The organism is Polynucleobacter sp. MWH-Loch1C5 (assembly GCF_018881775.1).
Classification (GTDB): domain Bacteria; phylum Pseudomonadota; class Gammaproteobacteria; order Burkholderiales; family Burkholderiaceae; genus Polynucleobacter.
On sequence record NZ_JACVPR010000001.1, the window covers coordinates 1,146,365 to 1,203,567 of the forward strand.

Annotated in this window: 56 protein-coding genes and 1 tRNA gene (2 of these 57 running past the window's edge); 31 read left to right on the forward strand and 26 right to left on the reverse strand. The window is 46.2% G+C overall.

Going from position 1 to position 57,203, the window contains the following annotated elements; genetic code table 11:
- On the forward strand, positions 1-73 hold the final stretch of the coding sequence (locus ICE94_RS05830; protein WP_216149752.1) for an ABC transporter ATP-binding protein. It extends 698 nt beyond the left edge of the window; the window shows 73 of its 771 coding nt (coding positions 699-771); its start codon lies beyond the left edge, outside the window; its stop codon occupies positions 71-73.
- Positions 70-780: an ABC transporter ATP-binding protein gene (locus ICE94_RS05835; protein ID WP_216149754.1), complete on the forward strand. Its 711-nt coding sequence runs from the start codon at positions 70-72 to the stop codon at positions 778-780. Before ICE94_RS05830 ends, ICE94_RS05835 begins: the two co-directional genes overlap by 4 nt.
- Before the next feature lie 36 nt (positions 781-816).
- Here the strand turns inward: ICE94_RS05835 and ICE94_RS05840 are convergent, their stop codons facing one another.
- Both ICE94_RS05840 and ICE94_RS05845 read right to left on the reverse strand, forming a co-directional pair.
- On the reverse strand, positions 817-2,007 hold the full coding sequence (locus tag ICE94_RS05840; RefSeq protein WP_216149756.1) for an acetylornithine transaminase: 1,191 nt from the start codon (positions 2,005-2,007) through the stop codon (positions 817-819).
- Positions 2,008-2,028: 21 nt separating this feature from the next.
- Positions 2,029-3,090, reverse strand: a complete 1,062-nt coding sequence (locus ICE94_RS05845) for a 2Fe-2S iron-sulfur cluster-binding protein (RefSeq protein WP_216149758.1) — start codon at positions 3,088-3,090, stop codon at positions 2,029-2,031.
- A 38-nt stretch (positions 3,091-3,128) separates the two neighbouring features.
- Here ICE94_RS05845 and ICE94_RS05850 point away from each other — a divergent pair, with 38 nt between their 5' ends.
- Positions 3,129-4,037 carry an SDR family oxidoreductase gene (locus ICE94_RS05850; RefSeq protein WP_216149760.1) on the forward strand — a complete coding sequence of 303 codons (909 nt, stop codon included), beginning with the start codon at positions 3,129-3,131 and terminating at the stop codon, positions 4,035-4,037.
- Here the strand turns inward: ICE94_RS05850 and ICE94_RS05855 are convergent.
- From ICE94_RS05855 to ICE94_RS05865, 3 genes are read right to left on the reverse strand one after another with little or no spacing between them, the layout of a single operon-like run.
- On the reverse strand, positions 4,000-5,784 hold the full coding sequence (locus ICE94_RS05855) for a glutamine--tRNA ligase/YqeY domain fusion protein (protein ID WP_216149762.1): 1,785 nt from the start codon (positions 5,782-5,784) through the stop codon (positions 4,000-4,002). The genes ICE94_RS05850 and ICE94_RS05855 overlap by 38 nt on opposite strands.
- 15 nt (positions 5,785-5,799) lie before the next feature.
- Positions 5,800-7,302 (reverse strand): tripartite tricarboxylate transporter permease, encoded by a 1,503-nt coding sequence (locus tag ICE94_RS05860; RefSeq protein WP_216149764.1) that lies wholly within the window; start codon positions 7,300-7,302, stop codon positions 5,800-5,802.
- A gap of 24 nt (positions 7,303-7,326) precedes the next feature.
- Positions 7,327-7,788 (reverse strand): tripartite tricarboxylate transporter TctB family protein, encoded by a 462-nt coding sequence (locus ICE94_RS05865; RefSeq protein ID WP_216149767.1) that lies wholly within the window; start codon positions 7,786-7,788, stop codon positions 7,327-7,329.
- 125 nt (positions 7,789-7,913) lie between these two features.
- Here ICE94_RS05865 and alaS point away from each other — a divergent pair, with 125 nt between their 5' ends.
- Together alaS and ICE94_RS05875 are read left to right on the forward strand one after the other, a co-directional pair.
- Positions 7,914-10,541, forward strand: a complete 2,628-nt coding sequence (alaS, locus tag ICE94_RS05870) for an alanine--tRNA ligase (protein ID WP_216149769.1) — start codon at positions 7,914-7,916, stop codon at positions 10,539-10,541.
- Entirely contained in the window at positions 10,538-10,771 is a 234-nt protein-coding gene (locus tag ICE94_RS05875; protein WP_216149771.1) for a sulfurtransferase TusA family protein, read from the forward strand. The genes alaS and ICE94_RS05875 overlap by 4 nt, the downstream gene beginning before the upstream one ends.
- On the opposite strand, the gene ICE94_RS05880 is transcribed toward ICE94_RS05875, so the two are convergent.
- From ICE94_RS05880 to ICE94_RS05890, 3 genes are all read right to left on the reverse strand, one after another.
- Positions 10,757-11,758 carry a TerC family protein gene (locus ICE94_RS05880; RefSeq protein ID WP_216149773.1) on the reverse strand — a complete coding sequence of 334 codons (1,002 nt, stop codon included), beginning with the start codon at positions 11,756-11,758 and terminating at the stop codon, positions 10,757-10,759. The two genes, ICE94_RS05875 and ICE94_RS05880, sit on opposite strands and share 15 nt — an antisense overlap.
- A gap of 101 nt (positions 11,759-11,859) precedes the next feature.
- Positions 11,860-12,726, reverse strand: coding sequence for a UTP--glucose-1-phosphate uridylyltransferase GalU (gene galU, locus ICE94_RS05885; protein WP_216149775.1), 867 nt, complete (start codon positions 12,724-12,726; stop codon positions 11,860-11,862).
- Between the two features lie 24 nt (positions 12,727-12,750).
- Positions 12,751-15,612, reverse strand: a complete 2,862-nt coding sequence (locus ICE94_RS05890) for a valine--tRNA ligase (RefSeq protein WP_216149777.1) — start codon at positions 15,610-15,612, stop codon at positions 12,751-12,753.
- A 41-nt stretch (positions 15,613-15,653) separates the two neighbouring features.
- On the opposite strand from ICE94_RS05890, the gene ICE94_RS05895 reads away from it, so the two are divergent.
- The gene (locus tag ICE94_RS05895) at positions 15,654-17,960 is read left to right on the forward strand and encodes a UvrD-helicase domain-containing protein (protein ID WP_216149779.1); all 2,307 of its coding nucleotides are present in this window, start codon (positions 15,654-15,656) and stop codon (positions 17,958-17,960) included.
- Here the strand turns inward: ICE94_RS05895 and ICE94_RS05900 are convergent.
- The 3 genes from ICE94_RS05900 to ICE94_RS05910 are packed head-to-tail and all read right to left on the reverse strand — an operon-like array spanning position 17,957 to position 20,081.
- Positions 17,957-18,721: a BPSS1780 family membrane protein gene (locus ICE94_RS05900; RefSeq protein ID WP_216149781.1), complete on the reverse strand. Its 765-nt coding sequence runs from the start codon at positions 18,719-18,721 to the stop codon at positions 17,957-17,959. The genes ICE94_RS05895 and ICE94_RS05900 overlap by 4 nt on opposite strands.
- An 8-nt stretch (positions 18,722-18,729) precedes the next feature.
- Positions 18,730-19,713: a homoserine kinase gene (locus ICE94_RS05905; RefSeq protein WP_216149783.1), complete on the reverse strand. Its 984-nt coding sequence runs from the start codon at positions 19,711-19,713 to the stop codon at positions 18,730-18,732.
- A 2-nt stretch (positions 19,714-19,715) separates the two neighbouring features.
- A complete protein-coding gene (locus tag ICE94_RS05910; RefSeq protein ID WP_216149785.1) occupies positions 19,716-20,081 on the reverse strand; it encodes a hypothetical protein in 366 nt (121 codons plus the stop codon).
- Positions 20,082-20,147: 66 nt separating this feature from the next.
- Between ICE94_RS05910 and polA the strand changes: the two genes are divergently transcribed.
- From polA to ICE94_RS05925, 3 genes are read left to right on the forward strand one after another with little or no spacing between them, the layout of a single operon-like run.
- Positions 20,148-22,934, forward strand: a complete 2,787-nt coding sequence (polA, locus tag ICE94_RS05915) for a DNA polymerase I (RefSeq protein ID WP_216149787.1) — start codon at positions 20,148-20,150, stop codon at positions 22,932-22,934.
- 25 nt (positions 22,935-22,959) lie between these two features.
- Positions 22,960-23,877 (forward strand): dienelactone hydrolase family protein, encoded by a 918-nt coding sequence (locus ICE94_RS05920; RefSeq protein ID WP_255539095.1) that lies wholly within the window; start codon positions 22,960-22,962, stop codon positions 23,875-23,877.
- The gene (locus tag ICE94_RS05925) at positions 23,874-24,662 is read left to right on the forward strand and encodes a ZIP family metal transporter (RefSeq protein WP_255539096.1); all 789 of its coding nucleotides are present in this window, start codon (positions 23,874-23,876) and stop codon (positions 24,660-24,662) included. The genes ICE94_RS05920 and ICE94_RS05925 overlap by 4 nt, the downstream gene beginning before the upstream one ends.
- On the opposite strand, the gene ICE94_RS05930 is transcribed toward ICE94_RS05925, so the two are convergent.
- Both ICE94_RS05930 and ICE94_RS05935 read right to left on the reverse strand, forming a co-directional pair.
- Positions 24,659-25,495: a sulfurtransferase gene (locus ICE94_RS05930; RefSeq protein WP_216149789.1), complete on the reverse strand. Its 837-nt coding sequence runs from the start codon at positions 25,493-25,495 to the stop codon at positions 24,659-24,661. The genes ICE94_RS05925 and ICE94_RS05930 overlap by 4 nt on opposite strands.
- Positions 25,492-26,598, reverse strand: coding sequence for an aromatic ring-hydroxylating dioxygenase subunit alpha (locus tag ICE94_RS05935; protein WP_216149791.1), 1,107 nt, complete (start codon positions 26,596-26,598; stop codon positions 25,492-25,494). Before ICE94_RS05935 ends, ICE94_RS05930 begins: the two co-directional genes overlap by 4 nt.
- Positions 26,599-26,753: 155 nt before the next feature.
- On the opposite strand from ICE94_RS05935, the gene xseB reads away from it, so the two are divergent.
- The 4 genes from xseB to folE2 are packed head-to-tail and all read left to right on the forward strand — an operon-like array spanning position 26,754 to position 30,590.
- Complete coding sequence (gene xseB, locus ICE94_RS05940; protein ID WP_216149793.1) at positions 26,754-26,975, forward strand: exodeoxyribonuclease VII small subunit; 222 nt, start codon at positions 26,754-26,756, stop codon at positions 26,973-26,975.
- A complete protein-coding gene (locus ICE94_RS05945; RefSeq protein WP_370623778.1) occupies positions 26,972-27,856 on the forward strand; it encodes a polyprenyl synthetase family protein in 885 nt (294 codons plus the stop codon). The genes xseB and ICE94_RS05945 overlap by 4 nt, the downstream gene beginning before the upstream one ends.
- Before the next feature lie 11 nt (positions 27,857-27,867).
- On the forward strand, positions 27,868-29,748 hold the full coding sequence (gene dxs / locus ICE94_RS05950; RefSeq protein WP_216149795.1) for a 1-deoxy-D-xylulose-5-phosphate synthase: 1,881 nt from the start codon (positions 27,868-27,870) through the stop codon (positions 29,746-29,748).
- Positions 29,749-29,768: 20 nt separating this feature from the next.
- Positions 29,769-30,590, forward strand: coding sequence for a GTP cyclohydrolase FolE2 (gene folE2 / locus ICE94_RS05955; RefSeq protein ID WP_216149797.1), 822 nt, complete (start codon positions 29,769-29,771; stop codon positions 30,588-30,590).
- Here the strand turns inward: folE2 and tsaD are convergent.
- Positions 30,566-31,621 carry a tRNA (adenosine(37)-N6)-threonylcarbamoyltransferase complex transferase subunit TsaD gene (tsaD, locus tag ICE94_RS05960; protein ID WP_216149799.1) on the reverse strand — a complete coding sequence of 352 codons (1,056 nt, stop codon included), beginning with the start codon at positions 31,619-31,621 and terminating at the stop codon, positions 30,566-30,568. The two genes, folE2 and tsaD, sit on opposite strands and share 25 nt — an antisense overlap.
- Before the next feature lie 77 nt (positions 31,622-31,698).
- On the opposite strand from tsaD, the gene rpsU reads away from it, so the two are divergent.
- From rpsU to ICE94_RS05995, 7 genes are all read left to right on the forward strand, one after another.
- Positions 31,699-31,911: a 30S ribosomal protein S21 gene (gene rpsU / locus ICE94_RS05965; protein ID WP_216149801.1), complete on the forward strand. Its 213-nt coding sequence runs from the start codon at positions 31,699-31,701 to the stop codon at positions 31,909-31,911.
- Positions 31,912-31,996: 85 nt separating this feature from the next.
- Positions 31,997-32,443: a GatB/YqeY domain-containing protein gene (locus tag ICE94_RS05970; RefSeq protein ID WP_216149803.1), complete on the forward strand. Its 447-nt coding sequence runs from the start codon at positions 31,997-31,999 to the stop codon at positions 32,441-32,443.
- Positions 32,444-32,458: 15 nt separating this feature from the next.
- Entirely contained in the window at positions 32,459-34,240 is a 1,782-nt protein-coding gene (dnaG, locus tag ICE94_RS05975) for a DNA primase (RefSeq protein ID WP_216149805.1), read from the forward strand.
- Between the two features lie 124 nt (positions 34,241-34,364).
- The gene (gene rpoD / locus ICE94_RS05980) at positions 34,365-36,881 is read left to right on the forward strand and encodes an RNA polymerase sigma factor RpoD (RefSeq protein ID WP_216149806.1); all 2,517 of its coding nucleotides are present in this window, start codon (positions 34,365-34,367) and stop codon (positions 36,879-36,881) included.
- Positions 36,882-37,092: 211 nt separating this feature from the next.
- Positions 37,093-37,260, forward strand: coding sequence for a hypothetical protein (locus tag ICE94_RS05985; RefSeq protein ID WP_216149808.1), 168 nt, complete (start codon positions 37,093-37,095; stop codon positions 37,258-37,260).
- A gap of 9 nt (positions 37,261-37,269) precedes the next feature.
- A tRNA-Ile gene (locus ICE94_RS05990) sits at positions 37,270-37,344 on the forward strand.
- 90 nt (positions 37,345-37,434) lie between these two features.
- On the forward strand, positions 37,435-38,796 hold the full coding sequence (locus ICE94_RS05995) for a tyrosine-type recombinase/integrase (RefSeq protein ID WP_216149810.1): 1,362 nt from the start codon (positions 37,435-37,437) through the stop codon (positions 38,794-38,796).
- 117 nt (positions 38,797-38,913) lie between these two features.
- Here ICE94_RS05995 and ICE94_RS06000 read toward each other — a convergent pair whose 3' ends face one another.
- Together ICE94_RS06000 and ICE94_RS06005 are read right to left on the reverse strand one after the other, a co-directional pair.
- On the reverse strand, positions 38,914-39,084 hold the full coding sequence (locus ICE94_RS06000; protein ID WP_216149812.1) for a hypothetical protein: 171 nt from the start codon (positions 39,082-39,084) through the stop codon (positions 38,914-38,916).
- Positions 39,085-39,112: 28 nt separating this feature from the next.
- Complete coding sequence (locus ICE94_RS06005) at positions 39,113-39,553, reverse strand: DUF6641 family protein (protein ID WP_216149814.1); 441 nt, start codon at positions 39,551-39,553, stop codon at positions 39,113-39,115.
- Between the two features lie 153 nt (positions 39,554-39,706).
- On the opposite strand from ICE94_RS06005, the gene ICE94_RS06010 reads away from it, so the two are divergent.
- On the forward strand, positions 39,707-40,270 hold the full coding sequence (locus ICE94_RS06010) for a hypothetical protein (RefSeq protein ID WP_216149816.1): 564 nt from the start codon (positions 39,707-39,709) through the stop codon (positions 40,268-40,270).
- A 730-nt stretch (positions 40,271-41,000) separates the two neighbouring features.
- A complete protein-coding gene (locus ICE94_RS06015; RefSeq protein WP_216149818.1) occupies positions 41,001-41,567 on the forward strand; it encodes a site-specific integrase in 567 nt (188 codons plus the stop codon).
- On the opposite strand, the gene ICE94_RS06020 is transcribed toward ICE94_RS06015, so the two are convergent.
- On the reverse strand, positions 41,564-42,421 hold the full coding sequence (locus ICE94_RS06020) for a class I SAM-dependent methyltransferase (RefSeq protein ID WP_216149820.1): 858 nt from the start codon (positions 42,419-42,421) through the stop codon (positions 41,564-41,566). The genes ICE94_RS06015 and ICE94_RS06020 overlap by 4 nt on opposite strands.
- A 380-nt stretch (positions 42,422-42,801) precedes the next feature.
- Between ICE94_RS06020 and ICE94_RS06025 the strand changes: the two genes are divergently transcribed.
- From ICE94_RS06025 to ICE94_RS06035, 3 genes are all read left to right on the forward strand, one after another.
- Positions 42,802-43,368, forward strand: a complete 567-nt coding sequence (locus tag ICE94_RS06025; protein ID WP_216149822.1) for a phasin family protein — start codon at positions 42,802-42,804, stop codon at positions 43,366-43,368.
- A 124-nt stretch (positions 43,369-43,492) separates the two neighbouring features.
- Complete coding sequence (locus ICE94_RS06030) at positions 43,493-44,920, forward strand: sodium:solute symporter family protein (protein ID WP_216149824.1); 1,428 nt, start codon at positions 43,493-43,495, stop codon at positions 44,918-44,920.
- Position 44,921: 1 nt separating this feature from the next.
- Positions 44,922-45,233 carry a hypothetical protein gene (locus ICE94_RS06035; protein WP_216149826.1) on the forward strand — a complete coding sequence of 104 codons (312 nt, stop codon included), beginning with the start codon at positions 44,922-44,924 and terminating at the stop codon, positions 45,231-45,233.
- Positions 45,234-45,250: 17 nt separating this feature from the next.
- Here ICE94_RS06035 and ICE94_RS06040 read toward each other — a convergent pair whose 3' ends face one another.
- Positions 45,251-45,820, reverse strand: coding sequence for a lipocalin family protein (locus tag ICE94_RS06040; RefSeq protein WP_216149828.1), 570 nt, complete (start codon positions 45,818-45,820; stop codon positions 45,251-45,253).
- Between the two features lie 23 nt (positions 45,821-45,843).
- Here ICE94_RS06040 and ICE94_RS06045 point away from each other — a divergent pair, with 23 nt between their 5' ends.
- The gene (locus ICE94_RS06045) at positions 45,844-46,491 is read left to right on the forward strand and encodes a cytochrome b/b6 domain-containing protein (protein WP_216149829.1); all 648 of its coding nucleotides are present in this window, start codon (positions 45,844-45,846) and stop codon (positions 46,489-46,491) included.
- On the opposite strand, the gene ICE94_RS06050 is transcribed toward ICE94_RS06045, so the two are convergent.
- From ICE94_RS06050 to ICE94_RS06060, 3 genes are all read right to left on the reverse strand, one after another.
- Complete coding sequence (locus tag ICE94_RS06050) at positions 46,476-46,922, reverse strand: cytochrome c (protein WP_216149831.1); 447 nt, start codon at positions 46,920-46,922, stop codon at positions 46,476-46,478. The genes ICE94_RS06045 and ICE94_RS06050 overlap by 16 nt on opposite strands.
- A gap of 85 nt (positions 46,923-47,007) precedes the next feature.
- Positions 47,008-47,676: a site-2 protease family protein gene (locus ICE94_RS06055; RefSeq protein ID WP_216149833.1), complete on the reverse strand. Its 669-nt coding sequence runs from the start codon at positions 47,674-47,676 to the stop codon at positions 47,008-47,010.
- Positions 47,673-47,876 (reverse strand): heavy-metal-associated domain-containing protein, encoded by a 204-nt coding sequence (locus ICE94_RS06060; protein ID WP_216149835.1) that lies wholly within the window; start codon positions 47,874-47,876, stop codon positions 47,673-47,675. Before ICE94_RS06060 ends, ICE94_RS06055 begins: the two co-directional genes overlap by 4 nt.
- A gap of 61 nt (positions 47,877-47,937) precedes the next feature.
- Between ICE94_RS06060 and ICE94_RS06065 the strand changes: the two genes are divergently transcribed.
- Positions 47,938-50,142, forward strand: coding sequence for a cation-translocating P-type ATPase (locus ICE94_RS06065; protein WP_216149836.1), 2,205 nt, complete (start codon positions 47,938-47,940; stop codon positions 50,140-50,142).
- Here the strand turns inward: ICE94_RS06065 and ICE94_RS06070 are convergent.
- Positions 50,119-51,465 carry a DUF3422 domain-containing protein gene (locus ICE94_RS06070; protein ID WP_216149838.1) on the reverse strand — a complete coding sequence of 449 codons (1,347 nt, stop codon included), beginning with the start codon at positions 51,463-51,465 and terminating at the stop codon, positions 50,119-50,121. The genes ICE94_RS06065 and ICE94_RS06070 overlap by 24 nt on opposite strands.
- 5 nt (positions 51,466-51,470) lie before the next feature.
- Complete coding sequence (locus ICE94_RS06075) at positions 51,471-52,115, reverse strand: glutathione S-transferase family protein (protein ID WP_216149840.1); 645 nt, start codon at positions 52,113-52,115, stop codon at positions 51,471-51,473.
- A 32-nt stretch (positions 52,116-52,147) separates the two neighbouring features.
- Between ICE94_RS06075 and ICE94_RS06080 the strand changes: the two genes are divergently transcribed.
- Entirely contained in the window at positions 52,148-53,017 is an 870-nt protein-coding gene (locus tag ICE94_RS06080) for an NAD(P)H-hydrate dehydratase (protein ID WP_216859831.1), read from the forward strand.
- Positions 53,018-53,064: 47 nt separating this feature from the next.
- On the forward strand, positions 53,065-53,199 hold the full coding sequence (locus tag ICE94_RS08495; protein ID WP_255539097.1) for a hypothetical protein: 135 nt from the start codon (positions 53,065-53,067) through the stop codon (positions 53,197-53,199).
- Between the two features lie 83 nt (positions 53,200-53,282).
- Here the strand turns inward: ICE94_RS08495 and ICE94_RS06085 are convergent, their stop codons facing one another.
- The 3 genes from ICE94_RS06085 to ICE94_RS06095 form a co-directional block, all read right to left on the reverse strand.
- Positions 53,283-53,750 (reverse strand): DUF2147 domain-containing protein, encoded by a 468-nt coding sequence (locus ICE94_RS06085; protein WP_216149842.1) that lies wholly within the window; start codon positions 53,748-53,750, stop codon positions 53,283-53,285.
- A gap of 104 nt (positions 53,751-53,854) precedes the next feature.
- A complete protein-coding gene (locus ICE94_RS06090) occupies positions 53,855-54,370 on the reverse strand; it encodes a chorismate lyase (RefSeq protein WP_216149845.1) in 516 nt (171 codons plus the stop codon).
- 7 nt (positions 54,371-54,377) lie between these two features.
- Positions 54,378-55,706, reverse strand: coding sequence for a DEAD/DEAH box helicase (locus ICE94_RS06095; RefSeq protein WP_216149846.1), 1,329 nt, complete (start codon positions 55,704-55,706; stop codon positions 54,378-54,380).
- A 262-nt stretch (positions 55,707-55,968) separates the two neighbouring features.
- On the opposite strand from ICE94_RS06095, the gene ppa reads away from it, so the two are divergent.
- Both ppa and ICE94_RS06105 read left to right on the forward strand, forming a co-directional pair.
- Positions 55,969-56,502, forward strand: a complete 534-nt coding sequence (ppa, locus tag ICE94_RS06100) for an inorganic diphosphatase (protein ID WP_216149848.1) — start codon at positions 55,969-55,971, stop codon at positions 56,500-56,502.
- Between the two features lie 66 nt (positions 56,503-56,568).
- A protein-coding gene (locus ICE94_RS06105; RefSeq protein ID WP_216149850.1) for an NAD+ synthase crosses the window boundary here: on the forward strand, positions 56,569-57,203 show its beginning. Its footprint extends 982 nt past the window's final position; the window shows 635 of its 1,617 coding nt (coding positions 1-635); the start codon lies at positions 56,569-56,571; the stop codon falls past the right edge of the window.

Here is a 57,203-nt window from a genome sequence, read left to right on the forward strand (position 1 = left end):
CGAGGGTCGGCCTGAAGATGTGAGGACTCATCCTGCTGTGATTGAAGCTTACCTAGGTGGGGCGCACGCATGAGTCTCTTAGAACTTAAAGGTCTAAAAGTTTCCTATGGGGGTATACATGCGGTTAAAGGGATTGATTTGGCTGTTAAAGAAGGCCAATTAGTCACTTTAATTGGCGCTAATGGTGCAGGTAAAACCACGACTATGAAAGCGATTACCGGAGCCCTAGCATGGGCTGGTGGCGAGGTGTCTTACCAAGGTCAAAGTATCGCCGGCGTGGGTGCCGATGTTTTACTCCAAAGAGGTTTGGCCATGGTCCCTGAGGGTCGAGGCATTTTCATGCGCATGACCGTCGAGGAAAACTTATTGATGGGGGCTTATATCCGTGATGATCAAGTCCAGATCAATGCGGATCTAGAGCGCATGTATAGTTTTTTCCCTCGTCTTAAAGAGCGCTTAGGGCAGTTGGCGGGGACCTTATCGGGGGGTGAGCAACAGATGGTAGCGATGGCTCGCGCCCTCATGTCGCGGCCGAGTCTATTGCTGTTAGATGAGCCCTCGATGGGTTTATCGCCTAAGATGGTGGAGACTATTTTTGAAGTCATTCGTCAGGTGAGTGAGGGTGGCACGACGATCTTGCTGGTGGAGCAAAATGCACGTCTAGCCCTACAAGCGGCTCATCATGCGTACGTGATGGATAGTGGTTTAATCACTATGTCAGGTCCAGCATCTGAATTACTGAATGATCCTCAAGTCAGAGTCGCCTATCTAGGCGAGTAGTCACCACGATTGTGGTGACTTAAGCCTGGCAATTGATCAAATACTCTGAATGACCTGCTTGAGCATTTTTACCATGAGGGCTAATTCTTCACGGCTAATATTGAGCGCAGGCATGAATCTCAAAAGATTAGGACGGGGCGAATTGAGTAAGAGGCCCACAGGCTCTAGCTGACGAGCACGTTCGACGATTTCAGGGCCGATGTCACGACCTAATTTGAGGGCTCGTAAAAGACCTTCGCCACGCTCACCTTCTAGGCCTAATTCTTGACTTAAGTCTAGTAATAGACCCCGTAGATACTGACCCTTAGCTTCTACCTCTGCTAAAAAACCAGGGGCTAGGAGTTGCTCTATGACGCTAATACCTACAGCGGTCATCAAGGGATTACCGTTATAGGTGCCCCCTTGGTCGCCGGCTTCAAAGCAAGCGACATCATTTCTGGCTAATAGAGCCGCAAGCGGCACGCCACCACCAATACCCTTGCCTAGGGTCATGATGTCTGGTTCGATACCATACAACTGATGTGCAAATAATTTTCCTGAGCGACCGCAACCTGCTTGTACTTCATCGACGATCAGAAGAATTTGGTTTTCACGAGTCCACTGACGTAAATCTTTCATGAACTGATGATCTGCAGGGATGACACCCCCTTCACCCTGAATCGGTTCTAGCATCACAGCGACTGTACGATCGGTTTTGAGTGCTTTTACAGAGTCAAGGTCGTTTAAATCGGCCTTAGGGAAGCCAGCTACTTGTGGGGCAAACATCGTATCCCAACCTTCTTTGCCAGAAGCGCTCATGGTTGCTAGAGTGCGCCCATGAAAGCCATGTTTGAAGGTGATGATTTCGAAGGCTCCTGATTTGTGTAATTTGCCCCATTTACGAGCCAATTTGATCGCACCCTCATTGGCTTCTGCGCCGCTATTGGCGAAGAAGACCTTATCAAAGCAACTATTAGCCGTTAGCAAATCTGCCAAGCGAATCATCGGCTCGTTATAAAAGGCCGGGCTTGGATTAATGACTTTGTGGGCTTGTTCATTCAGTGCCGCAATCATGCCTGGATTGGAATGTCCCAAGCAGTTGACTGCCCAACCTTGTAAGAAGTCTAGATACTTTTTCCCTTGGTGATCTATGAGCCACGAGCCTTCACCTTTAACAAATACAAGATCGGGCCGCTTCGTGATGTACATCACGGAGTCGGTATGAAGGGCAGGGCTTAAAGTTTCCATAGTGTCTAGAGTATCAAAAAATTATGATGGAGTTGCGGTTTTTTTAGCCAAATCCGCCGCGCTGGTGAATGCGTCTGCAAAGAACTGATCGGCGGGTAGTTGACACTGCGCCACAAACTCGTTGCGGGCCGATTCAACGACAATCGGCGCACCACAGGCATAGACTTGATGACCTGACATATTAGGAAAATCATGTATGACTGCTTGATGCACAAAACCTGTGCGTCCAGCCCATGCATCTTCTGCTAAGGCATCAGAGATCACTGGAATGTATTGGAAGTTAGGTAATTCTTGCGCCCACAGTTTGCACTGTGCATCATGGTAGAGATCATGTGGGCGACGACCACCCCAATACAAACTAATTGGACGCGCAATTCCTTGGTGGCGGATATGTTCAATAATCGCTTTGATTGGAGCAAAGCCTGTACCCGAGGCCAAGAAAATAATTGGCTTCTCAGAATCTTCTCTAAGAAAGAAGCTCCCTAAGGGCCCTTCAAAGCGCAAGATATCTTTTTCTTTCATCATCGTGCCGGATTCATTACTGCCAAATACGAAATCGGTGAAAGTGCCACCAGGCATGTGACGAATGTGAAGTTCAAGAGGCCCTTCTTCATGAGGGGCGCTAGCAAGTGAGTAGGCGCGACGTTTGCCATCTTTGAGTAAAAACTCAATATACTGACCGGCTAAGAACTGAAAGCGCTCGGTCGCTGGCAATTGCAGCTTAACAATCACTACATCAGGGGCGGCACGTTCGAGGCTGGCGACTCGGCAAGGAATTTTTTTGATCGGTATATCGCCAGCGCCTGTCACTTCACGCACATCAATTTCTAGATTGGTTTGAGGTTTTGCGCAGCAAAAGAGTGCCAGTCCTTGGGTTTCTTCGGCAGCGCTGAGGGCTTTCTCGCTATGATCACCATGCTGAACTTGACCGGCAGTAATTTGACCCTTGCAAGAACCGCATGCACCATTTTTGCAGCCATAGGGTAAATTAATACCTTGACGCATCGCGGCTTCTAGAACTGTTTCGTCAGCGCTGCAGGTAAATGCTTTTCCGCTATTTTTTAGGGTAACCTGATAAGACACGATAATCCTCTCTCAATACCAAATAAATCTGGCAATTCATGCGATTTAAATATAAACCTAGGATTTTAATCGTTGGCTGTGGAGACGTGGGACTTCGCCTCATACCCCTGCTGCGCCAACGTTTTAAGATCTATGCTCTAACATCCTCCCAAGAACGTCTTGAGGAGTTGCGAGCTAGGGGTACTTGCCCGATTTATGGCAATTTAGACGAGCCAGAGAGCCTTATCCGCATAGCCGCCATTGCTCCTGAGATTATTGTGCATCTCGCACCTCCGCAAAATATGGGCGCAGAAGACTTAAGAACTCGCCATTTACTGGCGGCTTTGGGTCCTGCTAGTCGCTCATTGCAACGTTTTGTTTATATCAGTACCACAGGAGTTTATGGTGATCATCAAGGTGCATGGGTCACTGAGACGAGCCCATTAAAAACCCTTTCGGACCGAGCCATGCGTCGTGTCTCTGCTGAGCAACAGGTGCGTGCCTGGGCAGTCAGTCATCAAGTGAGAGCGCACATATTGAGAGTGCCCGGCATTTATGCTTTCGAGCGTTTGCCGATCGAGCGTTTACAAAAAGGCACGCCCGCACTTCGTGAAGAGGAGGATGTCTACACCAGTCATATTCATGCCGATGATTTAGCTAGGCTGATATGGGTCCATCTCTATCGTGGCAAAAACCAAAGAGTAGTCAATGCTTGTGATAATCAATCGATGCCCATGGCTGATTATTTTGATCAGGTGGCTGATGTCTTTGAACTACCTAGACCACCACGTTTGACACGTACAGAGTTGACTCAGCAGGTTAGCCCCATGATGTTGTCATTTATGAGTGAATCAAGACGTCTGAAAAATCAACGTTTACAGGAGTTACGCTTTCACCTGCAATACCCAACGGTCTCAGATTTTCTGGCGTTTACTTCCAGTTATCTTTTAAATTCACGATCAGATTAAAGACTGCTTTCTGAGCAGTGTGGTCGATTCGATCAGCCACGAAATAGCCGTGACGCTCAAATTGATACCGAGCTTCAGATTCAACTTGATTCAAGCCTTCTTCAATATAAGCCGCTAGCACTTGTTTTGAATCAGTATTTAAGGCTTGTAAAAAGTCTTTATCGCCCGAGTCTGGGTGTGGGTCGGTAAACAAGCGGTCATAGACTCTGATTTCTGCAGGAATCCCTGTTTTTGCGCTCACCCAATGCAGATTACCTTTGACCTTGTAATTATTAGAGCCAGCTGTACCGCTCTTACTGTCTGGAAAATACTGCGCGTGTACAGCCACTACCTCACCTGCATCATTCGTATCGTAACCCGTACATTCAATGACGAAGCCATGGCGTAGACGCACACGGTTACCTGCTTGACCATTTTGTGGTGGATACAGCCTAAAGAAACCTTTGCTAGGTTCAATCATGAAGTCGTCAGCTTCAATCCAAACTTCTTTAGTGAGATGGAAGTGTCTTTCACCCCATTCAGGATGTTGTGGATGTCTAGGCGCTGAACAAGGCTCTGCGTGATCGTCAGCAAAATTATCAATGATTAATTTCAGAGGCTTCAGAACAGCAAAGGCGCGAGGTGCTTTAGGTTCTAAATCATCACGCAGGGCTTGTTCTAAGACTGACATATCAATCCAGCTATCTGCGGCCTTAGAGACACCAATCCGCTCGCAGAATAACTGAATGCTCTCTGGCGTATAGCCACGACGACGAATACCCACAATCGTAGGCATGCGTGGATCATCCCAGCCATCCACTCGTTTTTCTTCTACCAATTGCAATAATTTCCGCTTGCTGGTGATGGCGTAAGTCAGGTTTAAGCGCGCGAATTCATATTGCTTAGGCAATGGATCTTTAAATACGCCAGCATCACGCAGGGCTTCGAGCACCCAATCATAAAGAGGCCGATTATTTTCAAACTCTAGTGTGCAAATAGAGTGCGTAATGTTTTCAATAGCATCAGAAATACAGTGCGTGAAATCATATAAAGGGTAGATGCACCATTGATCGCCAGTACGATGATGGTGAGCATGGCGAATACGATAAATGACCGGATCACGCATCACGATATTCGGGTGTGCCATGTCAATTTTGAGACGTAGGACATGGGCGCCATCGGCATATTTACCCGCCCTCATGGCCCTAAAGAGTTCTAAATTCTCTGCGCTAGTACGATCGCGATAAGGGCTATTGATGCCAAGCTGACCAAAATTACCACGATTTTTGTGTATTTCATCAGCACTTTGGCTATCTACATAAGCTTTACCAGCTTGTATCAAGATTTCCGCATATTCATAGAGGCGGTCAAAATAATCGCTAGCGTAATACTGGTGTGCAACCCCTTGGCTCTCCCATGAGAAGCCTAACCATTGCACCGCGTCTAAGATGCTATCTACGTATTCAGTTTCTTCCTTGCTGGGGTTGGTGTCGTCAAAGCGCATATGGCAGCGCGCACCCCCAGGGGCTGAGGCATAGTCCTTGGCTAAACCAAAGTTCAGGCAAATACTCTTGGCATGACCAATATGAAGGTAGCCATTAGGCTCGGGTGGAAAGCGTGTAATGACGCTAGGTAAGGCTTTTCCGTGAGCATCTAGGCGTTGGGCATGCTTACCCTGTGCTAGATCTTGATCAATAATTTGGCGCAAAAAATTCGAGACCTCAGGGGTCTCGAATTTAGAAGCAGAAGAGGCATTCTTTTCAGACATGCCTATATTGTAAATTTAATCTTCGGCAAAGGCTTCTTCTCGTGTTTTCTTCACTGCTGGCAATGCCACGATGACCACCAGCAAAGCCGCTGCAATCAAGAGCGCCAAAGACAATGGGCGTGTGAAGAATACTGAGAAATCACCTCTAGAAAGCAGCAAGGCGCGACGGAAATTTTCTTCCATCATTGGACCCAGGACGAAGCCTAGTAAGAGTGGAGGTGCTTCACAGCCTAATTTCACGAAGAGGTAACCAATCACACCAAATGCAGCGGTCATGAATACGTCAAAGGTATTGTTGTTGACCGTATAGACACCAATACAGCAGAAGACCAAGATGGCTGGGTAGAGGTGGCGATAAGGAATCTTCAACATCTTGACCCAAATACCAATCAAAGGCAGGTTCAAAATGATGAGCATCAAGTTACCGACCCACATCGAAGCAATCAAGCCCCAGAAGAGTGCTGGATTAGAGGTCATCACTTGTGGACCTGGCTGAATGTTGTGAATTGTCATCGCACCGACCATCAAAGCCATCACAGCATTTGGTGGAATACCTAAAGTCAGTAATGGGATGAAGGACGTTTGTGATGCTGCGTTATTCGCACTTTCAGGACCTGCTACACCTTCAATCGCGCCTTTACCAAATTCAGCGTGATGTTTAGAAGTTTTCTTTTCTAAGGTGTAGGCTGAGAAAGCTGCAAGCGGAGCGCCACCACCCGGCAAGATACCCAAAATAGAACCAATGGTCGTGCCACGCAAGATTGATGGGACCATGCGTTTGAAATCTTCTTTGCTAGGCCAGAGTGTGGTCAACTTGTTTAAGAAGGTTTCACGGTGTTCACGTTGCTCGAGGTTGCCCATAATTTCTGCGAAACCAAAAACACCCATGGCGATAGCGACGAAACCGATACCGTCCATTAACTCAGGGATGTCAAAGGAGTAGCGCGCAGCACCTGAGTTCACGTCTGTTCCCACCAAACCTAAAAGCAAGCCTAAGATGATCATGCCAATCGCTTTGATGAGCGAGCCAGAGGCAAGCACAACAGCACCGACCAAGCCAAGAATCATCAAAGAAAAATATTCAGCAGGGCCGAATTTAAAGGCGATTTGTGAGAGTGGCGCAGCAAAGGCAGCTAAAACTAAAGTCGCCACGCAGCCAGCAAAGAATGAGCCAAAACCAGCGGTGAAGAGAGCTACGCCCGCTCGCCCTCGACGAGCCATTTGGTAGCCATCAATCGCGGTCACCACCGAGGCTGATTCTCCTGGAATGTTGACCAAAATGGCTGTCGTTGAACCGCCGTATTGGGCACCGTAGTAAATACCTGCCAGCATAATCAATGCCGCAATTGGAGGTAGGGCATAGGTGGCGGGCAAAAGCATCGCAATCGTGGCAATCGGGCCTAGACCAGGAAGTACACCAATCATCGTACCCAGTAAGCAGCCCAAGAAGCAATACAGTAAATTTTGTAAGGTCAGCGCTGTACTAAAACCCAGCGCGAGGTTATTGATCAGTTCCATGAATTGTTCTCCTGATTCTTATTATTAGGCTCTGAGGAATGCAGGTAAAACCTGGAATTGCAGGTTTAGACCCCATACGAAAGCGACATAGGCAATCACGTTCAAAATCACAGCATTCACGACTGTGCCTTTCCAGTGGAACTCATGGCTAGCCATCGCTGAAATAATGACCAAGAATGTGAGCGATGCGATCAAGCCCATCGGTTTTAGCATTAAGCCAAAAAGTACTACCGAGCCGGTGACCCACAATACTGAAGGCCAATCCCACTTAGGAATCTTATCTTTTTCACCTTTGGATTTCATGGATTGCATCGTGATGATGGCGCCAATAATGGCCATCAAAACGCCCAACCAAAATGGAAAATATCCCGGTCCCATCTTTGCTGCAGTACCCATGTTGTAGGTTGTAGCGATACTCGCAAAGATCACGCCCACAATCACAAACATCAGCCCAGAGGCAAAGTCCTTTTGACTTCGAATTTGCATGGTTTAACCCTTTTTTAGTTCTTGTATAAAACAGAAGGTGTATTGTAAGCTTTCTTTAAGCCTAAACCCCAAATTTAGACCTAGGGTTTATACGGTGCCTTTTTCACTCTGAGATAATACGTTTCATGAAAGTTAATCAAATACGCGAGAGTTTTTTAAAGTTCTTTGAGTCCAAGGGGCATCAAGTGGTGAGCTCCAGCCCGGTGATTCCCGGGGATGACCCGACCCTGTTATTTACCAATGCAGGGATGAATCAGTTCAAAGATGTCTTTTTGGGCTTTGATAAACGCCCCTACAGCAGAGCCACAACTGCCCAGAAATGTATTCGTGCAGGCGGTAAGCATAATGATCTAGACAATGTGGGTTACACCGCCAGACACCATACATTTTTTGAGATGTTAGGTAACTTTTCTTTTGGCGATTATTTCAAGCAAGACGCGATTCAATACGCATGGGAGTTATTGACCACTGTCTTCAAGTTGCCTCCTGAAAAACTTTGGGTCACGGTATACGCTGAAGATGATGAGGCTTATGAGATCTGGGCCAAAACAATTGGTGTGCCTACAGAGCGAATTATCCGTATTGGAGACAACAAAGGCGCGCGCTACGCATCAGATAACTTTTGGATGATGGGTGACACAGGTCCATGTGGTCCTTGTACTGAAATTTTCTATGATCACGGTCCTGAGATTGCGGGAGGTCCTCCAGGTAGTCCTGATGAAGATGGTGATCGTTATATTGAAATTTGGAATAACGTCTTTATGCAGTTCAACCGTGATGAAGCGGGGGTGATGCATCCATTACCTAAGCCCAGTGTTGATACAGGCATGGGCTTAGAGCGTATTGCTGCAGTGTTGCAGCATGTGCATTCCAATTATGAAATCGATTTATTTGTCCATCTCTTATCAGCGGCTAAGGCAGCAGTTGACCAAGCCGGTGCAGGATCTTGTGATGCGAACAGTCCCTCATTGAAGGTGATTGCTGATCATATTCGCGCATGTACTTTCACAGTGGCTGATGGTGTGATTCCAGGCAATGCTGGGCGTGGTTATGTACTACGCCGTATCACGCGCCGTGCGATACGCCATGGTTATAAATTAGGTGCGCGTGCGCCATTTTTCCATCAATTAGTCCGAGCCCTTGTAGCGGAGATGGGGGATGCCTATCCTGAGCTAAAGACTCATGAGGCACGAGTCACTGAAGTACTCAAGCAAGAAGAGGAGCGCTTTTTCCAAACCATTGCAAATGGCATGGATATCTTAGAAGCGGCTTTGACACAGGGTACAACGGTTTTGGATGGAGAGACTGCCTTTAAGTTGCATGATACCTACGGCTTCCCCTTAGATCTGACTGCTGATGTATGTCGTGAACGCGGCGTCAGCGTTGACGAAGTAGCCTTTGAGGCTGCGATGAATAAGCAGCGTGAGCAAGCGCGTGCCGCCGGTAAATTCAAAATGGCCCAAGGTCTAGAGTATTCAGGAGCGGCCACAGAGTTCCAAGGTTATGAGCGTCTCACTGAAGAGGGCTCTCAGGTATTGGCCATATATATGGATGGCAGTCCTGTGAACGCTATTAAGGCGGGTGATGCTGCGGTGGTCGTTTTGGACCGCACTCCGTTTTATGCAGAATCTGGTGGTCAGGTTGGTGATACCGGTGAACTGAAGAATCAAAACAGTCTTTTTATGGTCGAAGACACTCTTAAAATTCAAGCGGATGTTTTTGGTCATCATGGTCAATTACATGAGGGTGAACTAAAAGTTGGTGACCGTCTGCTAGCTCGTGTAGATGCTGAGCGTCGTGCGCGTACCGTGCGTCATCACAGCGCCACTCATCTGATGCATAAAGCCTTGCGCGAAGTACTAGGCTCTCATGTGCAGCAAAAAGGTTCTTTAGTCGACCCTGACAAGACGCGTTTTGACTTTACACATAGTCAGCCTTTGAGCACCGAAGAGATCCGTCGTATCGAGGATATTGTGAATGCGGAGATTCTGGCTAATGTGCAAACTCATGCAGCGGTCATGAAGTTAGAAGATGCTCAAAAAACAGGTGCCATGATGCTTTTCGGAGAAAAGTATGGCGAGACGGTGCGTGTTTTAGAAATCGGTAGCTCTAAAGAGCTCTGTGGGGGCACCCATGTAACACGCACAGGCGATATTGGTGCATTTAAGATCGTCTCCGAGAGTGGCGTTGCGGCTGGGATTCGTCGTGTAGAAGCCATTACTGGAGATCGCGCCCTCAGCTACTTGCAATCTCTCGATCAGCAAGTGAATACGCTGGCTAGTTTGCTCAAAGCAAGTCCAAGTGATTTGACGGCTCGTATTACCCAATTACAAGAGCATGCCAAAACTTTGGAAAAAGAGATTGAGCGTCTCTCATCCAAGTTGGCGGCGAGCCAAGGCGATGACTTACTCAAGCAGGCTACTGATTTACAGGGCATTAAAGTTTTGTCTGCGCAATTAGATATGGCTGATGCTAAAGCCTTGCGCGAGACGCTTGACCAGTTGAAAAATAAACTCAAAACAGCGGTGATTGTTTTGGCGAGTGTGCAAGATGGCAAGGTCCAATTAGCGGCTGGCGTGACCTCTGATCTCATCAGTAAAGTCAAAGCCGGTGAGTTGGTCAATCATGTCGCTCAGCAAGTCGGTGGCAAAGGGGGTGGTAAGCCCGATATGGCCATGGCAGGTGGTACAGACCCTAAAGGGCTGACGGGTGCTTTGCAAAGCGTCAACACTTGGGTGCAAGAACGTCTATGACCCAGAGTTTTGATGTTGAAGTGGATGCGCGCGGACTGAATTGTCCGCTGCCCATCTTACGTGCCAAAAAAGCCTTAGCAGATATGCAAAGTGGTCAAATACTCAAGATATCTGCCACTGATAGTGGCGCCGCTCAAGACTTCCCTGCTTTTGCAAAGCAAACTGGCAATCAATTGATTGCCAGTGAGCAGCAAGACGATGCTTTAGTTTTTTATTTAATTCGTCGCTAGATCTGAGCGATTCGGATCATCTGTTTTGGTGCGCCAGAGCGAATACACAATCCCGCCGATCAAAATCGCCAAAGTCAGTCCAAGGGCAATGACTGCTGGAATCTTGATGCCTAGCATCATCAAAATGATCTTTGCGCCAACCAGAATCAATATCAAAGCCAAGGCGTACTTCAGATAATGAAAGCGATGGATCATTGCAGCCAATGCAAAGTAAAGGGCGCGCAGTCCTAAGATCGCAAAGATATTGCTGGTATACACAATGAAAGGATCTTGTGTAATGGCAAAGATAGCGGGCACTGAGTCTACGGCAAAAATAATGTCGGCCGCATTGACTAAGATGAGCGCTACAAATAGCGGTGTATAAAAGCGCGTCAACTTACTTGTTTTGGGGTCGATCAGCGTCACCCAGAAGCGATTACCATGAAATTCATTGGTAATCTTCATGTGCCGATTCATCCACTTCAATAGGGGGTTTTCGGCAAATGATTGATTGTCATTTTCTTTGGTAAAGAGCATCTTGACCCCGGTGATCAGGAGGAAGGCGCCAAAGAACCAGAGAATCCATGAGAATTGAGCAATCAAGGCAGCTCCCGCGCCAATAAAGATCGCTCGTAAGATCAGAGCTGCGATGATGCCCCAAACCAAGACACGGTATTGATAGATACGTGGGATTTTTAGAAAGCCAAAAATCAAAGCAAAGACAAAGACGTTATCCATCGAGAGGGATTTTTCAACTAAAAATCCGGTGTAGTAATCAATCGCTGAACTCTCGCCAAATTGCCACCAAATCCAGCCGCCAAATAAAAGTGCTATGGCGATATAGCCTGCCGAGAGCCATAAGGATTCTTTAATTTCGATTTCGTGATCGGTTTTATTGAGAACGCCCAGGTCAAAGACCATCAGGGCAATCACCACCGTTAGGAATAAGAGCCAAGCCCAGATAGGGGCGCTCGCAAATGTGTAATCCAACCAAGCCAAGGCTTGCATGTGTAACTCCTTCAATCCCTCCTCTTAAAGGAATTTGAGTTAACGACATCACAGCCTGGAGGGAGGCGACCGTCAGAGGGGCCCGTCAACAGCTTGAAATTTTAGCGATGACTTAAAAACTCAGCAAAGCCCTTACTGACTTCAGGGTGGCGCAAAGCAAACTCGACTGTGGCTTTGAGATAGCCTAACTTAGAACCGCAATCGTAGCGGACACCCTCGTATTCGTAAGCTAATACTTGTTCTTGTTGCAGTAAAGATTGAATCGCATCCGTTAACTGTAGTTCACCACCTGCACCGGGTTTGAGATTGCGAATATGGTCAAAAATACGTGATGACAAAATATAGCGACCCACGACCCCCATATTCGATGGAGCTTTCTCAGGGCTTGGTTTTTCTACAATGCCGTTGAGTTTGTAAATGCGCTCATCAAATACCTTGCCATCAATCACACCGTAGGACTTACTTTGTTCTGGTGCGATTTTTTCAACCCCAATAATAGAGCTGCGGTAATGCGCATATTTATCCACCATTTGCTTCATTACTGGTACGGGACTGTCTAGTAGGTCGTCTGCCAATATCACAGCAAAAGCCTCATCACGAATCAGCTTTTCGGCGCACAAGACGGCGTGACCTAAGCCTAGGGCCTCGGGCTGGCGTACGTAGACGCAGTCAACATGACTGGGTTTGATACTGCGAACAAGTTGCAAGAGCTCAGTTTTATTTTTAGCTTCGAGTTCCGCTTCAAGTTCATAAGCTTTGTCAAAGTGGTCTTCAATAGCACGTTTACTACGCCCTGTTACAAAAATCATTTCGGTGATGCCAGCGGCCATCGCTTCTTCTACTGCATATTGAATCAATGGCTTATCAACCACATTGAGCATTTCCTTGGGGCTTGCCTTGGTGGCTGGCAAGAAACGTGTACCCAAACCTGCAACTGGGAATACTGCTTTGGTAACTGGTTTTGACATAGTTCGATAAAAAATGAATAAAAATTATTGGGGCAAACGGGCTAACTGTGCGACTAGTTTTTCATGCAGGGCTTCAAAATCAGCTAAGCGCTGTTTTTCTTGAACCACCACGGCTTCTGGCGCTTTAGCTACAAAGTTCTCATTACCCAGTTTACCCTTGGCTTTTGAAATTTCTGTAGAAATTTTTTCAATTTCTTTGGATAAGCGCGCGCGTTCTGCGCCCGCATCAATTTCTACTTTAAGCAAAATCTTGGTATCACCCACAATCGCTACCGGAGCGCCCGCCCCATCTTGTTCAAGGGCGGCATCGCTACTGTAGATTTTGACTTCTGAAAGTTTGGCTAATGCTTGTATGTAAGGTGCGGCTGATTCCAAAATTGCAGCGGGCCCATGAATGTACAAAGGGACTCTTTGCGCTGGAGATATTTGCATTTCGCCACGTAAGTTACGACATGCATCGACGATCGCTTTGACCTTGGCTACGAAGGCTTCGCTTTGTTCATCGAGCTTTTGCATTTGCGCCACTGGGTAGGGTTGCAAAGCAATCGTCGCACCTGCTTGATCCGCTAACTTCTTACCTGACATCGGCGCAACAATTTGCCATAGCTCTTCGGTGATAAATGGGATGATGGGGTGAGCTAGGCGCAAAATTGTTTCTAGTACGCGCAACAAGGTGCGGCGTGTGGCCCGTTGTTGTGCTGGGCTGCCGTTTTGCAGTTGTACTTTAGCGAGCTCTAAGTACCAATCGCAATATTCATCCCAAACGAATTGATAGATGCTAGTGGCGATATTATCGAAGCGATAATCATTAAATCCCTTAGCAATGTCAGCCTCAGTTCTTTGTAGCAGAGAAACAATCCAACGATCGGCTGCTGAGAAGTCTAAATAAGCATCAGGTCCACAGCCACCCTGACAGTCATTCATACCATTGTCATAGTCGGTATCACTACAGTTCATTAAAACAAAGCGTGTGGCATTCCATAACTTATTGCAGAAGTTACGATAGCCCTCGCAGCGTTTTTGATCAAAATTGATATTCCGGCCTAGGGTTGCCATCGAGGCGAAGGTAAAGCGCAGTGCATCGGTGCCGAAAGCGGGTATCCCATCTGGGAATTCTTTTTTGGTCTTTTTGGTGATGCTCTCCGCTTGTTTAGGATTCATTAAGCCTGTGGTACGTTTGGCTAGTAAGGTATCCAGGTCGATGCCGTCAATCAAATCAATTGGATCCAAAGTATTTCCTTTGGATTTACTCATTTTCTGGCCTTCGGCATCTCTGACTAAGCCGTGAACATAAACTGTTTTGAAAGGCACCTGACCAGTGAAGTGGCAGGTCATCATGACCATTCGTGCTACCCAGAAGAAGATAATGTCAAAACCAGTGACTAGCGTCGATGAGGGTAAGAAGCTCGCTAGAGCCGGTGTCTTGTCCGGCCAGCCTAAGGCAGAAAAAGGCACTAAGGCAGAGCTAAACCAAGTGTCTAATACGTCGGGGTCACGTTGTAGGCGACCTTCATAGCCATTGGCCTTAGCTTGTGCGTAGGCGCTCGCCTCATCTTTGGCAACAATGATTTGACCGTCATCTTGGTACCACGCTGGAATCTGATGGCCCCACCATAACTGACGCGAGATACACCAGTCTTGAATATTTTCTAGCCATTGCGTGTAAGTTGTTGTCCAGTTCTCAGGAACAAAGCGTACATCACCGCTCGCTACTGCATCCAAGGCTGCAGCGGCAATCGATTGGCCAGGGCGATACAGGTTATGTTCGCTTGGTTTGGACATAGCCACAAACCATTGGTCTGTGAGCATAGGTTCAATCACTGATTTGGTGCGATCACCACGCGGTACCATCAGAGTGTGCGCTTGCACTTGATCGAGTAGGCCGGCTGACTCTAGGTCAGCCACAATCATTTTGCGTGCCTCAAAGCGATCCATGCCATGATATTTGAGGGGCGCTGCATCATTGATCTTGGCATCGAGAGTCAAAATATTAATCATGGCCAGGCCATGGCGCTGCCCGACGGCATAGTCATTAAAGTCGTGCGCTGGGGTGACTTTCACAACCCCGGTACCAAATTCTTTATCGACATAGCTATCAGCAATAATCGGAATCGTGCGATTGCAAAGCGGTAGCTGTACTTCTTGACCGATGAGGTGGGCATAACGTTCATCCTCGGGATGAACCATCACGGCCACATCTCCGAGCATCGTTTCAGGACGTGTTGTAGCCACAGTGAGATGACCCGACCCGTTCACAAGCGGGTAGCGGATATGCCATAGAGAGCCTTGTTCTTCCTCATTTTCCACTTCAAGATCAGAAACGGCAGTTCCTAAGACGGGATCCCAATTGACTAGACGCTTGCCGCGATAAATCAAACCTTGCTCGTAAAGTTTGACGAAGACCTCGATCACTGCTTTGGACATCTTTTCGTCCATGGTGAAGTATTCGCTAGACCAATCAATCGATGCACCCAGGCGTCGAATTTGTCGCGTAATCGTAGAGCCTGATTCTTCCTTCCAAGCCCATACCTTTTCTAAGAACTTTTCGCGTCCCAAATCATGTCTCGAAATCTTTTGTGCATCCAGTTGACGTTCAACCACGATTTGCGTAGCAATACCTGCATGATCAGTGCCAGGTACCCAGAGGGTGTTTTTGCCCGACATTCTCGCGTGGCGAGTCAGACCATCCATAATGGTTTGGTTAAAGGCGTGGCCCATATGTAGGGTCCCTGTGACATTGGGTGGGGGTAGTTGGATACAGAAATTACCCTCAGAGGCTGCGTAATTGGGTTTAGCAATACCCCGTTTTTCCCACTCGGGACCCCATTGCGCCTCGATAGCGGCGGGATCAAAAGATTTAGCTAATTCAGATGGATTTGTAGACATAGCTAGCAATTATAATTTTTTGTTGATACGAAAAGGCAGTTGTGAACAATATTCTTGAAAATCTCAATCCAGAGCAGTTAGAAGCGGTTACCTTGGAGCCGCAAGATCCTCATGGCCAAATGCGCTCCGCTATGATCCTAGCCGGGGCTGGCAGCGGTAAAACTAAGGTTCTCACCACCCGTATTGCTTGGTTAATTCAAACGGGCCAAGCTTCGCCTGTGGGTATTTTGGCAGTGACTTTTACCAATAAGGCAGCCAAAGAGATGCTCACGCGTTTATCTGCGATGTTGCCTATTAATACGCGTGGTATGTGGGTAGGAACCTTCCATGGTTTATGTAATCGCTTGTTAAGAGCCCACCATAAAGATGCAGGTTTGCCATCGACTTTTCAGATTTTGGATACCCAAGATCAACTATCAGCCTTGAAGCGCCTTTTAAAGGCGCTCAAAATCGATGATGAAAAATATCCCCCTAAGCAACTGCAATATTTCATCATGCATGCCAAAGAGCGTGGTAAGCGTCCTCAGGATATGGTGCGCGGTGATGCGTTTGAGAACACGATGGTAGAGCTTTATCAGGCCTATGAAGAGCAGTGCCAGCGTGAGGGAGTGGTAGATTTTGCTGAGCTCCTTTTAAGAAGTTATGAATTACTCAAGCATCACTCGGCGATTCGGGAGCATTATCAGGCCCGTTTTCGACACATCTTGGTAGATGAGTTTCAGGATACGAATGCTTTGCAATATGCTTGGTTAAAGCTGATTGCAGGTCATGGTACAGATCAGGTCAGCTCTGTTTTTGCAGTGGGTGATGATGACCAAAGTATCTATGCTTTCCGGGGCGCTGATGTTGAGAATATGCGCCTATTTGAGAAGCAATTTAAGCCCTACTTAGTCAAGCTTGAGCAGAACTATCGTTCCTACGGCAACATTTTAGATGCAGCGAATCACTTGATAGCGAATAATGCCGAACGTCTCGGTAAGAATTTGCGTACTGAAGCAGGGCATGGTGAACCTGTTCGGGTATACGAAGCAGCTTCAGATGGGATGGAGGCCGCTTGGATTGTTGATGAGATACGCGCAGGGATTAATGAGGGTCGCAGCCGCAGTGAAATGGCCATTCTTTATCGCAGTAATGCGCAGTCTCGCATCATTGAGCACGGCCTATTCTCAGCAGGCATCCCTTATCGTGTTTATGGTGGTTTGCGCTTTTTCGAACGAGCTGAAATTAAGCATGCTTTAGCTTATTTGAGATTGTTAGAAAACCCGAATGATGACACCTCATTTTCGCGTGTTGTGAATTTCCCAACGCGTGGTATAGGAGCAAAAACCATCGAGGTTTTACAAGATACCGCTCGTTCAAATAATTGTTCTTTATATGCAGCAGCCCCTTATCTGCAGGGGAAGACAAGTCAGACTTTGGGGGCATTTGTGCGTTTGATTGAGCACATGCGCGATGCGACACGACACTACACCTTACCTGAGACTGTCGATTATGTGATTCAGCATAGTGGTTTGATTCAGCATTACCTCAATGAAAAAGAAGGTCAAGATCGTATTGAGAACTTACAAGAATTAGTGAATGCAGCGACCGCTTTTATTGCAGAAGAAGGCATTGCTCAAGACACTAGCGCTAGCTCGACGCCATTTTCTGAAACAGGTGATGTATTAGAGATGTCACCGCTGGCGGCTTTCTTGGCCCATGCTTCATTAGAGGCTGGAGATAATCAAGCTCAGGCAGGACAAGATGCGGTGCAGTTGATGACAGTGCATTCTGCGAAAGGCTTAGAGTTTTCCATGGTGTTCATTACTGGTTTGGAAGAAGGTTTATTTCCTCATGAAAACAGTATTAATGAAGACAAGGGTTTGGAGGAAGAGCGTCGTCTCATGTATGTGGCGATTACGCGCGCTAAGGAAAAACTGTATCTATCGCATACGCAATCCAGAATGCTACACGGTCAAGTGCGCTATAACTTACCCTCGAGATTTTTAGAGGAGCTCCCCGCACATACCTTGAAGCATCTTACGCCTCGGCAAAAAGATGCGCGTTGGGGTTCGGTGAGTCGTCAACCATCATGGTCTACAGGCAGTGATTGGTCTGGCGCAGCGCCGCTTGGTGATGTGCAGCATCGCGTTCGCAATGATTCAATTACCGCTCCGCTGAGTTCAATATCTAAACAAGCGGGTCATGGCTTTCGGGTCGGGCAAAGCGTTTTTCACACAAAGTTTGGTGAAGGGCGAATCTTAGCTTTAGAAGGTCAGGGTACTGATGCTAAAGCGCAGGTGAACTTCAATCGTCATGGCGCTAAATGGCTGCAATTAGCGATTGCAAAGCTCACGACGATTGATTAATCAGGATCGAAACAGGCTTTCCAGGTTGCAAAAAACGAACAGTACAAGACTGTGAGTGCTGCCATGGAATAAGGGGGGATGATGAATGGGATGGCCACACGCATGCCCATGCCGTCGAGTAATGCCTCAAAGAAGAATGGCATGGCCACGATGATGATGGCCCAAATAATCATGTAGTAAATGAAAGCTCCTCGGTTACTCCAGCAGGCAATCCAGCTCGAGAATAGCGCCTGACCTACAGACATCTTTCCCCAGGCGACCAAAAGGGGCGCAAACCACATAATCATGGCAATCGGCACGTATAGCAGTAGGCCAACACCTAAGCCAAAGTAAATACTCTCCACATCTCTGAGTGTTGGTGGTGATTGTTGCGTGAGGATGGTGAGTAGCTGTTTAAAGTCAATGAAGGCGCTAGCAATTAGGCTCAAAATCAGAATCAAAAAAGCGTAAATAGTCCCGAGGGTCAGCAGATTTTTACGGACCAATGGGTCGACAGTTTTAAAGCCGGATAAATAGACTGTGGGGTAGACTCTCTCGCCTCTAATCACCATTTGGCAAGCTGTCATGAAGCCCACGGTTAAACCTGGCGTCAATACCAAAATAATAAAAACGCCAAAGACAGGTATCAAGATGGCGAACTGAGCGATAAAAATATACAGAAATACCAGCATTAAAAACGCCAAAGGGTTTTTCTTGAACAGCCAAAAACCTTGGCGCATCCAGACATATCCATCAGAAGCAAAAGCGTGTTTAAGTTGCATAGCTGTGATTAGACCGTAAATTCTTGATTTCGTCTTGCGATGAGGACTCTCTCAAAGTGAGTAGGGTCATGCGGCGTGAGTAAGGCTGCATCTCGCGGCAGATAAAAATCCCACAGGCGAGAAATCCAAAAGCGCAATGCCGCTGCACGCAGCATCAATGGCCAGGCTTTCATTTCAGCATCGCTGAGGGGGCGAACTAATTGATAGCTATTGATCAGCGCCTGATAACGATCGCTCTGTAATTCACCGTTAGTTAAATCGATGCACCAGTCATTCGTTGTGACGGCTAAATCAAATAACCATTTGTCTGTACCGGCAAAATAAAAGTCAAAGAAGCCGCCGAGTTGATCCTCACCATGAACCTCATCAAACAAGACATTGTCTCTAAATAAGTCACAATGACTAGGCCCGCTAGGTAAAAGACTATAGTTGGCAGACTGAAAAAAATCACTTTGTGTTTTTAGCTCGCTCAGCAATAGTTCTTGTTGTTGCTTTTGTAGATAAGGTAAAACCGTCGGCACCGTTTCTTGCCACCATCCGAGGCTACGTAAATTCGGTTGATGCATGGGGAAGTCCATACCTGCTAAATGCATGCGAGCCAGCATATCACCCACCAAGGCACAATGAGTCGCCTCGGGCTTCAGTTTTGAGCTGCCCTTGAGCTTGGTCACGATGGTAGCGGGTTTATTTTTAAGCTGGGAAAGTAGTTGGTTCTCGCGGTTACGAATTGGTGCTGGGACTTTAATAGCCTTCTTAGCTAAATGCTCCATCAAGTTGAGATAAAAAGGCAGCTGTTCGCTCGTTAAGCGCTCAAAAAGGGTGAGGACATATTCTGTTTTCTGGCCAGACTGATCCTCAACTTGTATAAAAAAGTTACTATTTTCAATACCCGAGCTGATACCCTGCAGACCTTTTAAACGGCCAAGGTGATCATAGTGCTTAGCAAACCATGATTCGGCTTCTGTGAATGCGACTTCAGTAAAAACGGCCATGATTAGAAGGGCAATTTGACAGAGGGAACGCGGTTCACGTCTTGATTTCGAATTTTTGGATTGGCACTATCTTGCGGGTTGCTCATTTCGTAGCGCGTGCCTACCCCAGTCTGTACGACGACCTCTGTGCTTTTACCGGATTCGCGATATTCCTTAATTTTTGTACCATCAGCTTCTTGATGGGTAAAGCTAGGCTGTTTAGTGTCTGATTTGCCTGTTTCGGCTCGATTTTGAATGCTTGGAATAATGGGTTGTTGATTAATTTGCTTGAGCTCTTCGGCGCTTAATGCCTGCCCGGTTTGTGCGCTAAGTCCTTGACTAAAAACAACAAAAATGAGTGTTGCGAAAATCGCTACGGGTTTTTTCAAAGGGGTTCTTAGCATCATGTTTTAAAAAAAATAGAAGAATAGACCTATCAATTGTACGATTGCGGGATGTCTTTAGATTCTCTTTTACTGGTTGACGGTTCCAGTTATCTATACCGTGCTTTTCATGCCATGCCAGACCTTCGTAACTCGCAGGGATTTCCTACGGGTGCGATTCAGGGCATGGTCAATATGATGCGCCGCGCCCGTGCAGATTTTCCAGCGAGTCACATCGCCTGTGTTTTTGATGCCAAGGGTAAAACCTTTCGTGATGATATGTATCCTGAGTACAAGGCGAATCGTAGTTCTATGCCTGAGGATCTGGCCTTACAAATTGAGGCGATACATCAAGTGGTCAGTGCTTTAGGTTGGCCTGTACTCGTCGTACCAGGCATTGAGGCTGATGATGTGATTGGTACTTTGGCTTGCCAAGCTTCTCACTTAGGTTGGAGCACAGTGATCTCTACCGGTGATAAAGATCTAGCTCAGTTAGTCACGGATCAAGTGACATTAATTAACACCATGACTGCTGAAAAATTAGATGTGGCTGGTGTGACCCAAAAATTTGGTGTGCCCCCCAATCGAATTGTTGATTACCTGAGTATTACGGGGGATGCTGTTGATAACGTACCCGGTGTACATAAAGCGGGCCCCAAAACTGCTGTGAAGTGGCTCACTGAGTTTGGCGATTTAGACACCTTGATGAGTCGGTCAGCGGAGGTAAAAGGGGTGGTGGGTGAAAATCTGCGCACGGCTTTACCGTGGCTACCCAAGGCGCGTGAGTTATTAACAGTGAAGACGGATTGTGATTTAAATGATCATGTACCGCATCTGGAGAAACTGCGAGCGGCACCTGAAGATCGTGATCGATTGAAGGAATTATTTACTCAATTTGAGTTTCGTTCTTTATTACGCGATCTTGAAAAACATACTCATCTCAGTGGCGATGCCCCTCTGCCACCTCAGGCCGTAGAGGGTGCCGGTGGTGCGAGCATCACGATCCCTGCTTCTGCAGACTTATTTGGTTATGTGGCAGAGCATGATGCACAGCCTATTGCTAGGCATTATGAGTGTGTCACTACCCTAGAGCAATTACAAAAATGGCTCCATCAAATTGAGACTGCAACTTTAACGAGTGTCGATACGGAAACGAATAGCTTAGATCCTATGCAAGCTGAGTTAGTGGGTATTTCTTTATCGTTAGAGTCGGGTCTTGCTTGCTATATTCCGGTAGCACATACCACCCATGAGCAACAATTGGATAAGCAAACAGTTTTAGACAAGCTTAAGCCATGGTTAGAGAGTGAGCATCATCACAAGTTAGGGCAAAACCTCAAATATGACTGGCATGTATTTAAAAATGTAGGCATCACTTTGCGAGGTATTGCGCATGACACGCTCTTGCAATCATATGTCTTAGAATCACATCGGTCCCATGATATGGATAGTTTGGCCAAGCGTCATTTAGGCGAGACCACGATTAGCTATGAGCAAGTTTGTGGAAAAGGGGCTCATCAAATTACTTTTGATCAAGTTGCGCTAGAGCAAGCGACTGCTTATGCAGCCGAAGATGCTGACATTACTCTGCGCTTGCATCAAGCCTTGCAAAAAGGCATGCAGTCAGAGCCTCGCCTGAAAGAGGTTTATGAAAAGATCGAGATGCCTGCCATGAAAGTATTGGCTCGCATGGAGCGTGAGGGTATTTTGATTGATGTGGAGCGGCTCGGTAAGCAGGCACAAGAGTTAGGTCACCGCTTACTGTCTTTGGAAAAACAGATCCACGAGCTCGCTGGGCAGCCATTTAACATCCAGTCACCCAAGCAGATTGCTGAAATTTTATTTGAGCGCTTGGAGCTTCCTGTGGTGAAAAAAACGCCATCTGGAGCGCCGTCGACGGACGAAGAAGTCCTGCAAAAACTGGCTGAGAATTATCCATTGCCTGCCAAAATTTTAGAGTATCGAAGTTTGGCTAAATTGCAATCGACCTATGTTGAAAAATTGCCACGTATGATTAACCCACAAACTGGACGAATTCATACGAGTTTTTCGCAGGCGGTTGCGGTCACTGGCCGTTTGGCATCGAGTGATCCCAATTTACAAAATATTCCGGTTCGAACCGAAGAAGGTCGCAAGATCAGAGAGGCATTTATTGCTCGACCTGGTTGTCAATTAGTTTCTGCGGACTATTCGCAGATTGAGTTACGCATCATGGCGCACATTGCTGAAGATGAAAACTTGTTAAAAGCATTTGCAGCAGGTGAGGATATTCATAAAGCGACCGCAGCAGAGATGTTTCATGTCTCTTTAGATCAGGTGAATACTGAGCAAAGACGTTATGCCAAAGTGATTAACTTTGGATTAATTTATGGCATGAGTGCATTTGGTTTGGCTGGTAATTTAGGCATTGAGCGCTCAGCGGCACAGCAATATATTGATACTTACTTTGCACGTTATCCTGGCGTTGCTCAATATATGGCACAAACTCGAGAACTCGCTAAAGCCAGAGGTTATGTTGAGACTGTCTTTGGACGCCGTTTATGGTTGCCTGAAATAAAGAGTCCTCAGGCCATGCGTCGTCAAGCAGCGGAGCGAGCAGCAATCAATGGGCCTATGCAAGGTACTGCTGCTGATTTGATTAAATTGGCCATGATTGCAGTTCAGAAATGGTTGGATGAAGAAGGCTTAAAATCGAAACTATTGTTACAAGTGCATGATGAATTGATATTGGAGACTCCGGAAGAAGAGTTGGCTTTAGTAAAAAAACATCTGCCTGAGCTAATGACTGGTGTGGCGCAATTAAAAGTGCCGCTCCTTGTTGAGGTAGGGGTGGGTATGAATTGGGAAGAGGCGCATTAGTGTTTCAATCAATCAGGAGGCAATTATGAAAACAAAGATTACGCAAGATATGGTGGCAGACACAGCAGCACTATTGGCAAGTGATACAGCTCGTCGCCGAGACTTTTTAAAAGTGGGCGCAGGCATTGCCTTGGGTGCTGGTTATGTTGCAGCAGCTGATCCTGTCATGGCGCAAGCGATTAAGACAGATTTCAATGGTATTAAAGGCGAGGAAGTGTCATACAAGTCCTTGGGTGTTGATGTACCTGCTTACGTTTCTAAGCCAGAAAAACCAGCTAAAAACGGTTTTCCCGTAGTGATTGTTGTGAGTGAGATTTTTGGTGTCCATGAGTACATTGCTGATGTGACGCGACGTTTTGCTAAACAAGGCTATATGGCGATTGCCCCCGAGTTTTTTGTGCGCGCGGGTGATCCCAACCTCTTGGGCACTGTGGCAGAAATACAAAAAGAAATCGTAGGTAAGACACCCGATGAGCAAGTGATGGCAGATATTCGTGCAGCCATTGCTTGGGCTGGAAAAAATGGCGGTGATACTCGTCGGGTTGGCATCACTGGCTTTTGTTGGGGCGGCAGAATTACTTGGTTAGCTGCTGCTCAGGTGGCTGAGATTAAGGCCGGTGTGGCTTGGTATGGTCGCTTGGTTGGTGACAAAACACCCAATAACCCACTGCACCCAGTTGATTTGGCTGCTCAAATCAAGGCACCAGTTCTTGGTTTATATGGTTCTGCTGACACAGGTATTCCTTTGGATACGGTCGACGCTATGAAAAAAGCGCTGCTAGCAGCCCCACAAAATCGTGCTGCTCAACAATCGCTTTTTGAAATTTATCCAGATGCACCACATGCCTTCCATGCGGATTACCGTAATACCTATCGCGAGGGACCTGCTAAAGATGGTTGGCAAAAATGTCTCGACTGGTTTAAAAAGCAAGGGGTTGTATGACCTTGATGTGGATTATCCTAGCTACCACGGTGGCTGGGGTGTTGAGTATCTCAGCGGCAGCGAGTCTGTCGCTGACGGTACTTTCAAAAATGGTCGATCGCATGGTCAGCCTATCAGTTGGCGTCTTATTGGCCACTGCTTTACTGCATAGCCTGCCAGAAGCCTTTACGACCCCTAATGTTGATATCACCTCACTTTTTGTAGCGCTATTGGTTGGCTTGCTTGGTTTTTTTATTCTTGAAAAAGCAGCACTCTTGCGCCATTCTCATCATCATGAGCACGATGGCCATGGCCACCATCATGGTCACGATAAGGAATCTGCCGGGCGTAGTGGTTGGGTCATTCTTTTAGGTGATGGCTTGCATAATTTTGCTGATGGCATTTTGATTGCAGCGGCTTTTTTAGCCGATCCTCACATCGGGGTTCTGACTGCCATTGCCATTGCTTTGCATGAGATTCCGCAGGAGGTCGGAGATTTTATTGTTCTCATGAATGCAGGATTTACACGGACTCGTGCTTTGGTCTATAACTTCTTAGCAAGCATGATGGCTGTTTTAGGCGGTGTTTTAGGTTACTTTTTCCTAGACAGCACGACGCATTTAATTCCTTACGTGATAGTTTTAGCTTCAAGTAGCTTTATCTATATTGCTGTGAGTGATTTGATGCCTCAAATGCATCGACGCCCTCGTTTGAGAGAATCTATGGAGCAGGTCGTCTTGATTGCTTTAGGTGTTGCTTTGGTACTCTTGGTTTCTGAAATTGCTCATTGGGGCCATGCCCATTAGTTTTTAGCAATCGGTCGAGTGGGTTCGCTGCACCACTCGCTCCAACTTCCCGCATAGAGTTTTGCAGAGTCAATGCCAGCAAGGGCCATGGCAAAAATATTATGACAAGCAGTCACGCCTGAACCGCACTGATGCACCAGTTCTAAGTCAGAGCTGAGTGCTTTAAATTCCTCTGCTAATACTTGGGGGTCTTTAAAGAGACCATGGCTATCTAAGTTATTTCTAAAAAAGCGATTCAGGGCACCTGGGATATGACCACCTACCGGATCTAGTGTTTCATTTTCACCCATGAAACGATCTGGCGCGCGTGCATCTAGGATCTGAAATTGTCGATCTTGAAGATTTGCAAGTACAGCGGCGCTATTGATGACGCCGTGAAACGGCTCTACGTCTAACTGCTCAGTTGTTGGATGATACTGGGTGCCACTGTCGGTGGGCAGGCCAGCCTTGAGCCAAGATTCAAAACCACCATTGAGAACTTGAACGCGCTGGATGCCTGAGGCTTTGAGCATCCACCACATTCTGCAAGCAAAGGCTCCGTACTGATGATCGTAGATGACGATGCTTTGCTGATGGGTAATGCCAAGACGAAGGCAAGTCTGATGCCATGATGAAAAATCGGGCAATGGATGGCGACCGTTATGACCATTTTTCGGGCCAGATAAATCACGATCTAGGTGAACATACGCTGCGCCAGGGATATGCCCCATTAGATAGGCATCATGACCACTCTCAGGTTTTGCTAAATCAAAGCGGCAGTCATAGATCAGGGGTGCCTGATGGTTTTGGATTTGTGCCCATAATTCAGCAGCGTTAATCAGAGGTGAGTTCATGAATTTTCGTAGGCCATCACTTTGCGATACCACTCATGAAAGTGTTGCATACCATCTTCCATAGGGGATTGATAGGGCCCCACTTCATTTTCGCCACGCTCGAACAATGCTTTACGACCCGCATCCATGCGTTCAGCAATTTCATCATCTTCGATACAGGTTTCCATGTAAGCGGCACGTTCAGCTTCGATGAACTCGCGTTCGAATAGGGCGATTTCTTCTGGGTAATAAAACTCAACAATATTGCGCGTCTTATTAATTCCCATTGGTTGTAATGTGGAGATACATAAAACACCGGGATACCACTCCACCATGATGTTGGGGTAGTAGGTCAGCCAGACTGCGCCATATTTTGGCAGTTGACCATTGTGATGACGCAAGACGGCTTCATGCCAGCGCGCATAGGTGGGTGAGCCAGCCTGTTGTAAGCCTTTATGAATACCGACAGTCTGAACGCTAAACCAGTCTTCAAATTGCCACTGTAAGTCATTGCACTCGACAAACTTCCCAAGACCTGGATGAAATGGTACTACGTGATAGTCCTCGAGATAGACTTCGATAAATGTTTTCCAGTTGTAGTTACAGTCATGTACTTCAACATGATCAAGCATATAACCGGAAAAATCCAAGTCTTTGGCAATGCCTAAGTTTTTTAAATCTTGATGCACATCGCGCGGACCTTCAAAGAGTAAACCTTGCCAATTTTGTAGAGGTGTCTTACCTAGGTTCAAGCAAGGCTGTTCTGCAAAATGAGGCGCACCCATCAGTTCGCCGTTGAGTTGATATGTCCAGCGATGGAGTGGGCAAACAATATTTTGTGTATGACCTTTGCCATTGAGCATGATTGCTTGACGATGGCGGCATACGTTAGACAATAATTCAACACCCTGCGTGTTGCGAACTAGAACTCGACCCTCATTTTCAGCGCTTAAAGTTTGGTAATCCCCAATTTCAGGCACCATAAGTTCATGCCCAATATAACCTGGGCCTTGTTTGAACAGTAGTTCAATTTCCTTGTTGTAGAGCTCAGTATCGAAATAAGCCGATACTGGCAGTTGTAGCTTGGACGGCGCAAGATGCTGCGCGGTAGCTAGATTAGTCATTCTTCCCACCCCCGATAAAAAAGTCAGCCGAAGCTAAGCGGAACAACCAATCCAACCATCGACAGGTCGATATTGGAAAGGGAAAATGATTATACCCGTGCTAAAGCCTTAAAATTGCTACGTATATTGTTTTGCGTCAACAAATTGGACGATTTATGCCTAAAAAACCAGCCTTACCCATTGAGTTCAACGATGACATGCCATACGAAGAGGCGATTGCTCAATTGGAGCAACTGATTGCTCGTATGGAGTCAGGTCAGTTGAGTTTGGAAGATACCTTAAAAGCCTACCAAGAGGGTGCGGCTCTCTTAAAGCATTGTCAGGCTGTTTTGCAAAAGGTAGAGCATCAAGTCAAAGTATTTCAGGCTGCCCCGTGACTCATCTTCCATCAGAGCTTGAGCAAGCTGCATGCACGATCGAGCAGCGCTTACAAGATACTTTTAAACAATCATCGCTAGCTCCCCGTTTATGGGAAGCGATGGAATATGCCGTCATGGGTGGCGGTAAACGTATTCGCCCACAATTGGTGTTAGCTTCGGCAGCCCTGAATGGCCGGGGTTTGCTACAAGAAGCTGCTTTAGACGCGGCTGTGGCGATCGAGTTGTTTCATACCTACTCGCTAGTACATGATGATTTACCTGCGATGGACAACGATGATTTTCGTCGTGGTCGCCCCACCGTTCACAAAGTTTTTGATGAAGCTACAGCGATCTTGGTAGGAGATGCGCTACAAACATTAGCTTTTGAAACTATTTTGCAATCTCAGCACATCGGGTATGAGCAAAAAGTTGATATCTTGACTGTCATGACTCAAGCGGGTGGGGCTGAGGGCATGGCCGGTGGTCAAGCCATTGATTTGGAGCATGTGGGGCAGGCGATGGGTTTGACTGAGCTTGAGCAAATGCATCGCATGAAAACGGGCGCTTTGCTCAGGGCATCTGCTGTGATGGGCGGTATTGCGGGTGGCTTGGGACGAGCCCAGATTGACGCTTTAGATCGTTATGCAAGTCATTTAGGGTTGGCATTCCAAGTCGTAGATGATGTCTTAGACGCCACGATGGACTCGGCTACATTGGGTAAAACAGCCGGAAAAGATGCCCTTGCAGAAAAGCCAACCTATGTCTCTTTATTAGATTTGGACAAGGCGAGAGCTTTTGCGAGAAAATTACACCTTGCCGCTATTGCGGAAATTAAAGACGAGGACCATGCCAGTTTCTTGTTAGCAATTGCTGATAGAGTAGTTGAGCGTTCCAATTAACTGGCCATCATATGACGAACAAGTTGGATTCCATTCACAGTCCTGCCGATTTACGCAATTGCAGTAAAGCGGAGTTGGATGACTTAGCGATTGAGCTAAGACAATTTCTCTTAGATAGTGTTTCTAAGACTGGTGGACACTTGTCTTCTAATTTAGGCACCGTTGAGTTAACGATTGCTTTGCATTATGTTTTTGAGACTCCTTACGATCGCTTAGTTTGGGATGTCGGCCACCAGAGTTACGCTCATAAGATTCTGACAGGTCGTAAAGATGCAATGTCTACTTTGCGTCAGTACGGTGGTATTTCAGGTTTCCCGCGCCGCTCTGAAAGTGAATACGATACCTTTGGCACAGCACACTCATCAACGAGTATTTCAGCTGCATTAGGCATGGCTTTGGGTGCCCGTGCTCAAGGTGAGAAGCGAGTTGCTGTGGCTGTCATCGGTGATGGTGCTATGAGTGCTGGTATGGCTTTTGAAGCGCTTAATAACGGTGGCATCTATAAGGATTTGCCGCTAGTCGTGGTGTTAAATGATAACGATATGTCTATTTCACCTGCTGTGGGCGCGCTTAATCGTTACTTGGCACGTTTAATGAGCGGTCGTTTTTATGCAGCCACCAAAAAAGGTTTAGATAGTGTCTTATCAATGGCGCCACCATTACGTGAGTTTGCCAAACGTCTAGAAGAGCATGCCAAAGGCATGGTGGTGCCTGGCACTATTTTTGAGGAATTTGGCTTTAACTACATAGGCCCGATTGATGGACATGATCTCGATTCTTTGATCCCTACTTTGCAAAATGTCAGGCGTTTAGCTCTCGAGGGTGAAGGCCCACAGTTTTTGCATGTAGTGACTAAAAAAGGCCAAGGTTACAAATTAGCAGAAGCAGATCCGATTCTTTATCACGGCCCGGGTAAGTTTGATCCATCCCAAGGCATTAAGCCGAGCACGACAAGTAAAAAAACATTTACTCAAGTCTTTGGTGAATGGCTGTGCGATATGGCGGCTGCGGATCCCAAATTGGTAGCTATCACCCCGGCTATGCGTGAAGGCTCTGGATTGGTTGAATTTGAAAGTCGTTTCCCACAACGTTATTTTGATGTGGGCATTGCTGAGCAGCACGCAGTTACTTTTTCCGGCGGTCTAGCTTGTGAAGGTTTAAAACCGGTAGTGGCGATTTATTCAACGTTTTTGCAGCGTGGCTATGATCAGTTGATTCATGACGTGGCTTTACAAGATTTGCCTGTGGTATTTGCATTAGATCGTGCAGGCTTAGTTGGTGCTGATGGTGCCACTCATGCAGGCGCCTATGACATTCCATTCTTGCGTTGCGTACCTAATATGATTTTGATGGCCCCGGCTGATGAGGCAGAGTGCCGTGATCTTTTGACGACTGCTTATCGTCAAAATCATCCAAGTGCAGTGCGTTATCCGCGCGGTGCTGGTGTGGGTGCGGTAGTGAGTCAAGAATTAAAAGAGTTACCTTTAGGGCGTGGCGAAATCCGTCGTCAAGGTAAAAAAGTAGCGATTTTGGCTTTTGGAACATTGCTATACCCCGCCTTAGATGTGGCTGAGCGTATCGATGCCACTGTGGCCAATATGCGTTTTATTAAGCCAATAGATGCCGATTTAGTTTGTTCTTTGGCTCGCACGCATGACTTGCTAGTGACCCTTGAAGAGGGTGCGATAGGCGGTGGTGCCGGCAGTGCATGCTTGGAAGTGTTAGCAGAGCAGGGTATTGAGGTGCCCTGTTTACAGCTCGGTTTACCCGATCGTTTTGTTGATCATGGTGATCATGCCCTACTCATGAAAGAATGTGGTCTGGATGTAGACGGCATTCAAAAAGCCATTCAGAAAAAACTGGATTTATCTCAAAAAAAGCGCGCAGCCTGATTTTGTCGGACAATAACGTTATGAACGATATCAACACCGCATTTCTTAAAGGGCAGGCTATGCCCGATGTGCAGTCCAGCCACGATCACCGTAACATTCCTATTAATCGGGTGGGTGTTCGTGGTGTGCGTCATCCGATCTTGATTCAGGTGGGTGATACGGCGCAGCACACGGTGGCGACATTCGATTTAGATGTGGCTTTACCTGCAGACAAAAAAGGCACCCACATGTCTCGTTTTGTGGCTCTTTTGCAAGAGCAGCATCAGGCCTTAGATGCGGCATCGATTCGTGAAATGGCCAGCAAAATGCTGGATCTTTTGGATGCAACAGCAGGTCAGATTCAGTTCAAATACACCCAGTTCATCAATAAAACTGCACCTGTATCAGGTGTACAAAGTTTGTTGGATTACGACGTCAGCTGGGATGTGCGTGCTGAAAAAATCAATGGTCAAGCGCAAACAACTCTCTACCTACAAGCGGTGGTTCCTGTCACGAGTTTGTGCCCATGTTCTAAAGAAATCTCAGAGTATGGCGCTCACAATCAGCGTTCACATGTCACCATGAAGGTTGAGTTGGCTCAGGATGCTAAATTAGATTTAGAAGAGTTGGTCAAGATTGCTGAAAGCCAAGCCTCTTGTGAGTTATGGGGTCTTTTGAAGCGCCCCGATGAAAAGTACGTCACCGAGCGTGCGTATGACAACCCTAAGTTTGTAGAAGACTTAGTGCGTGATGTCGCCGGACAATTAAAGGCAGACAAGCGTATTCAGAGTTTTGTGGTTGAAGCTGAAAACTTTGAATCGATTCACAATCATAGTGCTTACGCACTGATTTCATCTAACTGATCTAGAGGCCAGCGCGGCCTCACATCAAAGCTGCGACTGCTTGTGGCCAAGCTAGGGTTTTGTGCCAAGCGCATGGCTCCTGCAAAGGCAATCATGGCGCCATTATCGGTGCACAAATGAAGGGGCGGGTAATGTACTTTTGCGCCAATTAATTCGCAAGCATGATTGAGGTGTTCGCGTAATTGCACGTTAGCGCCAACACCGCCAGCGACGATTAAATGCTGTTGTTCATGAGTATTGAGTGCCGCAATACATTTTTCAGTAATGACTTCAGTGATCGCTGCCACGAATGAGGCGGCGATATCAGCTTTCGCAGATGGTTCTAAATTTTCTGTCCCGCCTAACTTTTTCACTTGTGTGAGGACCGCAGTCTTTAAACCAGCAAATGAAAAATCTAAATCTTTTGAGTGCAGCATAGGTCGTGGGAAGTTAAAGCGCTCGCTCTGACCTGATTCTGCGAGAGCGGAGACTTGCGGTCCACCCGGATAGGGAAGACCTAATAACTTGGCTGTTTTGTCAAAGGCTTCGCCAGCCGCATCATCGAGTGTCTCGCCTAGGATGATGTATTGCCCCAGACCTTTGACAAGCATCAGTTGTGTGTGCCCCCCTGACACTAAGAGAGCAATAAATGGAAATTCGAGAGGATTCTTCTGCCCTAGCAAAGGTGACAAAAGATGACCTTCAAGATGATGGATTCCTATGGTTGGAATACCGAGAGCCATTCCTAAAGCTTTCGCTACCGAGGTTCCGACGAGTAGCGCACCTGCCAAGCCTGGCCCTTGGGTATAAGCGATCGCATCGATGCTATGAAGATCAGCCCCAGAATCTTTAACTACTTGATTAATAAGGGGAATAATCCTTTTGATATGATCGCGTGATGCTAATTCAGGGACTACGCCCCCGTAATTTTGGTGCATCGCGATTTGCGAATAAAGGGCTTGACCTTTGATTTCAAAGGAATTATTTCCGCTAACCTCGACAATCGCTAGGCCGGTTTCATCACAAGAAGTTTCTATACCAAGAACTCGCATAACAGTATTTTGCCGTGCTACAATCTCGTTTTACAGTTTTTTCTGACTAAATCAGAACATTTTTTAGAGTAAACAGCATGACAACTATCCGCTTACGCGAAAACGAACCTTTTGAAGTGGCATTACGCCGTTTTAAGCGCGCTATTGAAAAGAATGGCCTCTTAACTGAACTCCGTGCTCGTGAGTTTTATGAAAAGCCAACTACAGAGCGCAAGCGCTTGAAGGCTGCTGCTGCGAAACGTCATTACAAGCGTATCCGCAGCCAGATGTTGCCTAAGAAAATGTACTAATTCTTTTCCGGGCAAGCATACTTGCCTTGGGATACGATAAACCCACTGCGGATATGCCCAGTGGGTTTTTTTATTTGGAGAAAAAATGAGCCTGAAAGACAGCATTACAGAAGATATGAAATCCGCCATGCGTGCCAAAGATACGGAGCGTTTGGGGACCATTCGTTTATTACTGGCTGCGATGAAGCAAAAAGAAGTAGATGAGCGTATTGAGTTAGATGACGCTGCCGTGTTGGCCATCATTGAAAAACTCATTAAGCAACGTAAAGACTCCATCAGTCAATTTCAAGCGGCCGGTCGTGATGATTTGGTTGCTAAAGAGCAAGCCGAATTAGTGGTTTTGCAAGCCTACATGCCAGCACAATTATCAGAAGAAGAAGTGCGTGCGGCAGTCTCCGCTGCGATTGCACAGGTGGGCGCCGTGGGTCCTCAGGATATGGGTAAGGTCATGGGTGTTGTAAAACCTCAATTGGCTGGCAAGGCCGATATGGGAATGGTTTCCGCAGCCGTGAAAGCCTTGCTCACCAAATAATTTCTGATTGACCGCATGATTCCACAATCATTTATCACTGACTTACTCAATCGTGTTGATGTGGTTGAGATTGTGGGTCGTCATGTCACGCTCAAAAAGGCAGGCGCTAATTTTCAGGGCCTATGCCCTTTTCATAACGAAAAATCTCCCTCTTTTAGTGTGTCACCCACTAAGCAGTTTTATCACTGCTTCGGTTGTGGCGCTCATGGTTCGGCCATTAGTTTTTTAATGGAATACTCGGGTCTGACTTATGTCGAGGCCATAGAAGACTTGGCGCGCTCAATCGGGTTAACGGTACCTAAAGAAGAGCGTCGACCTGCTGATGTGCAAAAGCAAAAGCAAGCATTGGCGATGGGTGAGATGATGGAGCGAGCGGCTAACTACTATCGTCAAGAGTTAAAGCAAAGTCAGCGTGCCATCGACTATCTTAAGGGTCGTGGTTTGAGTGGTGAAATCGCGAAACGTTATAGCTTGGGTTATGCCCCAGATGCCTGGCAGAGTCTTGAAGCTGTATTTGGCAGTTATCAGCAGGATGAGCTGGCGAAAGTGCTCATTGAAGCAGGGATGGTGATTCAATCAGAGAGTAAGCGCTACGACCGCTTTCGAGATCGCGTCATGTTTCCAATACGCAATACTAAGGGTCAAGTGATTGCCTTTGGGGGGCGCATCATTGATGCGGGTGAGCCTAAGTATTTGAACTCTCCCGAGACACCACTTTTCTCCAAAGGACATACTCTCTATGGCCTTTTTGAAGGGCGCTTAGGAATTCGTGACAAAGGCTATGTGATTGTGTGCGAAGGCTATATGGATGTAGTCGCTCTGGCACAACTGGGATTTCCGAATGCTGTGGCTACCCTTGGAACGGCCTGTACTTCTCATCATGTGCGCTCATTAATGCGTCAAGCTGATCGTATCGTGTTTTCCTTTGATGGCGATGCTGCCGGTCGTCGAGCGGCAAAAAGAGCGTTAGAAGCTACTTTGCCAATGATGGCCGATGACAAAGCAGTGAGCTTTTTATTTTTACCCACAGAGCATGATCCCGATAGTTATGTCAGGGCTTATGGACAAGAAGCTTTTGAAGCGGCAATACGTTCAGCCATGCCTTTGTCAGAGTATTTAATTGAAGTAGCCGCAGAAGAACAGGATTTAAAAACGCCTGAGGGTCGTGCGCAAACCCAGTTTCATGCAAAACCTCTCATCGCAGCCATGCCAGCGATTGCCTTGCGTAGTCAAATTCTGCATGAGTTGGCGCGCCGACTGGTCATCAGTGTGCCAGAGCTAGAGAGCTTTATGGGTTTGAAAACAGCGCAAAAAGTGACTGAAAGCGTCAAGCCAACACCAGAAAAAAAAGAAAAGGCGGCTAGCCAGTCTGTCGATTTAGCCCAACAAATCGTTAAGCTGTTAATGCTCTACCCAGCCTTGGGTAAGCGCATTGATCAATTTCAGAAACAGCTCATTCTGTGGGTGGCAGAAAAGCGCTCAGTCAAAGCTCACGAGCTTATGCAAGATTTATTGAGTCAGTGCGAACAAATGCCACCGAATGTAGGCTTTGCGGTTTTTCAAGAGCAATTGGACCAAAGTGCTCATGCAAAAACCTATGCCGTATTAAGAGAGCGTCTGATGAGTACTGAATTAAGTTACGAATATGCTCAAGAAGATTTCTTTGGCATGCTCAAAAAGCTCGAATTGCAGTCTTATAAGGAAGAAATGACGGCCATAGCCCAAAGAATGGGTGAAGGTAAGGCTTTACCTGGGGATCCCGAAAAATACCGTGAATTAATGGCAAAACTGAAATAATCTGGAAAAACTACACTGAGCCGACTATAATAGAAGGTTTTCTGAATTCCAATTAAATTCAAGAACTTAGGGTGGCCCAGTCGGCCCCCCACTGGCTCTTGATTAAAGTTAGTGAGCACAAACTATGGCTGTTGCAAAATCAAAAAAAACGATCACCAAAGCAGTTTTGAAAAAGACTGCAGCTAAGCCAGCGGCTAAAAAGCCAGTGGCCAAGAAGTTAGCCAAACCTGCTGCTAAAAAGGCGGTTGTTAAAAAGCCAGTGGCTAAAAAAGCAGCAGCTAAGCCAGCGGCTAAAAAGCCGGTGGCCAAGAAGGTAGTCAAACCTGCTGCAAAGAAGCCGGTGGTTAAAAAGCCAGTGGCTAAAAAAGCAGCAGCTAAGCCAGCAGCTAAAAAGCCAGTGGCCAAGAAAGTGGCTAAACCTGTTGCTAAGAAGCCGGTGCCTAAGAAGGTGGCTAAACCAGTCAAGCCAGTAAAAGTAGAAAAAGGTCCAACGAAAGCTGAAATTAGAGCCGCAGAGCAAGCTAAGAAAAAAGAACTCCAAGCTCAGTTAAAGCTAGAAAAGCAATTACAAAAACAATTAGAAAAAGAACAAAAAAAGGCTGCGGCTGAAGCTGCTGCTGCATTAGCTGTTCCCAAAAAGCGTGGCCGCAAACCAAAAGTGGTTGAGCCAGGTGATCCAAATGTTGATCAACGTACAGACCGCCAAAAAGCACGTGATCGTAAGGCTAAAGAAAAAGCCTTGCTACAAGAATTCAATGCCCAGAAACTAGGTAGTGAAGAACAGCAAGAGTTACGTCGTGCGCGTTTGAAGCAGTTGATCAAGATGGGTAAGTCTCGTGGTTATTTGACCCATGGCGAAATCAATGACGTGATGTCTGACGAGATCTCTGATGCAGATTCATTAGAGACTTTGATTGGCTTGTTAAGCGATATTGGTATTACTGTTTATGAGCAAGCTCCTGATGCTGAGACTTTGCTGCTCAATGAAAATGCGCCATCAGCCACTACAGAAGAAGAAGCTGAAGAAGAGGCTGAGGCTGCTTTATCAACGGTCGATTCTGAGTTTGGTAGAACGACTGATCCAGTACGTATGTATATGCGTGAGATGGGTACAGTTGATTTGTTGACGCGTGAAGGCGAGATTGTTATTGCCAAAAAGATCGAAGCTGGTCTTAAAGATATGGTGATGGCTTTGTCTGCATGCCCGGTCACCATTGCAGAAATTTTAGATAACGCGCAAAAGATTAAAGATGCCACTATGGAAATCGACGAGTTCGTCGATGGTCTCGTGGACCCTAACGCTGAAGATATCCCTATGTCTGCTGCAGAAGAAGAGGAAGACCTCGATGATGCTGACGAAGATGAAGATGACATGGACGAAGAAGGCGGCGGCGGTGGTGCTAGTGCGGCCTCAGCTAAACAATTAGAGGAGTTGAAGCAACTTTCACTCGAAAAGTTTGATGTGATTCGCGCGCAATTTGAAAAAATGCGTCGTGCACATGAGCGTGAAGGATATAACTCGCCCGCTTATAAGAAAGCGCAAGAAGTGATTCGTAATGAACTCATGGGTTTCAGATTTACAGCGAAATCTGTTGAGAAGTTGTGTGACACCATGCGCAAGCAGGTCGATGAGGTATGGACTTTAGAGCGTAATTTGGTCGGTTTGCTGGCGAATAAGGTCGGTGTGCCTCGTAATGAAGTTCTAGCTGCATTGCCTAAACAGGCTTTGAATTTGAAGTGGACTGCTAACTTACTCAAGGAAGCCAAGCCTTATAGCGCCATTCTCGAGCGTAACGTACCAGCAATTCAAGAGATTCAGCAAAAACTGATTGATATTCAGAGCGCAGTTGTGTTGCCGCTTGCAGAATTGAAAGAAGTCAATAAGCGCATGAACGAGGGTGAAAAGCGTGCTCGTGAAGCGAAGCGTGAAATGACTGTAGCTAACTTGCGTTTGGTTATTTCGATTGCGAAAAAATATACCAACCGCGGTTTACAGTTCTTGGATTTGATTCAAGAGGGCAATATTGGTTTGATGAAGGCGGTTGATAAGTTTGAATATCGTCGTGGTTATAAATTCTCTACCTATGCTACTTGGTGGATTCGTCAGGCGATCACACGTTCTATTGCCGATCAGGCAAGAACCATCCGTATTCCAGTCCATATGATTGAGACGATCAATAAGATGAATCGTATTAGTCGTCAAATCTTGCAAGAGACCGGTATTGAGCCAGATGCTGCAACTTTAGCGCAGAAGATGGAAATTCCTGAAGACAAGATTCGTAAAATTATGAAGATTGCTAAGGAACCTATCTCTATGGAGACACCGATTGGTGATGATGAGGACTCGCATTTGGGTGACTTCATCGAAGATACCAACACCTTGGCTCCTGCAGAAGCAGCTTTACATGATTCGATGCGTGATGTTGTCAAAGATATTTTGGACTCACTCACACCTCGTGAGGCTAAGGTTCTCAGAATGCGCTTTGGTATTGAGATGAGTACCGACCATACGCTGGAAGAGGTTGGTAAACAGTTTGATGTCACGCGTGAGCGTATTCGTCAGATTGAAGCCAAAGCTTTGCGCAAAATGCGTCATCCAAGCAGAAGCGACAAACTCAAGAGCTTCTTAGAGGGAGATTAAGCAATAAGGGCCCTTAGCTCAGTTGGTTAGAGCAGAGGACTCATAATCCATTCACCCGGATTGTCCAAAGCTCTAAAATCCAGTAAAATAAAGGCTTACAGCGTTTTTTTACAAATAAAATCTGCTTACACACCACTTACACACTTTTTCAGCTTTTTAGGGGTGGTTTTGTGGAGGTTAGCAGCAGTAGTGAAATGAAGGGGGTGTGGCGATGTATAAGGCGCAATACAAAGCGAACAACGCATATGAGAGTTGGACGAACATCGGCACATACAGCAGTGAGAGTGAAGCGATGAATGTGGCGATGAAGAAAAAGAACAGCGGCGCACTGATGGTGAGAGTAATCGATAGAAACGGCAGCGTGGTGTATTCAGGTTAAAACACAAAAGGGCCTATAGCTTAATGGTAAAGCAGGCGACTCATAATCGCTTGAGTGCTGGTTCGATTCCAGCTGGGCCCACCAAATACATACAGAGCTGCTACCGATAGCAGCTCTTTTTTTGTCTGCGGTGTTTTGATTGTCCAAACTATTTAATGACACTACAGTAGCGATATGCCAGAGCAAAAAGAAACGACACACACACTGATTGAGCGTTCGCTGATCGTGTATCGGCGTGAGCGCAGCAGCATATGGCAGTGTCGATACAAGGTTGATGGCGTATGGCAACGAGCATCGACAAAAGAGAGCGACTTAAAAAAAGCCAAAGCACGGGCAAACGAACTGTTGATGGAAGCAGTAATACGCAAACGCTCAAATCTGCCTGTTATTACACGCAAGTTTAGAGATGTGGCACGGCTGGCAGTGGAGCGGTTAGAGCACGAGATTGCGATCGGCAAAGGCAAGCGCAGCTACACAGACTACATACGGGTGATTAACGATTATCTAATCCCGATATTAGGCAGAAAAGCGATAACAAGCATCGACTACCAAGCATTAGACGAACTGAACGAAAAACGCACAGCGATGATGGAAAAAGTGCCGACACAAAGCACGATGCTGACGCACAACGCAGCACTGAATCGTGTGTTTGACGAAGCGGTAATACGGGGATTTTTAACAGAAGCGAATAAGCCAAAGTTAGAAGCGACAGGCAAAAAGAGTGAGCGCAGAGCAGCGTTTGATATAAATGAGCTGCGGGCACTGCTGGCTAACTTTGATGGGTGGATTGAAGCGGCACGCACAGCGCAGAGCAAAGAGATGCGAACATTACTGCGTGATTATGTGGATGTGCTGATTGACACTGGCGCACGACCAGGCGACGAACTGTTGAACTTACAGTGGCGACAGATCAAGTTTGCGATGAAACCGATACTGACGCACACAGGTGTGATTGATAACACAGACGATCAGCACGAAGAAATAACGCTTCCAAACCTAAATCGCAGCGTAGAGCTGGTCGTCAGCGGCAAAACAGGCACACGCACGATCGTGGCGATGAATAGGACGGTTAAAGCATTAGAGCGCATCGCACTGCGCAACTACGACATTGATGACAGCATTGTCGATCCATTTAAGCAGCTAACAGTGCCGACAAACAAAGACTATGTGTTTAGGACACTAGATAAGCAGCCGCCGACAAGCTGGCAAAAGATGTTTGAGAGCTACTTAAAGGAACACAACTTACTGATTGACCCGATTACTGGCAACAAGCGTGTGTTTTACAGCCTGCGACACACATATGCGACATTAGCACTGACAAACGACAAAGTGCCAATACACACGCTGGCAAAGCAGATGGGCACAAGTGTGCTGATGATCGAAAAGCATTACAGTCATCTTAAAGTCGTCCAAGCGATTGACCAGCTGCGTGGCGAAGAGACACGCAAACTCATTGATGCGGGTGGCGTGGTCGATGAGACTTACACAAGTCAGCGCAAGCTAAAGAAACAAGCAGCGCAGAAAAAGAAGGCATAGTATTCTTACTATGCCTGTCATCTGTGTCAGCGTCGATTATTTTTACGCATCTCAAACCGCTTAAATATTGCTCTTTAGCGTCGTTTGACTGGATTTATGGTGAGCACGGCTGTTGTTTTATTGCGTGGCAAGCTGGGCTAACTGCTGCTGTGTTTTGCGAAGCTTTAAGGTAAGCGCAGCACGACGGGCAGATTTAGCAGCAGCTTTGGCAGCACTCTGTTGCGCTTTGACACGCTGTGTGTCGGCGTTTAAGTTTGCTGTTGGACTGACGACTTCTGCGATACGCACTGCGCTTCTCCTTAATGTGTAGCAGTATTTAATCGTTGGCAAAACCTTTGCGCAGCGCAATGCTGGCCGCTTCGATCTGTGCGTCAAGTTCGCCGTTGCTGATAGCGGACTTAATCAGTTCAAGCGTAGGCACGATATCTTTGCTGTTTGCGATCTCTACTGCCGTTTTGCCTTTAGCTAACTCAAGTGTTCGTGCGCCGTATTTGATATGGACGCAGAGTTTGCCGTTGTCCGCTACAAAAGTCCAAGCCTTAACAGTTTTGGCAACTTCGGCTGTTTTACGCAAACCAGTGTCAGCGTCTGTGTAGCTGCGCAGGCGTGTAGCGGTATAGGCAGTGCCGTTTTGCTGTGCTGTGGCTAATGCGATTTGCTCATCTACTCTGCGCAGCAGTTTATGGCGACGGGCAAGCACAGGGCTGATGTGAGAGGGCTTTTTGGCTGTGGTTAGTTTTAGCTGTGAAAGTGTCATTTTTGCTCCTTTTTTGCGATGTGAAAAAAGCACTACGCACAGCACGATATGACCTGAAACGCAGGCTGGACAAGAGTTTTGAGGGCAAAAAGACGGGTTTGAGCAGAGATGGGAAAAATATTTTGGTTTTCCTGTTCAAACATAAATAACTGTATGAAAGCCATACATACAGCACAGCACAAAGCAGCTTATATCGCAGCGCAGCACGACTACCTACAGCGTGTAGCGCAGCACTGCGACTACGCCATCACGCTACAGACCAGCTTACGCACAGCAGGCATTAAGGCACGCACGATGGAGGGCAGGCTATACAAGGCACAGGGCAGCTTACGGCAGCTGCGCAACAAGCTTAACAGGCTACTGACAGGCAACGGCTATAAGCGCAACAACAGGTATTTGCCAGTGTTTGTGGCTGCGATAGAGGGCACGACAAACGACTACGACTTAAACAGGACGCTACACATACACATAGCATTAGGCAACACAGGGCATACGGCAACAGAAGAAACACGCAGGCTATTAGAAGACGGCATTAGGCAGATATGGGCAGCGACAGATGTAGGCACAGCAGATGTAAAGGTGGATAGGCTGACAAAAGGCACAGAGAACAGGTGGATGGGCTACATAGGCAAAGAGGCACACACGGGCAGCACAGGCAACACAGGCGTTATTGACTACAGCAACACGCAAATCCCAGCACATTTACTACAAGACTGACTACAAGCAAAGACAGGCAGGCAACAACATAGGCAAGCGTGTGATTTGACGCAGCGTTAATCGCACGACATTTACAGTTTGATAAGAGCGATGCTGACACTGGCGACAGTGTTAGTTGGATATGCTTTGTCTAAACATTGTCAAACACTGAACAACACACTCAAACACAATAAGACAACACTGGAACACTGACACACAGCACAGATACACAATGAACGAACAGTGAATGACAACGGCGACGCAGTGAAACAAAGACACAGCACAGATAGAGATACAGAGGAATACGAAGCAGCAACAAGCAGCACTGTGGTCAAAAATCAGCACATTGATGAAAAATGGGCTATTGCTGAAAAACGCAGCACGGATTTTTAGGGCTACAGCTGAAAACTGGGTAAGTAGCACACGCAGAGCAACGCACACAGCGCATAGCAAGCACTCAAAACGCTTCTATGCGCTGTTTTTACGCTTTTCGAATAGCAATACAGCAGCGCAGTGCTACAAACAGCGTGTAGGGCGTTTTACAGCATCTGTGCTTGTGGCTTTTTGACTACGGATACACGCAGAGCAGCGGTAAATATGTATGAACAGGAAATACGCAAAAACTGTTCAAACCGTGTAAGCCGTTGATTTTTGGAAGGTCTTTGCGAATCAAAAAGAGGTAGGAAAAACTTTGAAAAGAAAACAAACTGTGTGTAGCAATAAATGTTCAAAACCGAAGGAGAGCTACACAATGGCACAAGCAGCAACATTAGACGCACAGCAGCTACAGCGGGTATTAGACTGCCTGAAAACACGCAGGCACTACAGGCGCAACAGGACGATGATTTTGCTGACGCATTGGTCGATGTTGCGTGTAGGGGAAGTAGCAGCACTGCGCTACTGTGATGTGTTAGACAGCGATGGGCAGATATTAAGTGAGACCGTGCTGGCAGCAGAGCAGACAAAGGGCGATCGGAGCAGGCGTATTTGGTTTAATGAGCGTATGCGGTCAGAGTTGGCAGCGTATGTGGCAGCACACAAGCCCAAATACAAGACACAGAGGCTCTTTTACACGCAGCGCAGTGAAGGCTTTACGGCAAATACGCTGACACACATTATCAACGGCATCTACAGCCAAGCGGGCATCGCAAACGCATCATCACACTCTGGCAGGCGCAGTGGGCTGACTACACTGGCAGATAAGGGTGTGAGTGTGCGGGTGCTGATGGCGTTAGCAGGACACAGTCAAATCGCTACTACACAGCGATACATTGATCTGCGTCCCAGCGTCGTTAGGGCTGCGGTGGAGTTGGTTTAGGAAAGCTTCGAAATAACTATTTCTTCACCACGACAGGTAAATCGTGTAAGAGCATTTTTGTGGGAATGTGAAATCCAACCTCTCGAAGCAAAATAGATAAGAGCGGCGTGCGCATCAATGCTTACAAAGGCGTCATCATCTGAAATATGTTCATACTTCTCCCACAAACTAAAATCTGGCTCGAGCTTCAAATATTCGAGTGGCAACGGACTATTTGAAATGTAGAGTTTGACTTCACGAAGCAGTCGAGATGGTATTGAGCAAAGCATACGAAAAATAAGATTATTACGGACTGGAATCAAGAACTTCCCTATTTTTTCTGAAACGTTAAGTTCCGAGTAGGGTCTTTGTTCGAGCTTCTTTACGGTCCAAGGGCGACAGTTCCAGGCTGGACTTAAAACAGCGATTCCATTTGGCTTCAGTATTCTTTCGATCTCTTTAAAAGCTTTTTCAACTTCTGGAATATGCTCTAAAGCGGCAAAGGAAAAAATAAAATCTACAGATGACGGCGCAAGCGGCAAGGCTCGCGCATCCCCTTCAAAAATATTCAAGTCACTTCCATAAAGTTCTTTTGCCAACGCTACAGCAGTATTGGAATATTCAAACCCTTTCCAGTTTTTATGGCTGGTATTCAAGTGCCCAAGACCGCAACCGATCTCGATTACCACGGCGTCATCAGTTATCTGGTGCTGCTTTAAATATTTTTTTACGACTTCCAGCTGTGCGTTGGGCCTTTCTGACGTTTTTTTCTGGTTGTCAAAAGAGCCGTAGTTATGTCCGTCGGCCTTATACACATCAGAATAAAGTTGCTTTGTGTCAAGTTTTTGACCTTCGCTTAGATTTGTTTGAACCATTGTCGTTACCGTTGTGTCTATAAGTTATAGTTAGTTTAACAGCGCACAGCAGAGCAGCATAGAGTTTTGGCTGTGCGCAGAGCATTACTTAAGTGATACATTGCGGTTGCGCTGTGTCTTTCATTGTGTAGCAGCATAGTGCGCATTTGCTTACACACTTTGCTACACACCAAAAATAATCACGCTATTAGCCGCATAAATGCTGGATTTATTTTGAGTGTCTTTTCTCATAATCCTTTGGTCCGCGGTTCAAGTCCGCGAGGGCCCACCAGTATGTCAAAAAGCCACCCTTTGAGGTGGCTTTTCCATTAATACATTTTCATTGGCAAATTTATTCATAAGGTATAGGATATAAATACCATTCTATATAGGGGGGTGTTATGAATCCAAATGATCTAATGAAATGGCAACAAGAAAGAGCTAAAGAGCTATTTGCAATTTCTCATAAATTACTTGAGACAGCTAAACAGTTAAGTGAGCACCAGGTCGCAGAAATGAAAGCGAGTATGGATCACGCCAAACTGTATGCCAAACAAGCGGCCACTAATGACATGGCCAAATTAAAGGCTTTGCAAGAGCAATTTGCAGAAGATGCCCAGGTTCGTATGGCTTCGTATCAAAAAAAGATCAAATCTATTTTGAAAAACATCGAAGATGAAGCGGTTGATGAAGTCGAAAAGCATATTAATAAAGCGCGTGATGCGATGGAGCAGTGGCTTAAAAATGCGAGTAAAAATATGCCCGCTGGCTCGGAAAAATTTGCCGATATGATTCGTGATGTTGCCGATGCCGGCCATAAAGTGCTCAAAGAAGGACGAAAAATGGCCAAGCAAGCAGCAGAGGCTGCCGAATCGAGTATGGCAAAAATGGAGCGTGCCAAGCCCGCCGCTAAGAAGGCGCCAGCACGCAAGGCTGCAGCAAAAAAGGCAACGGCTAGAAGGCGCTAAGGCTCAGATTTAGATAAGAAAGCACCGAAAAGGTGCTTTTTTATTGGGCTTAATATTCTCTTAAGCCTTCGTTTTCTCAGATAACTATAATCCCCTCATTCTCTAATTTGATATTGGAACGATTATGTTGCTAGCTCTGGTGGCACTGTATTTATTGGTCTCAATTGCGATTGGCATGATGAGCGCGAAAAATGTCCATAATGCGCGCGACTATATTAATGCTGGCCGTAATCTGCCAATGCCCATGGTTTTGGCCATGGTCTTTGCCACATGGTTTGGTGCTGAAACTGTTCTAGGTATTTCGGCGACTTTCTTGGAAGATGGTTTTAGAGGTTTAATTTCGGATCCGCTGGGCGCTTCACTGTGTTTGGTCATTTTTGGATTGGTTTTTGCTAGACCTTTATACAAGATGAACCTTCTGACCTTAGGGGACTACTTTAGGATTCGCTATAACAAACAGACGGAAGTGATTTTGTCTTTATGTATTGTGGTGTCCTACTTGGGTTGGGTTGCGGCACAGATTACCGCTCTAGGTTTAGTCTTTAACGTTTTATCTTATGATCTCATCAGTCAAGACCAAGGGATGGTGATTGGTGCCGCGGTGGTGCTTCTCTACACTCTTTTTGGTGGTATGTGGTCTGTCGCGATTACCACTTTTATACAAATGATCATCATCATTTTGGGCCTTTTGGCTGTAGCTTGGATGGCTGGTGACATGGCTGGTGGTATAGATAAAGTGATTGCGAGTGCTCACGCAGCCGGTAAATTTGAGTTCTTACCGAAATGGGACCTGCTCGATATTGTGACGTGGGTGGGAGCCTTGGTAACGATGGGTCTGGGATCCATTCCTCAGCAAGATGTTTTTGCGAGGGTCAACTCCTCTAAAAATATTCGGGTGGCCGTTTGGGGGACGACATTGGGTGGTATTGCCTATTTCTTCTTTGCCGCCGTTCCATTGTTCTTGGCCTATTCAGCAACAATGATTAACCCTGAACTAGTGGCTAAATATTTAGGTCAAGATTCGCAATTAATCTTGCCGATGTTAATCCTGTACGAGATGCCTTTTTACATGCAAGTTATTTTCTTTGGGGCACTGATATCAGTCATTATGAGTACTGCTTCGGGTACTTTATTGGCGCCTTCGGTGACATTTTCAGAGAACATTCTTAAATCAGTCGTGCCTCATATGACTGATCGCCAGTTTTTATGGTCGATGCGCACCACTGTTGCAGTCTTTGCTTGTATCGTCACCTTCTATGCTGTGTACTCCGATGCATCGATTCATCATATGGTCGAACATGCCTACCGGATTACTCTTGCGGGAGCCTTTGTACCTTTAGCCGCTGGTCTATTCTGGAAAAAAGCGAGTAATTTAGGCGCTGCCCTTGCTATTACCTTTGGTTTGGGTGTATGGTTATTACTCGAGTTCACAAGTGTGGAGTTATGGGTGGATCCTCATCTGATTGGATTGGTCGCAAGTGCTATAGGTATGGTTTTGGGGACCTTAATGGTGCCACGTCAAGCACATCATCAAGAGGTGCATCATCATTAATATGTTCAAAAAGCTACTGCTTGTTTCTCTCGTTTTAACGGTGACTGCTTGCACTACTGTTAAAGAGGAGCCTGTAGCTGTGATCCCCTCAGGAGATACGCATTGGACATTAGAGTTCACCTGGTTGTACCGAGATCGCCCAACACATAAGCAAACCTTCCAGTATGAAAGTCGTCGAGATTGTTTTGATGCGATGTATCAGATGCAAAAAGACGCTAGCAAGAAACGCTTTCATGCGGGAGCTGGTTTATGCACCAAGCTATTTGCCGATGGTCAAGAGCGTAACCATAACGATGTCCTCGGCAAGCGCTAAATTGCCCTGACTATGGTTTAAGGGCTTATGCGATTGGCCGGCTTAATAAGATCTTTTTTCTGATAACCTAAGGCAGCAGCGCGAGCTAATAAATCATTTTCTAAGGCTTGAGGTAGCTGTGCTTGTCTTGCAAGTATCCAAAAGAACTTGCCACTAGGCTCACCGATTAAAACCCATGAGTAATCGGGGGCCAAATCAATAATCCAGTAATCGCCATAAAAAGGACGGAAGAAAGAAACGCGTAATTGAGCGTTTTGACTACCCGGCACTACCTTTGCAATTCCTTTAGCTTGTTTTAGGCTGTGTTGCTTTTGACAGCGATTGATCACTTGAATATGTCCGTCATCTCGTAGACTGTAATTGGCAGTCACTATCAAACAGTCCTGATCTTCAAACCAATTGGGAAGGCGATAGATTTCATACCAGGTGCCTAGATATTTTTGTAAATCAACACTGGCAACTGTTTTTAATGGCGCAGTACTCTGGCGATAGACCGGTTGACTGGCGCAAGCTGCGAGTAAGAGGGTGCACAATGAGACTAAGATGGCGCGACCTAAAGAGTATCTATTTAATTGAGCAAATTTCATAGTTCAATCGTAAACTATTTTTTATGAAAAAAATTAAAGTTTGGGATTTACCCACACGTCTGTTTCATTGGCTATTGGTGATTTCAATGGCTATCACGATGATTTTGATTCATATCGATGGCTTATGGATCGATTGGCATGCGCGTTTGGGTTATTTGATACTGGCTTTGATGACTTTTCGTTGGCTGTGGGGCTTTTGGGGTAGTCAGTACGCGCGGTTTAGTCAATTTTTAAAATCACCCCAAGAGACTTACCAATATATTCAACAAAAAGATCCTGCGACAAAACCGGGCCATAATCCCCTTGGAGCCTGGTCTGTGATGGCCTTATTGTTATCGATTACCATACAGGCGCTCACGGGCTTATTTATGACAGATGAAATTGCCTTCAATGGCCCCTTGTATGCCTATGTATCGAGTACTTGGGTCGACTATTTCATCTGGGTGCACCATCAAAATCAATATGTTTTGATGAGCTTGATTGCATTACATCTGGGCGCAATCTTTTATTATCAAGTGATCAGAAAAAAGGACCTCATAGGTCCTATGCGACATGGCTATCAAGAAGTGGATGAGCGGCACTTAGCTGCTGATGATCATTGGCGCTTACGCAGCCGAGCGCTCATCATTTTTCTAATGAGCGCTCTCGTTTATTTTTATTTCTTTCTATAGTTATCGTGACAAGCTTTACAGGTTTGACCTGCCGCTGCGAATGCTTTTTTAATAGATTCGAGATTACCTGATTGTGCTGCGGTATTGAGGTCTGCTACTGCTTTTTGCATTTTATCGGCGCCTGCTTTGAATTTATCGGTTTCTTTCCAGATCTCAGGTTGAGAGCGACCTCCTTCAGTACCAGGACCAAATGCTTGCCAAGGTAATGCAGCCATCGTGTTGACGATAGCAGCATTCGCAATCACTTCATCTTTGTTGTACGGCTTTTCACCTTTAACGACTGCGCCAATTCTGGAAAAATGCGCACCCATGACGGCAAAACTACCTTTGCGGTAATTGATGGCATCTTCACTTTTTGCAAATTGTGCATAGCTGGTCAGTGGGCTGAGGGTAAGAGTTCCCAAAAGACTAGCCAAAAGAATTTTTCTCATTTTTTCTCCTTTGATATGTGTAAACAACACATTCACTTTACTCCTGTATGGAGAAAATATCTTGAATCTTCTAGTGTGATGATTTTTAATAAAAAATCATACGTAGTGGTACAAGAATGATGTCAATCAACCAGTAGCTGGCACCCATTAGAGGGAACATCCAATATTGGCTGATCAGTCCGCTAATTACTAAGGCCAGTACCACGAAAAAACCGTAAGGCTCAATTCGGGAAAAGGGAACGGCCCATTTCCAAGGTAATAAGCCGGTCATGATGCGCCCGCCATCGAGGGGTGGTAGTGGGAATAAATTAAATGCAAACATCACGACGTTGACCAAAATACCTGCCTGACACATTTCAATAAAGAAACGTTCTTGGACTGAATTACCCAATAGAAGGATGTATGCAATGCCCCACAGAACAGCCTGAAAAAAATTAGAACCTGGGCCCGCTAAGGCGACCCATATCATGTCTCGCTTAGGATGATTTAAGTTGCCAAAACGCACAGGTACAGGTTTGGCATAGCCAAACAAGAAAGAACCTGCCGTGGCGAGATACAGTGCTGTCGGTATTAATAGAGTGCCAACGGGATCAATATGTTTGATGGGGTTGAGTGTGACTCGGCCTAATTGATAGGCGGTATCGTCGCCCAATAACTTGGCGCTATAGCCGTGAGCTGCCTCGTGCAAGGTGATCGCAAAAATAACAGGGATTGCATAAATGGCAATCGTTTGAATAATGTCATTCATGTTCATGAGGGTTGTGGGCCCACTTCATAGCCGGCCTCTTCAATCGCTTTTTGTAGTTCAGCGTTGGTGAGTGCGGAGTCGACTTGGACTGTCTGGGCCCCAATATCGGTCTCAACCTTAGCTTGCGGATCAATGGCGAGAATAGCTTTTTGAATGGCTTGGGTGCAATGACCACAATTCATGCCAGACACTTTAAATATTTTCATAACTGAGTCCTTACTGATAGACATCAATGCAGCAAACCGTAATAGCCTTATTATCGAACTTATGAGTCAATTAGTCACCTTAAAAATTGATGGTATGACCTGCGCGTCCTGTGTAAGCCGTGTAGAAAAAGCTTTGCAAAAAACATCTGGTGTGCAAGCTGCAAGCGTTAATTTGGCTACAGAAAAAGCGCAAATACGTATCGAAGATGGTTGGGATCAGGCGCCGCTGGATTTGATCAAGGTGATTGAGCGCACGGGTTATGAAGCCCATCTGCCCAATATGCCATCTAAAGTCAAAAAGCCATGGTTCGATTTGCATGGGACTTGGGCATTAGGTTTAGCTATCGTTTTATCGCTACCTTTAGTGATGCCAATGATCTTCATGCCATGGTGGGGGCATGACGCGATGTTGCCCGCAAGTACTCAATGGCTCTTAGCGACCCCTGTGCAATTTATTTTGGGAGCACGCTTTTATCGTGCCGGCTGGAAGGGTTTGATGGCGGGTTCTGGAAATATGGACTTGCTAGTAGCTATAGGAACAACAGCCGCCTATTTTTTGAGTTTGTATCACTGGTGGATTCTGGGGTCGGATAGTACTCATTTATATTTTGAGAGTTCGGCTGTAGTCATCACTTTGGTGATGTTGGGTAAATGGCTGGAGTCACGTGCGAAACAAAAAACGACACAAGCGATTACTGCCTTACAAGCTTTATCACCCGTGACAGCACGGTTGATTGCATCAGATAGCGATCAATCTGAGGAGCAATATCAAGAGCTGCCTATTGCGCAAATCTTACCTGCGGATCGTCTGATTGTTTTGCCAGGCGAGCGTATTCCTGTGGATGGCAGGATCTTAGAGGGAGAATCTTCTTTAGATGAAGCCATGCTCACCGGTGAAGCGGATTTAGTCACTAAGCGAGTGGGTGATACTGTGTACAGCGGCTCAATCAACACAGTCGGTCGTCTCATTATCCTTGCTGAACATGTGGGACAAGACACCTTACTGGCTAAGATGATTCAGATGGTTGAAGATGCGCAGGCTCAAAAAGCGCCAATTCAACGCCTTGTTGATCGCATCAGTGCTATTTTTGTGCCAACTGTGATTGTGATTGCGCTACTCACATTCATTACTCATATTTTCATGGGCCGTGACCTTGCATTAGCTCTCATCAATGCTGTGGCTGTGCTAGTGATTGCATGTCCTTGTGCCTTGGGCTTGGCAACACCGACGGCTATCATGGCAGGTACCGGTTTGGCAGCTAGACGTGGTGTATTCATTAAAGATGCTCAGGCTTTGGAGCTCGCTCATCGGATTCAATTGGTTGCTTTTGATAAAACAGGAACTCTGACTTTGGGTCGACCTCATATACATGAGACTTATATCAATGATGAGCATGCCCAGCAAGCAATATCCATCTTATACGCCATGCAATCTGCCAGTGAACATCCATTAGCGAAGGCGACTTTGGTATGGATCAAAGAAAAAAATCTGACTAAAGATATAGTCAGTATTAAAGAAATAACAACATTACCAGGGCAGGGGGTGCGTGCTGAACTTGATAGTGGTGAGCGTTATGCCTTACTCGGTTATCAACAAGCTCAGGAGTTAGTGCCTGGTATTTCAAATCAAGCTATCGTTGAGCATGCTTTGAAGCAAGGATTATCTATGGCTTGCTTATTAGATTTGACGGCAGAAAATTCTTCGAAATTACTGGCAGTCTTAGTATTTGATGATGAGATTAAATCCACAGCTAAAACGACTGTTACACAGCTCAAGGAGCTAGGTATTCGGGTGGTGATGATTTCTGGTGATCATCTCAGTAGTGCAAAGCGTGTGGCGCATGCAGTCGGCATTACTGAAGTCTATGCCCCGGTATTACCTGATCAAAAAGCACATCAAATTGAAGATCTCAAATCAAAAAATCAGATAGTCGCTATGGTTGGTGATGGCATTAATGATGCACCGGCTCTGGCGGCGGCGGATGTTGGTATTGCTATGTCTACTGGAACGGATATTGCTGTGCATACCGCGGGTATAACGGTGATGCGCGGTGATCCACTCTTGGTGGTTGAAGCGATCGATATTTCAAAGAGAACATGGCGCAAAATTCAACAAAATCTCTTTTGGGCATTTATTTATAACTTGATTGGTATTCCACTAGCGGCTATGGGCTATTTGAGCCCTGTTATCGCTGGAGCGGCCATGGCTGCATCGAGTGTGAGCGTCGTGAGTAATGCGCTCTTATTGAGGGCGCGCCGTTTTTGAGCGACGTAAGCGGTTAATTAAGAAAAATAGTAGTGCCACCACCGGTGCAGCAATACCCCCGGCTAACTCTGGGGAAACATCATAGCCGCCTGCTTTCAGACCTTTGAGCATGTAGATAAAAAGACTCACAGCATAATATGTCAGCACTAGGACAGACAGGCCTTCCACAGTCTCTTGTAAGCGCAATTGTAGTTTTGCCCGTTGATCCATACTCATGAGTAGTTTTTGAGTTTGCTCTTCATTCACATACTCGATACGTGTTCTGAGAGTTTGGGTCGTCCGTGCAATCCGATCCGATAAATCACGCAGACGTTTTTGAGTCCACGAGCAGGTACTCATAGCAGGCTGAAAACGTCTATCCATGAATTCAGAGAGAGTTTGAACACCGGGTACAGGACTTTCATTGAGCTCCTGTAAATTTTTTTCTACTAATTGGCTATAGGCATCTGCAGCAGTAAAGCGTAGACCATGATCGGAAATCCATTGTTCAGTGCGTGAGGCGAGTGCTGATAGGGTCGCTAAGAATTGACCATCTCGCTCTGTCTGAATCCCTTGTTCTTGATGCAGGCTGGCGATATCTTTAGAAATTTGTGAGAGCTCTTTTTCGGCTTGTTTAAGGGGTAGTGAGAGACTTTTAGCTAGAGGAAAGGCAATCATTGCCGCCATACGATAGGTTTCGACTTCAATGATGCGACGTGCAATACGACCTGCTTGGCGTGAGCCAATACCTAGATTAGGAACTAAATAAGAGATATAACCATCATCATTAATTTGCAGGTCTGTCCATAACTGAGCTCTTTGGCTTGTCAGAATATGGCTACCTAATAGGGTGTTGTTATTGAATAAGGGCGCGATTTCAATGGCATCAGCAACCAAGCCACGATCTTCGAATGCAATATCAAGAGCTGCAATTCTCAGCCCACCAGACATTTCCGGAGCTTGTAGCCCCAGTTCTTGAAAACAGGCGGCTACTCTTTGAAGAATTCTCTGACGTGACTGAATATGGGTTTCACTGAGCAAACTCTCTTGCTGAACCATGACTGAGATCGAGGCGAATTCACCATGCAATTCCCACTTCAATATGATTCTTTGTGGTGACGGTTCGATTTCTAGAATTCGAAAAGACTGACCATGATGAGGGTCGATATTGATCTTTAAAGCTTCAGAAAGCTGATTGATCCAATGGAGTTGTGCTTGTCTTGTAGCGTCATCAATTAAAAAAGCTTGGCTGAAAACACGATCTCTTGGCCACAGGGCTACAGGGGGTCTTGCATGAACTTCTTCATGCAAGACATTGCGTAGTGGATGATCGTATTCACGCATACTTATTATTTATAGGTAACTAACTCGATGCCCTCTTTTTGCATGATACGACTAATGACGGGTAGTGCAGCAATTTCTTGTACGTAGGTCCAGTAGTTTGCATAATCCTGTGGATTGATACGTGCTAGTCCTGCCCAACGAATAAATGCTAGCGCGTAACAATCTGCACCGGTGAGTTGATTGCCAGCAATAAATTGTTTGCCTTTCACTAAAGCATCGATTTCAGCTAGATATGATTTGAATTGTTCTAGTGCAGTTTCTTTAACTGCAGCCTTACTATCTTCTGTGGCAAAGCGTTCTGGACGGAAGACGCGAGTAAAGGTGGGGTGCACGGTGTTATTCATCCAAGCTAGGGTAGATAGCACTTCTGCACGGGCCATAGCTTCTGTCGGTAAGAGGCGAGCTTGTGGAAATTGATTGTTTAAAAAATCAATAATCGCCATCACTTGTGTCACAAGTTTTCCATCCACAATCAAGGCTGGTACTTGGCCACGAGGATTAATCGCTTGATATTCAGGTTTGAGTTGTTCCCCATTACGTAGATTGATCAGGGTGCTTGTGAAGTCTTGACCCGTTTCACGTATCAGTTCCAAAGCCACATGTGGCACAAAAGAACAGGTGCCGGGGGCGTAATATAGATGTAGTTGCATGTCTGTCTCCTTTTGATTAGTGTTGTGAGTATATGACGATTTCAATAGAGCAATTACCTGTGATCAATGCCTATGAGCTGCGTTCACGATTATGTCGAGGACCGCTAGAACACAAAGGTCATGGTGGTCGTGTTGTGATAGCGGGTGGCGCCAACGGTATGCAAGGAGCCATTCTGCTCGCTGGCCGCGCGGCACTACATCTGGGGGCAGGCTGGGTTCATCTACAAACCATTGATGACGCAACTGCTTTGCTCCATGAACAAGCTGAACTCATGATTCGTCAATGGCAGCCCAGAGGACTCTTGCAAGAGACCGCTGATGTTTATGCGGTGGGCCCTGGTTTAGGTCAATCTGCTCGTGCCTATGAGCTTTTGGTGGAAGCATTAAGCTTACCCCAGCCCCTTATTTTGGATGCTGATGCACTTAATCTTTTGGCGGTGCATGAGGAGAGTATGCGCATGCTCCAGGCTCGCACAGCCACGACGATTTTGACGCCACATCCTGGTGAGGCGGCTCGCCTGCTAGGCTGCCAAGTGGCTGATATTCAAAATGAGCGACTTCAAAGCTTGCATACTTTAGTCCAAAAAACCAATGCCTACGTAGTACTAAAAGGTCATCAAACTCTAGTGGCAGGACCGCAGCGACCCGCTCAGGTATGTATGCAAGGCAATTCTGGGATGGGTATTTCTGGCATGGGAGATGTTTTGACTGGCATATTGGCCGGTATTATTGCCCAGGCCAAGTATCATCAGCTCTCTATTGAGGAGGCTTTATTGCTGGCCGTCCAAATTCACGCTATGGCCGCCGATTCCCTAGTGCAAAAAGGCATAGGCCCATTAGGTTTAACCCCGAGTGAGGTGATTCTAGAAGCCCGCTATTTGATAAATGTCAAATCGAGTTAAATTTCATGGGATAATGCGTCATTCGCTATTTTTTATGGGAGCTAATGATGAATGAGTGGCATTCCGAGTCGAAAGACGAAATCAACAAGAAAATTATCACAATGATTGTGATGTTAGCCATCGCAACATGCTTGGCGATTTTGTTTGCTCTGGCAGCAGCCCATATCGGTTACGTACTGTAACTCGCTAGCACATAAAAAAATACCGCCTTTTCAGGCGGTATTTTGTTTTGTAGCTCAATAATCCAGTATTGGATTTATTTAGATTACTGCTCTCTCACCCAAGTTTGAGTGCGACCAATCAAAGAAATACCGATAAAGCCACGTACCTCTAATTTTTTACCATCTTCGGTAGCGACTTTCACTTTGTAAATTTTTCCTTCTTTAGGATCTAAGATCTCACCACCGGACCAGTGGCCTGCCTTGTCCTTTTTGAGACCCGTCATGATTTTCATACCAACAATCGGTTGATCTTTACGGTGATCGGTACAGGCATTGCAATGTGTCAATGGCTTCTCATTAGGGTTGGGGAAGGTTTGCATAATGGTACCTTGCAGTACGCCACCTACTTCTTCAACTTTCACAATTGAACGTGCCTGACCTGTTTTGTCATCAATCGTTTTCCACTGACCAATCACTGGGTCGGCAGCTTGGGAAAATGCAGCTTGGCTGAAGCCACCGATGGCAATGGCCAGGGCGCCTGCTATCACTAAGTTTGTTTTTAAAGATTTCATATAAGCCTCCTCGTTTTTCGTAAGCATAGGGGCAGCTGATTTTTTTTGCTAGTGAGTACTTTCCATTAATGAAAGTGAGGGCATCACTCACTAGGGCTAGTGTGCTAACGGACTTGAGATAGCCTAGCTAGTAAATGAGGTAAGAAAATTTCCGTAATCAGAATGGGGTGACCCCGTAAAGAGTAGACCGTGCGACGCGCCCAACCCAAATTTTTAAAGTAACTGATTTGACGCTGCAAAATGGGGGGATTCTTTTTGTTAAAAAGCACTCCACCTAAGGGTTTGCTTCCTAGTTGTAGGATCTCACGATTAACGCCTGTGGAGCTAGCGGTCGGTAAAATGCTACGCGCTAATACCAAGGGTTCATCTTCTGCCACTGATAGGTAGACTTCGCGTACACGAGCTCGCTGAAGTTGAGCTTGGAGAAGGCTGGCTTCATGGGCTTGTACAGTTTGTCGGCCGTCATGGAGCACTTGAACCTCAATTTTCCGACCGAGCGTTTCTTGTAAACGTTCGGTCAGAGAGTATGGGTAATTCAACCAATCACGCCAAACTCGAGGCACTTGTTGCAAGTGAGCATGAGTTAGATCTTGCCAGCTACGATCTAAGCCGTACTTCATAAGCAATTTAGTTGCTAAAGCTGCGTTTCTGACCTGATGACTGACCTGACTTACCCGATTGCATAAAGCGCGGACCCTTGGGTTTGCCAAAGCCACCCGATTTTTTTGCTTCGCGGTGTTGTCCAAAAGATTTACCACCACGCTTATCGCCGGGGCGATGCATTGGCTTTTTCGGTTTTTCTTTAGGCTCTAAGCCTGGAATAATTTCAGCCTGGAGTGGTTGTTTGGTGTAGTGCTCAATCGCACGTACTTTGACGCGCTCGCGATGCTCAGCCAATGTAATGGCTACACCACTACGACCGGCGCGACCGGTACGACCGATACGATGCACGTAATCTTCAGCTTTCATGGGTAGGCCAAAGTTGATCACATGAGTAATCGTTGGAATATCTAAGCCGCGGGCTGCTACATCAGTCGCAACTAGAATTTTTGTCTGACCTTTACGTAATGACATGAGGCGACGATTGCGAACTGCTTGTGGCATGGCGCCATGCAAGGCAGTAGCAGAGTGACCTGCGGCACGTAATTGATCGGCAATCATTTCGCTGTCTACTTGAGTGCTAGCAAAAACTACTGCTTGTTCCATCGTCGGATCGGAGAGCCAATGATTGAGGAGGGCATGTTTATGCGATACACCATCAGCCCAATGCAAAGTTTGAGCAATATTTTCATGCTTATCTTGGGCGCTAGCTAATTCAATACGTTGCGGTGCTTTCATGAGGCTCTCAGCCAGTTGCATGATTCTAGGTGCAAAAGTAGCAGAGAACATCAGAGTTTGCTGACGCTCAGAACATAATGCGTGGATAGCTTCGATGTCTTCTTGGAAGCCAAGGTCCAACATACGATCTGCTTCGTCAGCGACTAAATATTGCACTTTATTTAAGCGAATAGCGCGACTGTCATGTAAATCAAGCAAGCGACCCGGTGTGGCAACGACTAGGCTGGCACCTCTAATTTGTGCGATTTGTTTGCCATAGGGCATGCCGCCCATGATGGTTGCAATACGAATTCCTTTGCAAAACTTCACTAAATTAATAGCATCATTAGCTACTTGTTGGGCGAGTTCACGAGTTGGGCATAAAACGAGTACCTGGGGTTCTGCACGACCAGGAACTGGTTTGTTATTCGGGTTTTTTGCCAATAACTGATGGAGTAAAGGCAAGAGAAAGGCAGCCGTTTTGCCGCTACCTGTTTGGCTGCTGACCATCCAATCACCGCCTTCGAGAGCGTGCGGAATAATCTGTGCTTGAACAGGTGTAGGGGTTGTAAATCCAAGAGCCTCAGTGGCTTGGAGCAATGGCTGGGCAAGACCCAGATCCTTAAATGTCATGGTCATATCATCTGCGCTAGCGGTCTAGCGCCCTTTTTTGTGTGCGATCTATGGGCATCGACCTACAGACAAAAAAGATTGAAGTATGAGTTCAGAGAACTTATGACTGGGGACGATGTTTCAAACTACCCCGCTATTATGCCACACTTCGGTATTAAAATGTTGCATTGCAAGAATACAAAGCCACAGTACCCAGATTTGTCAGGGAGCCGTGAGTCAGCTTTGATAAGATGCACAGGTTTAAATACCCACCCATTTTGGAGAGAATATGAGCTTAAATAATGTGAGTCCAGGTTCAAAAGCCCCTGATCAGTTCAACGTCATCATTGAAATTCCAATGAATGCTGATCCAGTGAAATATGAAGTCGATAAAGAATCTGGTGCAATTTTTGTGGATCGTTTTATGGGCACAGCAATGCATTACCCATGTAACTATGGCTATATTCCACAAACATTGTCACAAGACGGAGATCCTGCCGATGTGCTCGTGATTACTCCATTTGCCTTACCTCCAGGGGTTGTTGTGACATGCCGTCCTTTGGGTGTCTTGAATATGGATGACGAGTCTGGTGGTGACGCCAAATTGGTGGCTGTCCCGACCGAAAAAATTCTGCCTTTGTATAACCATATCCAGAAGCTAGAAGATTTGAACCCCTTAGTGACTCAACAAATTCAGCACTTCTTTGAACACTACAAAGATCTTGAAAAAGGTAAGTGGGTCAAAGTGAAGGGTTGGGATGGTATTGAGGCCGCGAAGAAAGAAGTGGTCGAGAGTATTGAGCGTTATAAGAGCGGTCAATAAAGTCAGCCTAGCGGGAGTTCTTAGGAATTCTTAGCATCAGGATGGAGGCAATGGGATAATAAAACCATGCCTCCATTTTTTATTGCTTGCTCACAATCGAACCCTGTCCTTGGAGATTTTGCGCAGAATGCGCAATTGATCTTAGCTGCCGCGCAAAAAGCGCACGAGCAGTCAGCTAAAGTCCTAGTCACCCCTGAGCTATCGCTCACAGCCTATCCTCCAGAAGATTTATTACTCAGAGAATCATTTATTGCGGCATCTGATGCAGCATTAAAAAAGCTCACTCTGGATTTGGCAAAGTTTAAAGATCTACATGTCTTGGTGGGTCATCCCCATCGTAGTTCACAAGGTTTGCAAAATTGTGTGAGCGTTTTGCTAAATGGGCAAGTGATCACACGTTACGCTAAACAGAAATTACCTAATCACGAGGTCTTTGATGAGGTCCGATATTTTGTCCCTGGGAATGAGGCTTGTGTATTTGAGGTCGAGGGTAGGCGTCTAGGCATCATTATTTGTGAAGATGCTTGGCATAGTGGCCCGGCAGCACAAGCAAAACACCAGGGCGCCGAGATTTTATTAGTGCCTAATGCCTCTCCTTATCACATGGAAAAGCAAGGAGTACGTCAGGCGGTCATTCAAGCGCGCTCTTTGGAGTTGAATATACCCGTCGTGTATGTCAATGCAGTCGGGGGGCAGGATGA

Coding starts and splice junctions, on each gene's coding strand:
- xseB (WP_216149793.1), top strand. CDS start 26,754: ATGCCTAAAAAACCAGCCTTACCCATTGAGTTCAACGATGACATGCCA.
- ICE94_RS05880 (WP_216149773.1), bottom strand. CDS start 11,758: ATGCAAGCCTTGGCTTGGTTGGATTACACATTTGCGAGCGCCCCTATC.
- ICE94_RS08495 (WP_255539097.1), top strand. CDS start 53,065: ATGAATGAGTGGCATTCCGAGTCGAAAGACGAAATCAACAAGAAAATT.
- ICE94_RS05865 (WP_216149767.1), bottom strand. CDS start 7,788: ATGCAAATTCGAAGTCAAAAGGACTTTGCCTCTGGGCTGATGTTTGTG.
- ICE94_RS06045 (WP_216149829.1), top strand. CDS start 45,844: ATGAAAAAAATTAAAGTTTGGGATTTACCCACACGTCTGTTTCATTGG.
- rpoD (WP_216149806.1), top strand. CDS start 34,365: ATGGCTGTTGCAAAATCAAAAAAAACGATCACCAAAGCAGTTTTGAAA.
- ICE94_RS06060 (WP_216149835.1), bottom strand. CDS start 47,876: ATGAAAATATTTAAAGTGTCTGGCATGAATTGTGGTCATTGCACCCAA.
- ICE94_RS05995 (WP_216149810.1), top strand. CDS start 37,435: ATGCCAGAGCAAAAAGAAACGACACACACACTGATTGAGCGTTCGCTG.
- ICE94_RS06010 (WP_216149816.1), top strand. CDS start 39,707: ATGAAAGCCATACATACAGCACAGCACAAAGCAGCTTATATCGCAGCG.
- ICE94_RS06080 (WP_216859831.1), top strand. CDS start 52,148: ATGACGATTTCAATAGAGCAATTACCTGTGATCAATGCCTATGAGCTG.
- ICE94_RS06040 (WP_216149828.1), bottom strand. CDS start 45,820: ATGAAATTTGCTCAATTAAATAGATACTCTTTAGGTCGCGCCATCTTA.
- rpsU (WP_216149801.1), top strand. CDS start 31,699: ATGACAACTATCCGCTTACGCGAAAACGAACCTTTTGAAGTGGCATTA.
- ICE94_RS05850 (WP_216149760.1), top strand. CDS start 3,129: ATGCGATTTAAATATAAACCTAGGATTTTAATCGTTGGCTGTGGAGAC.
- ICE94_RS06025 (WP_216149822.1), top strand. CDS start 42,802: ATGAATCCAAATGATCTAATGAAATGGCAACAAGAAAGAGCTAAAGAG.
- ICE94_RS05875 (WP_216149771.1), top strand. CDS start 10,538: ATGACCCAGAGTTTTGATGTTGAAGTGGATGCGCGCGGACTGAATTGT.
- ICE94_RS06020 (WP_216149820.1), bottom strand. CDS start 42,421: ATGGTTCAAACAAATCTAAGCGAAGGTCAAAAACTTGACACAAAGCAA.
- ICE94_RS05930 (WP_216149789.1), bottom strand. CDS start 25,495: ATGAACTCACCTCTGATTAACGCTGCTGAATTATGGGCACAAATCCAA.
- ICE94_RS05935 (WP_216149791.1), bottom strand. CDS start 26,598: ATGACTAATCTAGCTACCGCGCAGCATCTTGCGCCGTCCAAGCTACAA.
- folE2 (WP_216149797.1), top strand. CDS start 29,769: ATGAACGATATCAACACCGCATTTCTTAAAGGGCAGGCTATGCCCGAT.
- ppa (WP_216149848.1), top strand. CDS start 55,969: ATGAGCTTAAATAATGTGAGTCCAGGTTCAAAAGCCCCTGATCAGTTC.
- ICE94_RS06055 (WP_216149833.1), bottom strand. CDS start 47,676: ATGAACATGAATGACATTATTCAAACGATTGCCATTTATGCAATCCCT.
- ICE94_RS05890 (WP_216149777.1), bottom strand. CDS start 15,612: ATGTCTACAAATCCATCTGAATTAGCTAAATCTTTTGATCCCGCCGCT.
- polA (WP_216149787.1), top strand. CDS start 20,148: ATGTCTTTAGATTCTCTTTTACTGGTTGACGGTTCCAGTTATCTATAC.
- ICE94_RS06035 (WP_216149826.1), top strand. CDS start 44,922: ATGTTCAAAAAGCTACTGCTTGTTTCTCTCGTTTTAACGGTGACTGCT.
- tsaD (WP_216149799.1), bottom strand. CDS start 31,621: ATGCGAGTTCTTGGTATAGAAACTTCTTGTGATGAAACCGGCCTAGCG.
- alaS (WP_216149769.1), top strand. CDS start 7,914: ATGAAAGTTAATCAAATACGCGAGAGTTTTTTAAAGTTCTTTGAGTCC.
- ICE94_RS06075 (WP_216149840.1), bottom strand. CDS start 52,115: ATGCAACTACATCTATATTACGCCCCCGGCACCTGTTCTTTTGTGCCA.
- ICE94_RS06005 (WP_216149814.1), bottom strand. CDS start 39,553: ATGACACTTTCACAGCTAAAACTAACCACAGCCAAAAAGCCCTCTCAC.
- ICE94_RS06090 (WP_216149845.1), bottom strand. CDS start 54,370: ATGAAGTACGGCTTAGATCGTAGCTGGCAAGATCTAACTCATGCTCAC.
- ICE94_RS05905 (WP_216149783.1), bottom strand. CDS start 19,713: ATGGCCGTTTTTACTGAAGTCGCATTCACAGAAGCCGAATCATGGTTT.
- ICE94_RS05900 (WP_216149781.1), bottom strand. CDS start 18,721: ATGCAACTTAAACACGCTTTTGCTTCTGATGGATATGTCTGGATGCGC.
- ICE94_RS05925 (WP_255539096.1), top strand. CDS start 23,874: ATGACCTTGATGTGGATTATCCTAGCTACCACGGTGGCTGGGGTGTTG.
- galU (WP_216149775.1), bottom strand. CDS start 12,726: ATGTCAAAACCAGTTACCAAAGCAGTATTCCCAGTTGCAGGTTTGGGT.
- ICE94_RS06030 (WP_216149824.1), top strand. CDS start 43,493: ATGTTGCTAGCTCTGGTGGCACTGTATTTATTGGTCTCAATTGCGATT.
- ICE94_RS05985 (WP_216149808.1), top strand. CDS start 37,093: ATGTATAAGGCGCAATACAAAGCGAACAACGCATATGAGAGTTGGACG.
- ICE94_RS06050 (WP_216149831.1), bottom strand. CDS start 46,922: ATGAGAAAAATTCTTTTGGCTAGTCTTTTGGGAACTCTTACCCTCAGC.
- ICE94_RS06085 (WP_216149842.1), bottom strand. CDS start 53,750: ATGAAATCTTTAAAAACAAACTTAGTGATAGCAGGCGCCCTGGCCATT.
- ICE94_RS05835 (WP_216149754.1), top strand. CDS start 70: ATGAGTCTCTTAGAACTTAAAGGTCTAAAAGTTTCCTATGGGGGTATA.
- dnaG (WP_216149805.1), top strand. CDS start 32,459: ATGATTCCACAATCATTTATCACTGACTTACTCAATCGTGTTGATGTG.
- ICE94_RS05920 (WP_255539095.1), top strand. CDS start 22,960: ATGAAAACAAAGATTACGCAAGATATGGTGGCAGACACAGCAGCACTA.
- ICE94_RS06015 (WP_216149818.1), top strand. CDS start 41,001: ATGGCACAAGCAGCAACATTAGACGCACAGCAGCTACAGCGGGTATTA.
- ICE94_RS06065 (WP_216149836.1), top strand. CDS start 47,938: ATGAGTCAATTAGTCACCTTAAAAATTGATGGTATGACCTGCGCGTCC.
- ICE94_RS05840 (WP_216149756.1), bottom strand. CDS start 2,007: ATGGAAACTTTAAGCCCTGCCCTTCATACCGACTCCGTGATGTACATC.
- ICE94_RS05860 (WP_216149764.1), bottom strand. CDS start 7,302: ATGGAACTGATCAATAACCTCGCGCTGGGTTTTAGTACAGCGCTGACC.
- dxs (WP_216149795.1), top strand. CDS start 27,868: ATGACGAACAAGTTGGATTCCATTCACAGTCCTGCCGATTTACGCAAT.
- ICE94_RS05855 (WP_216149762.1), bottom strand. CDS start 5,784: ATGTCTGAAAAGAATGCCTCTTCTGCTTCTAAATTCGAGACCCCTGAG.
- ICE94_RS06070 (WP_216149838.1), bottom strand. CDS start 51,465: ATGCGTGAATACGATCATCCACTACGCAATGTCTTGCATGAAGAAGTT.
- ICE94_RS05970 (WP_216149803.1), top strand. CDS start 31,997: ATGAGCCTGAAAGACAGCATTACAGAAGATATGAAATCCGCCATGCGT.
- ICE94_RS06095 (WP_216149846.1), bottom strand. CDS start 55,706: ATGACCATGACATTTAAGGATCTGGGTCTTGCCCAGCCATTGCTCCAA.